Here is a 56,566-nt window from a genome sequence, read left to right as displayed (position 1 = left end):
GCTCGCGCACCGTCGATGTCAGCCGGTCCCACAGCCACGGCCTCGTCAGGTGCAGGACCAGCGCGAGTGAGGCGGCCTCCACCTTGGCCTGGCCGTGCTCGTCCAGCCGGACCCAGCGGTCGGGGTGGTGCGGGTCGGTGCCGGCCGCGATGCCCCGCGCGTACCACTCCATCAGGTTCAGCGGGTCGCGCCCGCCCTCGCCCGCGACCCGGAACCCGGCCGCGAGGAACGTCCGCGCGAAGCCCTCCAGGGCGTCCACGTCGGGGCCGTAGCCGCCGGGCTCGCCGGGGAAGCTGATGCGGGCGTGGGAGGGGGAGGCGTGGCGGCGGGCCGCCAGCAGCAGGCGGTCGGCCAGCCCGGCCCAGTGCTCCCTGGTCCAGCCCGTGTAGGGGGAGATCACCCAGCCAAGGAACCACGCCGGGGCCGCCTCCCACAAGCGGCGCCGGGGCGGACACATTCGTCCACCTCGCGGGTGAGCACTACCTGACCATCGGGTGCTCGCCCGCCCGCGACCTGCCCGAGCATGCTGGCCCCATAGCCCGGAACGGGGGGGCGGAGTCATGGATGCGCTGACGGCCGCGGGTCTGGGGGCCGTCGGGGGAGCGGTCATCGAGATCCTGTACGTGTGGAGCTCGCTGACGGCTTGGCAGCAGGCTCGCAGGAAGGCCAGGTCGCAACGGAAGGGCGGCAAGCTGCCGCGGCTGGACGAGTACCTCGATCCGGTCGCGGACTCGCTCGTGGCCGCTACCCGGCTGGCGCTGGGGGCGGCGGCGTGCCTGCTGTTCAAGGACCAGATCACCGGCACCATGGCGGCCATCGCGGTCGGGGCCTCGGCGCCCGCGCTGCTGCGCCAGGTCGGGACGTTGCGCTCGTTGCGCTCGTTGCGTCAGGTTCCCGACGCTCCGGCGGAGCAGGCGCGAGAGGCGGCGCCGTGAGCGCCGTCCGGGCGCGGAGAGGTCGCGTCGTGAGCGCCGTCCTGGCGCGGCCGGTGACGCCGTGAGCGCCGCCCAGCGCGGGGAGCGCACCTTGGCGCGACGGTACTGGGATGCGCTCATCGACAGCCGCCCGTACGAGCTGGGTGACCTGCGGGTGCGCTGCGACCTCAGCCTGTGGCAGCGCTACTGGATCGCCCTCCTCGGCCTGCCGCCACCACCCGCGCCGGAGCCGCTTCTCGCCGCAGAGCCCGCCGCGCCCGATCGGCCCGCCGCCGCAGAGCCGTCCGCGCCCGAGCGGCGCCGACCGCCCGCCGCCGAGCCCGCGCGGGCACGGTGGACGTCGTCGCTCGGCCGGGTCCTGCTCCCCGTGGCGATGACGGGAACGCTGGTCACCGCGGGCGTGCTCGCGTTCCGCCCGCTCACCACCCAGGACCCCATCGCGGGCGGTTCCGCGACCACCCCACCGGCGGCCACCCTCACGGCGACGCCCGCGGGAACCCCGCTCTACGACGACGTCGCCTCCCTCCCCGTCCCGACGGCCAAGAACGCGATGGACCTGTGGAAACTCACCCCGGACGGCCCCGCCCCCGCCGAGGCGGGCGACGCGGACCTGGTCCTGGCCCGCGACGGCATCCACGTCGACCAGAACCGAACCTTGGCTGTCACGTCCCGCGAGCAGTGCCGCCGCAGCCCGCCCGTCGAGGGCGTCACCGTCGGGGAGAGGCGGGCCAGGCCGCACCAGCGCCTGTGCATCCTGACCCACGCCTCCGACCTCGCGTACGTCATCTTCGCCGACCCCAACGCAGGCAGGGTGAACGTGGCGATCACGCTGTGGGCCGCCGGTTAGAAGGTGACCAGCGGGTCCCCCAGGAAGTCGGCGATGAAGTTGACGAAGAAGAACCCGAAGAACAGGAAGTTGAGCACCAGGATGACGTAGTGCCAGGGCCGCGGGCGGGCCGGGCGCGGCAGCTTGCTGTTCAGGTACATGAGCAGGAACGGGTAGATCAGCGCCCCCAGGTTCGACATGTTCGCCGACCATTCGACCAGCCCCACGGGCAGCGACTGGAAGATGACGATCGAGATGATGACGAGCAGCAGGAGCATGAACGGGTAGTAGAAGCGGCGCGGGTCGCCCTCGATGAGCCGGCGCAGGCGCGGGCTGGTGGCGTTGGCGGCGTCGGTCGTCACCCGGACCATGGCCTCGAAGATGCCGAGCTGCGTGGAGAACAGGATCAGCACCCCGACCACGAGCGCCACGTAGAAGGCCACCTGCCCGTACTGGTCGCCGAGGACGCTGGCGACGAACGTGGGCACGTTCGCCCGGGTGGGCTTCTCGCCCGAGATCGCGACCGCCTGCGACATGAGGAGGGTGGGCAGCAGCATGCCGAGGATGGCGCCGACGAAGAAGACGCCCCACATGTCCACCATGAGCAGCCGGTACCAGCGCCGCCACAGGCCGCGGTTGCGCTCGTCGTCGGGGAAGGTGACGCCGCTGGCCAGGATCGCGCGCCGCTCGCCGCGCAGCCCGGAGATGAAGCCGACGCGGTGGCCCATGCCGTAGCCCTTGTCGCGGTAGTGGCCCATCACGTACCAGTTCAGGCCGGAGGCCAGGGCGGTGAACCCGGCCAGGCCGCCGAGCTGGGTGGCGGTGATCCCGGCGGGCGGGGCGGCCGGGGTGATGAAGCCACGGATGCCCTCCCACCACATGCTGAACGGGACGACGAGCAGGTCCACGGCCAGCAGGGCGATCAGGATCGTGCTGACCATCACCCAGTTGGCCAGCTCCAGCGCGCGGCTGATGCGGCGGGCGGCGGCGGTGATGAGGAACACCACCACGAGCAGGCCGATGGCCCAGAAGCGCGGCTCGGCGTCGTCGGCGGCCGGCGGGACGCCGTGCACCAGCGCGTACACGCCCTGCCCTGCCGAGGCGGCCCAGCCGCCCGCGATGAACGCGAAGATGACGATGAGGACGGACAGCGGCACCCACAACATCCAGCCGGGCGGCACCCGCCCCCAGCCGACCACGGGCGTCTCGCCGGTGGCCAGGACGTAGCGGGAGCACTCGACGTTGTAGAACGTCTGCAGCAGCGCCGAGACCAGGATGACCCAGCCGACGCCGACGAATCCGTACTGCCCCACGTTGAGGGGGCCCAGCAGCCACTCGCCGCTGCCGATCGAGATGCCCAGGGCGATCAGGCTCGGACCGACGGCGTACTTGAACAGTTCCTTGAAGCCGATTCTCTGAACCTTGAAGACTTCTTCGGGGGTGGGCAGGTCGGTGACTTCGAGATCGGGACGGCTGACTCCGAGTGGGTGCGACATGTCAGTGCCTCCTGTGGCCCCCAGGGTGATCCCGAAGGGCGGAGGCAGCAAGACCCAAAAGCGGGTTGTGTCAGGCGTACTGGAGATCGGCCTTGACGATGCGCCCGTTCCCGACGGTGAAGTCGTAGTGCGCCCGCCAGCCGCCGGATCCGCCGGGAGCCCAGTGGACGAGCAGCTTCTGCCCGTCCGCCCGCCGGCCGGCGATCGACAGCACCCGCAACGTCCCGCCGATCACCTCGGCGTCCGCCCACCGCCTGATGGCGTCATGTCCCTTGATGCTCCGGCTGACGTCGACGATCTCGGCGTCCGGGGCGAAGGAGGCGACCAGGGCGTCCAGGTCGCCGGCGTTGACCGCGTCCACGTACGCCTGCGCCGCCCCCTCCACCGCGACCGGCCCCGCGCTGCCCGAAGCCGAGGGCGGGGTCGCGGCCGGGCTGCCGCAGCTCACAACCAGGAGGACAAGGAGCGTCGCACCGAGAAGAGTTCGCATGCCCCCGATCTTGCGGCGGCGTCGCGCATCCCGTCCAAGACCTGTCGCCATAACCGGTGGCTATGGCACAGGAGGCCACAAACCGACGAGACAGTTCCGGGCGTGGCGTTACACGGCGTTCCGGGGTCAGCTACGTACAGTGAGGAACCGATGTCACCATCGTGACTACAGGGGGAGATCATGAAACGTACGCTCATAGCGGCAGGTGGCGCACTCGCCACGGCCGCTGCACTCGTCGCGCTGGCCGGTCCGGCCGGCGCCGTGCCGTCGTACTGCAACCTGAGCCTGTCCGACGCCTCGCGCTCGGTCGGCATCGACGCCTGGGGCGTCTTCGCGGGGCAGCGCGAGGCCGACGCGTGCGAGAGCGACCACGGCACGGCCCACGACAAGTGGGACAACGGTTCCAGCTGGGGCAACGACCACGGCAACGACCACGGCTGGGACAACGGCAACAACTGGGGCAACGGCAACAACTGGGGCAACGGCAACAACTGGGGCAACGGCAACAACTGGGGCGCCAACAACTGGGGCGTTAACAACTGGGGCAACGGGGACAACGGCACCTGGGGCAACCAGGGCCACGGCTACACCACCAACTGGGCCTCGCCGGTCAGTCGCGGCTGGGGCCTTCGCGGCACGTGGGGCTCGCGCGGCTCCGGCTGGCCCGCCTCGCCTTACCGCTTCTGAGCAGAGGCCGGCCAGTCCGGCGTGGTCCCGGGGCACTCTCACGTGACCCGGGACCTTGTCATTGCCTGAACGAGGGCGCGGCCGGGGGTGGCCGCCGCCCTCACCGATCGACGATCTCGTTCTTCCCGATCACCACGACCCCGCCCCTGGTCAGCGCGAACCGTGTCCGGTCGTATTCGAGGTCGAAGCCGATCCGCGCCCCGTCCGGGATCACCACGTTCTTGTCGATGATCGCCTTGCGCACGACCGCGCCCCGCCCCACCTTGACGTTCTCCATCAGCACGGAGTCCTCCACCAGTGAGTGCGAGTGGAGCACCACCTTCGGCGACAGGATCGACCTGATCGCCGTGCCGCCGGAGACGATCACGCCGGGCGACACCAGCGAGTCGATCGCCCGCCCCACCCGGTCGCCGTCGTTGTGCACGAACTTGGCCGGCGGCAGCGGGTCGTGCCCGGTGAAGATCGGCCACTTGTCGTTGTACAGGTTGAAGATCGGGTGCGCCGAGATGAGGTCCATGTGGGCCTCGTAGTACGCGTCCAGTGTCCCCACGTCGCGCCAGTAGCCGCGATCGCGCTCGCTGGAGCCGGGCACCAGGTTGTTGGCGAAGTCGTACACGTCGGCGCCGCCCGACTTGACCAGCATCGGGATGATGTTGCCGCCCAGGTCGTGCTTGCTCGTCGGGTCGAGCGCGTCCTCGCGCAGCGCGTCGATCATCGACTGCGTCTTGAACACGTAGTTGCCCATCGAGGCGTACACCTCGTCGGGGGAGTCGGCCAGCCCCACCGCGTCCTTCGGCTTCTCCCTGAAGGCCACGATCCTGCGGCCCTCGGGGTCGGTCTCGATCACGCCGAACTGGTCGGCCAGCGACAGCGGCTGCCGGATGGCCGCCACCGTCACGTCGGCGCCCGAATCCTCGTGCTGCTCGACCATCTGCCGCGGATCCATCCGGTAGATGTGGTCGGCGCCGAACACGATCACGTGCTCGGGCATCTCGTCGTAGATCAGGTTCAGGTTCTGGAACAACGCGTCGGCGGAGCCGGAGAACCAGCGCGGCCCGAGCCGCTGCTGCGCGGGCACCGGCGTGACGTAGTTGCCCAGCATCGCCGACAACCGCCAGGTCCGTGACACATGCCGGTCGAGACTGTGGTTCTTGTACTGCGTCAACACGACGATCTTCAGGAAGCCGCCGTTGGCGAGGTTGGACAGCACGAAATCGATGAGCCGGTACATCCCGCCGAACGGCACCGCTGGTTTGGCCCGATCCGCCGTGAGCGGCATGAGCCTCTTGCCCTCTCCACCTGCCAGCACGACCGCAAGCACCCTCCGGGACCTCATGTCCAGGACGCTACCCTCAAATGGCCGATCTATCGACGAAACCCCGCCCGGCAAGCTCCAATCTTGTCCGGTTTTGGGATCCAATGTACGAACCGGGCTTGCCGAGCTTGGGCTTGTCGATGTGTTTTTCTTGCCTAGACCCCCCTTAAGGTCGTCTCATGCGTGTTGATCTGCTCAGCCGGGAGTATCCGCCCGAGGTGTACGGCGGGGCCGGGGTGCACATGGAGTACCTCGCCAGGGAGCTGCGGAAGCTGGCCGACGTACGCGTGCGCTGCTTCGGCGCCGACCGCGCCGAGCCCGGCGTCTCCGCCTACCGCGTGCCGGCCGGGCTGAGCGACGCCAACGCCGCGCTGCAGGTGCTCGGCGTCGACCTGGAGATGGCCGCCGCCTGCGCGGGCGCCGACGTCGTGCACTCCCACACGTGGTACGCCAACTTCGCCGGCCACGTCGCCAAGCTGCTGCACGGGACGCCCCACGTGATCACCACGCACAGCCTGGAGCCGCTGCGCCCGTGGAAGGCCGAGCAGCTCGGCGGCGGCTACACGATCTCGTCCTGGGCCGAGCGCACGGCCCTGGCCGCCGCCGACGCGGTCGTGGCCGTCTCCGACGGCATGCGCGCCGACGTCCTGGCCGCCTACCCGGAGATCCCGCCGGAGAAGGTCACCGTCATCCACAACGGCATCGACACCGCCCAGTACGCTCCCGACCCGGCCACCGACGTGCTGACCAAGCACGGCGTGGACCCGGGCCGCCCGTACGTCGTCTTCGTCGGCCGCATCACCCGCCAGAAGGGCCTGGTCCACCTCCTGCACGCGGCCCGCTCCTTCGACCCGGCCGCCCAGCTCGTGCTCTGCGCGGGCGCGCCCGACACGCCGGAGATCGCCGCCGAGGTGACCGAGCTGGTGCGCGGGCTCGACCGCGACGGCGTGTTCTGGATCCAGGAGATGCTGCCCAAGCCCGAGGTGATCCAGCTACTGACGCACGCCACCGTGTTCGTCTGCCCGTCGGTCTACGAGCCGATGGGCATCGTCAACCTGGAGGCGATGGCCTGCGAGACCGCGGTCGTGGCCACGGCGACGGGCGGCATCCCCGAGGTGGTGGCCGACGGCGCGACGGGGCTGCTGGTGCCCGTCTCGCAGGCCGCCGACGGCACCCCGCACGACCCGGAGCGCTTCGCCGCCGACCTGGCCGACCGGGTCAACGCCCTGCTGGGGGATCCGGCGCGGGCGCGGGCCATGGGCGAGGCGGGGCGGGCGCGCGCCATCGAGCACTTCTCGTGGACGCGCATCGCCGAGCGCACCCTGGACCTGTACGCCTCCGTGGGCGCCTGACCCCCGACGGCTCGGCTCGCTGAGGTCCCTGCGCCGATGGCCGCCGGAGCCACGCGACCTGGCCGACGCCTCCCGGAGGCTCAGACGAGGCCGCGGCGGCTGGCCTGGGCGCCCGCCTGGAAGCGCGTCTCGGCGTCCGGCTCGTCGCTCAGGTGCCGCAGACCGCGCGGGCCGGCCCCCAACCCCTGCCTGGCCCGAGTCGCTGCCCGGCCTGGGCCGGTGGCATGTCCGGGCGAGCGTCCGCCTGGGCTGATGCCTTGCCTGAGCCCAGGGGCTGCGCTGAGGGGCTGCGCTGAGGGGCTGCGCTGAGGGCCTGCGCCGAGGGCCTGCGCGCCGGGATCGTGAGTCGGCGCCCCGTCGCGGCGGCTCAGACGAGGCCGCGGCGGCTGGCCTGGGCGCCCGCCTGGAAGCGCGTCTCGGCGTTCAGCTCGTCGAGCAGGTGCCGCAGCCGCCGCCGCAAACTGCGCGGGCTGGTCCCGAGCTGCCGGGCGATGGCATCGTCCTTGAGCCCGGCGGCCAGCAACGCCAGCAGCCGCCGATCATCCAAGCTCAGCCCGGCGCCGGGATCGCTGTCCGGGGCCAGCTCAGGCGACCCCTGCGACCACAATTCGGGCCGCACCGGCAGCGCCTCCCGCCACAGCCGCTCGAACAGCTCCACCAGCGCCACGACCATGGTGGACCCCCTGATCAGCACCCCGCGCGTCAGCGGCGGCTCCATGTGCAGCGGCATGACGGCCCGCGACCGATCGACGAGCGCCATCTTGAACGGCAGCCACGGCAGGATCCGAGCCTCCTCACCGGCCCTGATGAGGCTGCCGACCTCGTCGAGCGCCCCGGCGTGGTCGAACGCCTCCGGCACGTAGATGGTGCGGTAGCGCACGCCGTTGCGCAGCAGGTCGGTCTGCAGCGGGTTGTGGTAGTCCAGCACGTACGGCGGCCGGTCGAAGGTGAGCACCTCCTCCTTGGCCTCCTGCTGCAGCCTGACGTACCAGCGGGCCTGCTCCTCGGGCCCGGCGAGCACCTCCAACTGGTCGCCGCCGGCGGGGTCGGTGCCGACGTCGCGGAAGGCGGCTTCGAGCTCGTCGGCCGTGTCGGTGAGCAGGTCCAGCTCGCTCTGCATGTCGCGGACGAGCGAGCGGATGGCGGTGCCCGGGTTGGTCGCGGTCCAGCGGGGCGCACGCCCCCACAGGCGGCTGACCAAGCCCTTGGCGCGCAGCCTGCTCAGTGACGACTGGACGCGCCCGGCGCTCTCGCCGGTGCGCATGACCAGCTCCTGGACGGTGATGCCAGGGCAGGCCAGCACGCCGCGGTAGATCCGTTCGTCGAACGCGCTGACACCGACGATCTCCAGCGCGCGGCCGTCTTCCTGCACGGGATCGATCTTGGCCGTTTCCGGCAGTTGCCGCAATAGGCCACAGACACCACCTTGTCACCAAATTTCACTGACAAATAGAAAACGGGATGTGCAACAGAGAACGGCCCTCCTGGGCGTCGTGTTACTGGCCGCCACGGCGATCGCCGTACCGGCCCAGGCGGCGCCCGCCCAGCCCTCCACCACGTTCCAACCGGCGAAGACGATCACGCTCATCACCGGCGACAAGGTCACCCTCCGCGAGCTCCCCGACAAGCAGACGCAGCTCGACGTCGCCGCCGGCCCCGGCCGGGAGAAGATCGACTTCGTCCGACGCAGGTCCGCCGACGGGCTCAGCATCGTGCCCGTGGACGCGATGCCGCTGCTGGCCGCGGGCACGCTCGACCCCCGCCTCTTCGACGTCACCCGGCTCGCCGCGCTCGGCTACGACGACGCCGCCAGCCCGCGCCTGCCGCTCATCCTGACCTACCCGGACGGGGCCGACGCGGCCACGTTGCGCGCGGCGGGCGGGCGTCCGCTGCCCGCCGTCAACGGCGTCGCCAGGCAGGAGCCCCGCGACGGCGCCCTCTGGCAGTCGCTGACCGGCCAGGCGCGCACCGCCGCCGCCCCCGCCAAGATCTGGCTCGACGGCAAGGCCAAGGTCTCCCTCGACGTCAGCGTGCCGCACATCGGCGCCCCCACCGCCTGGGCGGCCGGTCACACCGGCCAGGACGTCCCCGTCGCCGTGCTCGACACCGGCTACGACCCCGCCCACCCTGACCTGAAGGGCCAGGTCGTCAAGACCGGGAACTTCACCGCCGAGCCCGACACGCGCGACCTGAACGGCCACGGCACCCACGTCGCGTCCACGATCGCCGGCACCGGCGCCGCCTCGGGCGGCACGCGCAAGGGCGTCGCCCCCGGCGCCAAGCTGATGATCGGCAAGGTCTGCGGCCAGGACGGCTACTGCGCCGACTCGGCCATCGTCGAGGGCATGACCTGGGCGGCCCAGAACGGCGCCCGCGTCGCCAACCTCAGCCTCGGCGGCCCCGACGCCCCCGGCGTCGACCCGCTGGAGCAGGCCGTCAACAGCCTCACGGCCGAGTACGGCACGCTGTTCGTGATCGCCTCGGGCAACGACGGGCCCCAGCAGCTCGGCTCCCCGAGCAGCGCCGACGCCGCGCTGTCCGTCGGCGCCTCCTACCGCGACGCCGACACCGTCGCCCAGTTCAGCAGCACGGGCCCGCGCCCCGGCGACGCCGCCGTCAAGCCCGACCTGATCGCCCCCGGCGTCGGCATCGTCGCCGCCAGGGCGAACGCCCCCGAGGGCGGCGACCAGTACACGGAGATGAGCGGCACGTCCATGGCCACCCCGCACGTGGCGGGCGCGGCGGCCATCGTGGCCGGCCTGCACCCCGACTGGAAGGCCGGCCGCGTCAAAGCGGCCCTGATGGCCTCCACGGCCCCCGGCGAGGAGCTGGGCGCCTACGTGCAGGGCTCAGGCCGGGTGGACGTGGCCCGCGCCGTCGGCCAGCGGATCACGACCGAGCCCGCCTCCCTCGGCATGGGCGACGTCGAGCTGCCCGACACCGCGCCCAAGCAGCGCACGCTCACCTACCGCAACGACGGTGACGCCGCCGTCCGGCTGGAGCTGAGCGTGGTCGCCAAGGACGGGCACGGCCAGAGCGCCACGCCGTTCACCCTCGGCGCCGACGCACTGGAGGTGCCCGCGCACGGCGCCGCCGAGGTCGAGGTCACGGCCAAGCCGGACGCGATCGGCCTGTTCAGCGGCACGGTCATCGCCAGGAGCGGCGACGTCACCGTGCGCACCGGGATCGGCCTGCGCGTCGAGCCGGAGAAGAGGGGCCTCGGCCTGCGCTTCACCGGCAGCGACGGCAAGCCCGCCCAGCTCGCCTTCGCCGGCGTCATCGACGTCGAGTCGGGCGAGCAGACCAACTACGACATCGCGAGCGGCAGCCTGGACCTGCGGCTGCTGAAGGGCCGCCGCTACACGGTCGTCCTCCTGATGTCCGACCACGACGGCACCCTGGTGATGGCGGCCGAGCCGGAGTTCACGCTCGACGGCGACCGCACCGTCACCGCCGACGCCCGCCGCGCCAAGCCGGTGGACGTGCGCACGGAGGAGCCGACGGCGCGGCTGGCCATCGGCATGCTGGGCATGCTGCAGCTCGTCGAGGGCAAGCAGCCCCTCGGCGTGGACGTGGACCTGGCCGGCCAGTGGGGCGCCGATCGCGTCGAAGGCGTCAAGGCGATCCCGACGACCCGCACGGCCAGCAAGAAGTTCGCCTACTACCGGTGGACGCAGTGGGCCAAGCCGAAGGGCGACGGCACCTACGACGACAGCCCGTACTTCTACCACCTGATGAAGGCGGAGCCGCGCATCCCCGCCGACCCCGGCTACCGGCCGCGCCGCCGTGACCTCGCCCAGGTCGACTCCACCTACGCCGCCCAGCGGGACGGCAAGACCGGCGAGCACATGGCGCTGCCCGTGCTCTACGGGACGGAGCTGGCCTGGATGCCGTACGTGCACGTCGCCCACGTGCCGCTGCCGTTCCGCAGGACCGAGTACTACACGCCGGGCGACACCGGCTGGTACCCGTCGTTCGCCCAGTACAAGCTCCCGCCGGAGGGCCTCGACGACCTCGACCAGTTCTTCTTCGGCCGGACCACCGTCTACCGGGCGGGCCAGAAGAGCACCGAGCGCTGGAACGGCGCCGTCCTCGGGGCCGCGCTCAACCCGGACGGCGACTACAACTGGCGCGAGGAGAACCTGATGCAGTTCAGCACCTCGCTGTTCGACGACGGCAGGCTGGACCGCCACTCCTTCACCTCGTACACGGCCCCGCGGGCCAGGCTCTACCGCGACGGCAAGGAGATCTTCAGCACCGCCGACTACCTGCCCGGCTGGATCGACGTGCCCGCCGAGCGGAAGGAGAGCGAATACCGGCTGACCATGACCGCGGACCGCGACCCGGCCATGACCGCGCTGTCCACCCGGGTCAGCGCCGAGTGGCGGTTCAGGTCGAAGACCCCGGCGGCGGGCGAGCGGCAACTGCTGCCGCTGCTGGCCGTCAAGGCAGAACCCGGGCTGGACGAGAACAACCAGGCCGCCGCGGGCCCCATCAGCATCCCGCTGCGCGTCCAGCGCCAGGTCGGCTCGCCCGACCTGAAGCTGCGTACGCTGACGGCCGAGATCTCCTACGACGACGGCCGCACCTGGCTGCCCACGCTGGTGCACCCGTCGGGCAAGGGCGAGTGGTCCGCCGGGACCTGGCACCCGGCGCAGGCGCGCGGCAAGTTCGCCTCGCTGCGCGTCAAGGCCGCCGACAGCGGCGGCAACGCCTTCACCGAGACCGTCATCCGGGCGTACCGGATCAAGTAGGACAGGGAGGCCCCGCCGAGGCGGGGCCTTCCGTCAGGTCAGGTGGTGCGTTCGAGCACGACGACCGGGATCTCCCGGTCGGTCTTCTTCTGGTACTCGTCGTAGTCCGGCCACGTCCGCGCCATGGCCCGCCACATCTCGGGCTTCTCCTCGGGTGTGGCGGTGCGCGCCCTGGCCTTGAACTTGTCCCCCTTCACCTGCACCTCGACCTCGGGATCTGCCGTCAGGTTCTTGAACCATCCCGGATGGTCGGGGTCGCCGCCCTTGGACGCGACCACCAGGTAGTCGTCGCCGAACGGCTGGTAGATGAGGGGAGTCGTGAACGGGCGGCCGGTCCTGCGCCCCTTGGTGGTCAGCAGGAGCACGACAGTGTTGTTCCAGTCGTGGCCCTCCTCGCCGTCGGTCTCCTGGTAACGCCGGACGTGTTCTTCTCCGTAGAGCATGCTGGCGACCTACCCACGCTCGTCGTGACCTCACCGTTACTCGACGCGGTCTGGACGAGAAGTTAACGTGGTTGGCACGTACATTTCTGTAAGCGCTTTCACTCACGAATTGCTGTAAGCGCTTACACGAAAGGAAGCCGCAGCTCCATGGACGTGACCATCTACGAAGTGGCCAGACGAGCGGGCGTGTCGATCGCCACCGTGTCCAGGGCCCTGCGCGGCACCGGCCCCGTCGCCGCCCGTACCCGGGAGAAGGTGCTCAAGGCCGTCGAGGAGCTCAACTTCACGCCCAGCCGCCTGGGCGTCAGCCTCGCCGAGGGCCGCCACGCCGCCAACGGCGTCGTCTTCCCCGACCTGGCCGGCCCGTACTACGCCGAGGTCCTGCTCGGCTACGAGGAGGTCGCCTCCGAGCTGGGCCGCTCGGTGGTCATCCTGTCCACCAAGGGCCGCACCAGGGTCGGCGACCTGATCAAGGACCTGGCGGGCCGCGTGGACGGCATGCTCATCTTCGGCCACACCGTGCCCGAGCCGCTGGTCGCCGAGCTGGTACGGCTCGGCGTGCGCCTGGTGTTCGTCTCCCGCGACCCGCTGCCCGGCGCCGACACCCTGCGCAGTGAGAACACCGATTCGGCCCGGGCGCTCGCCGCGCACCTGCGCGAGCACGGCTACGAGCGTTACGCCTTCCTCGGCGCCCCGCTGACCAGCCGCGACGACGTGGACGAGCGCTGGCAGGGCGTCCGCGGCGTGCTCGGCGGCGCGATCGAGGCCGTCGGCACCGGCCAGTACACCGTGGAGTGCGGCCACGAGGCCGCCACCAAGCTGCTCAAGGGCGCGGGCCGGCCGCGCGCGATCATCTGCTCCGACGACGAGGTGGCGCTGGGGGCGCTGCTCGCCGCCGAGGAGCTCGGCCTGGACGTGCCCGGCGACGTGGCCGTGACCGGCTGGGACGACATCATGGCCGCCCGCCACGCCCGCCCGGCGCTGACCACCGTACGGCAGCCGATGCGCGAGCTGGGCGCCCGCGCCGCCCGCGCGCTCGACGAGTTGATCACGGGGGCCCGCGACACCCCGAGCCACATCGTCCTGACCACCGAGCTGGTCGTCCGCTCAAGCTGCGGTCAGCACCCCCAGGAGGTATCGGCATGAACACCACCACCCGGCGCGCCGCGGGCGTGCTGGCGCTCACGATCGTGGCCGCGGGCTGCGGACGCGGCACGGACTCCGCTCCCGAGCAGGCGCGGGACGTCACGACCGGCAAGGCCGCGGGGGAGGTCACGGTCTGGGCGATGGGCGAGGAGGGCAAGGCGCTCGGCGCGTTCGTCAAGGACTTCGAGACCGCCAACCCCGGCGTCAAGATCAACGTGACGGCCATCGGCTGGGACCTGGCCCACGACAAGATCACCTCGGCCATCGCGGGCGGCGCCACCCCCGACGTGAGCATGATCGGCTCCACCTGGTCCGGCGAGCTGGCCAAGACGGGCGCGCTGGAGCCCACCCCCGGCAACCTGGTCGACAAGTCGGCGTTCTTCCCCGGCGCCTGGCAGACCGTGGACATCAACGGCACCGCGTACGGCGTGCCCTGGTACGTCGAGACCCGCGTCCTGTACTACCGCACCGACCAGGCCGAGAAGGCCAAGGTAGGGCCGCCCGCGACGTGGCAGGAGTTCACCGCGTTCGTCAGGGCGCTCAAGGAAGACGGCGGCGCCAGCCGCGGCTTCAACCAGAGCTACCAGCTCGGCGCCTCCTGGCAGGAGGTGCTGCCGCTGATCTGGCAGGCCGGCGGCGAGATCGTCAAGGACGGCGAGTACACCTTCGACACCCCCGAGGCGGTCACCGCGCTCAAGCAGTACGCCTCGCTGTTCGAGCAGAAGCTGGCCCCCACCGACACCCCCGCGAACGCCTTCCCGCAGACCTTCATCAAGGGCGAGGTCGGCGCCTTCTACTCGGGCCCGTGGATGATCGGCGTGCTGAACGACGACGGCGGGCCGGGCTTCGCCGGCAAGTTCGACGTCGCCCCCTACCCCAGGGGCCCCGTCTCGGCGACGAGCTTCGTCGGCGGCGCGGACATGGCGGTGTTCAAGAAGGCGAAGAACCGCGACGCCGCCTGGACGTTCATCCGGTGGCTGAGCGAGCCGAAGGTGCAGGCCAAGTGGTACACCACGGTCAAGGCGCTGCCGGCCGTCCAGGCGGCCTGGCAGGAGCCCGAGCTGAAGGCCGACGAGCAGCTCGCGGTCTTCGGCGAGCAGCTCAAGGACGCCAGGACCCCGCCGCCGTTCCCCACCTGGGAGCAGGTGGCCAGGGTGCTGGAGGCCGAGCTGGAGAAGCTGGCCCGCGGCAGGTCCACGCCCGAGCAGACGGCCAAGGCGATCCAGTCGCAGGCCGACACGATCGGCACCGGTCTCTAGCGCGCCATGGCCGTGCTCACGAGACAGGCGCCGCCCGCCCCCGCACCGGTCAAGGTCAGGGGCGCCCTACGCCGGTCGGGCGTCGGCTGGGTCTTCATCCTGCCGTTCGTGGTGCTGTTCGCGGTGTTCTACCTGGGGCCGCTGCTCGTCGGCATCGGGATGAGCTTCACCGACCTCCGCAGCACCGACGTGGCCGACCCGCTCGGCGTCAACCTGGTCGGCGTCGACAACTACCTGCGGCTGATGAACGACGGCGCCATGCGCAGGGCCGCGCTCAACACCGTGATCTTCGTGGTCACGGCGCTGCCGCTGACCATCGGGCTCGGCCTGGCCGCCGCCGTGCTGCTCAACACGGGCATCGCCCGCCTGCCGGCCGCGTTCTTCCGGCTCGGCTACTACCTGCCCAACATCACCAGCATCATCGGCATCGCCGTCGCCTGGAAGTTCCTGCTGGAGCCCGAGGCCGGGCTGGTCAACCGGCTGCTCGGGCTGGCCGGCGCGCAGGGCCCCAACTGGCTGGAGAACGAGGCCACCGCGCTGCCCTCGATCATCGTGATGACGGCCTGGCGCAGCTTCGGCTTCAACATGGTCGTGCTGCTGGCCGCCCTGCAGACCATCCCGAGAGAGCTGTACGAGGCCGCGGCCGTGGACGGCGCCGGCCGCTGGGCCCGCTTCCACGCGGTGACCGTGCCGTCGCTGCGCCCCGTGCTGCTGTTCTGCACCGTTTACAGCTCCGTCGGCTTCATGCAGTTCCTGGAGGAGCCCCTCGTCATGACCAGGGGCGGGCCGCTGAACGCCACCCTGTCGGCCTCGCTGGCCATCTTCGGCCAGTTCGGCGTCGGCAACTACGGCTACGCGGGAGCCGCCTCGACCGTGCTGTTCACGGTGATCGTGGCGCTCGCCGTCCTGCAGCTCAGGCTGGGGAGGAACCGATGAACAGGACCACCAGGCGGCAGCGCGCGGTGATCTATCTCGGGCTGTCGGCCGGCCTGGCGCTGGTCGCCGGGCCGTTCCTGTGGACGGCGCTCAGCTCGTTCAAGCCCGAGAGCGAGATCAGGCGCGACCCGCCGACGTTCTGGCCGCACACGTGGACGCTCGACAACTTCGCCGAGCTGTTCGGGCGGGTGGACCTCGGCACCGCGTTCACCAACAGCATGCTGATCGCGCTCGTGCTGGTCGCCACGAACCTGCTGTTCTGCTCCATGGTCGGCTACGCCTTCGCCAAGCTCTCCTTCCGCGGCAAGAACCTCGCCTTCGGCCTGGTGCTCGTGCAGCTCGCCATCCCCGCGATCGTCGTGATGATGCCGCAGTTCGTGCTGATCGCCAGGTTCGGCCTGGTCAACACGTTCATCGGGATCATCCTGCCGACCATGGTGACGCCGCTGGGCGTGTTCATGATGCGGCAGTTCATCGCCGAGCTGCCCGACGAGCTGATCGACGCGGCCCGCGTGGACGGCGCCAGGGAGTTCCGCGTCTTCTTCACGATCATCCTGCCGCTGTGCGGGCCCGCCCTCGCCACCCTCGGGCTGATCACGTTCCTCGGCTCGTGGAACAACTTCCTCTGGCCGGCCGTGGTCGCCCAGAGCGAGGACCTGTACACCCTGCCCGTCGCGCTCAACATCCTCAACGGCAACGAGGGCACCCACTACAACCTGCTGGTCGCCGGGTCGGTCGTGGTCATCGCGCCGATCCTGTTCCTGTTCGTCTTCCTGCAGCGCTTCTTCATCCAGGGCATCGCCACCACCGGCCTCAAGTAGAGGAGCACCCCATGCGCAAGACGGTCCTGTCCTGCTTACTCGTGCTGTCCCTGGGCGTGACGGCCGCGCCCGCGCAGGCCGACAGCACCCTGCACCGCTACGCCAGGGACACCTGGCGGTCGATGGCCGCCATGGTCGAGCCCGCCACCGGCCTGCCCGCCGACAAGGTGACCGGCGACCTGAAGACCAGGGTCCGCATCACCTCGCCCACCAACATCGCCACGTACGTGTGGAGCACCCTCGTCGCCCGCGACCTGCGCCTGATCACCGCCCGCGACGCCGCCACCAGGATCGGCAGGGTGCTGGACGCGCTGGCCCGCCTGGAGCGCAACGCCCCCACCGGCCAGTTCTACAACTGGTACGACCCGGCCACCCTCCAGCTCGCCCGCAGCTTCCCCGACTCCGGCGACCCGATCCACCCGTTCGCCTCCAGCGTGGACAACGGCTGGCTGGCCGCCGCCCTGATGATGATCCGCAACGCCGTCCCCGCCCACGCCAAGACGGCGAACACCCTGGTCGACTCGATGGACTTCACCGCCTACTACGACCCGGCCGCCCGCCCCGACGCCGGCACCGGCCTGCTGCGCGGCGGCTTCTGGCCGGAACCGCCGCCCAGGGACTGCAACACCCCCACCGACTACGCCGGCACCGGCGTGACCGTCTACTCCACCTGCCACCACTACGGCGCCCCCGCCGAGACCCGCATCGGCCAGTACATCGGCATCGCGCTCGGCCAGCTCCCGGCCGAGAGCTACTTCGGCCCCTACCGCACCTTCCCCGACAACGCCTGCGACTACGGCTGGCAGGAGCAGAAGCCCGTCGGCGAGTGGAAGCAGTACAGGGGCGTCAACGTCTGGGAGGGCACCTACGAGTACCGCGGCATGCGGTACGTCCCCAACTGGGGCGGCTCCATGTTCGAGGCCCTGATGCCCGACCTGGTCGTCCCCGAGGCGAAGTGGGCGCCCAGGAGCTGGGGCCGCAACCACCCCGTGTTCGTGCGCGGCCAGATCGAGCACGGGCTGAACGAGGCCGAGTACGGCTACTGGGGCTTCTCGCCGTCCAACGACCCGCACGGCGGCTACAACGTCTACGGCGTGGACCAGCTCGGCATGGACGAGCCCGGCTACCCCTCCGACCGCGAGCGGACCAGCGTGGACCCCGGCTACGAGGGCTGCCGGCCCGCCCAGCCGCCGCCCGCCGCGTACGGGGACGGCGTCGTCACGCCGCACGCCAGCTTCCTGGCGCTGCCGTACGCCCAGCGCGCCGCCCTGGACAACCTGGCCAAGCTGCGCCGCGACTTCGACGCCTACGGGCCCGGCGGGTTCTACGACGCCATCGCCGTCCGCTCCGGCGTCGTGTCCAAGTGGTACCTGGCGCTCGACCAGGGCATGGCCATGGCGGCGCTGGGCAACGTGCTCACCGGCGGCGGCCTGCACCGCTACTTCGGCGGGTCGGGCGTGGAAGAGCGGCTCAGGCCGGTGATGGGGCTCGAGAACTGGGAGGTCGGATGACCGACGCACCTGGCGGTCTGACCGCGCTCCCAGGGGTCGGGCACGTCACACTCACCTGGGAGCCCGTGCCCGGCGCCATCGGCTACCTCGTGCACCGGGACGGCGCGCCCGCCGTCCCCGCCGAGGTGGACGTGCCCGCCGTGCCGTCCTGCCGGTTCGTCGACACCGGCCACGGGCCCGCCGCGTACACGGTGGCCGCCCTCACCCCCGCCCAGGGCCCCTTCTGCGCCCCGATCGAGGCCGCGCCGCTGCCCGCCGGGGACGGGGCCGAGGTCTCGGTACGGGTGGACGCCGGACGCGCGACCCGCGAGCTGCCCAGGCCGTGGGCGTACATGGTGGGCTCCGAGCACCTGTCCCACCTGCTCAGCACCGACGAGACCGGCGGCAGGCCGATCGGCGAGGAGCTGACGGCGGCGCTGCGCATCGTGCGCGAGCAGCTCGGCGTCGCCACCGTCCGCGCGCACGCCATCCTCGGCGACGACCTCGGCGTCTACCGGCACGGCGAGCCCTACGACTTCTCCCGCGTGGACGCCGTCTACGACCGGGTCGTCGCGCTGGGCCTGCGGCCGGTCGTCGAGCTCGGCTTCATGCCCCGCGACCTGGCCGCCGACCCGTCGAGGACCGTCTTCGACTACGCGGCCGTCATCTCGCCGCCCAAGGACTTCGAGGCGTGGGCCGACCTCGTCAGAGCCCTCGTCGAGCACCTGATCGGCCGCTACGGCCTGCGCGAGGTGGTCGATCACTGGCCCTTCGAGGTGTGGAACGAGCCCAACCTGGACGTCTTCTGGTCCGGCACCCGCGAGGAGTACTTCCTGCTCTACGACGTCACCGCCGCCGCCGTCCGCAACGTGCACCCGGACCTGCGGGTCGGCGGCCCCGCCTCGGCCGCGAACGGCTGGGTGGCGGAGCTGCTCGCGCACGTCGCCGAGTCGGGTGCGGCGCTCGACTTCGTCTCCACCCACACCTACGGCAACGCCCCGCTCGACTGGCGTCCCGTCCTGGCGGCGCACGGGCGGGACGTGCCGATCTGGTGGACCGAGTGGGGCCCCACGCCCACCCACTTCCACGGCATCGGGGACGGGCCGTTCGGGGCGGCGTTCGTGCTGCACGGCATGAAGTCCGCCGCCGGCCGGATCGCCGCGCTGTCGCACTGGGTGGCCTCCGACCACTTCGAGGAGGTGGGCAGGCCGCCCCGGCTCTTCCACGGCGGGTTCGGCCTGCTGACCGTCGGCAACCTGCGCAAGCCCCGCTTCCACGCCCTCGCGCTCGCCGAGCGGCTGGGCGACGCGGAGCTGGCCGCCGAGGTGGACGGCGACGTCGCGGGCGTCGAGGCGTGGGCCGCCAGGCACCCCGACGGCCGGGTCGGCGTGCTCGTCTGGAACGGCACGCTCAACAGCGCCCAGTCCACCGGCGCGCCCGAGCTGACCCGCGCCGTCACGCTGGCCGTCGAAGGGCTGGAGCGCCGCGCGTACACGCTCACCCACCACCGCATCGACGCCCACCACACCAACGTGGAGGCGGCCTGGGAGGCGATGGGCGGCGGCGACTGGCCGACCGGCGAGCAGTGGGAGGCGCTCGCGGAAGCCGACGGCCTCGACGCGCTCGCCCCGCCCGCCACCGTCACCGGACCGGCCGTCAGCCTGGCGTTCGACCTGCCCATGCCGGGTGTGTCGTTCGTGGAGCTGACACCCTGAGTGACGGTCCTGTACGCGAGCGCACGCCGGTGAGAGCCTGTGCCCATGACCGAACCGGCCAGGGCGCTGGCCACCCGCATCGAGCGGTTCGAACAGGCCGCGGACCCGGAGCTGATCTGGGAGCCCGCGGCGCTGTCCGAGGCCGAGCAGGCGATGCGGGCGTGCGCCGGCGACCGGACCGACGCGGTCACCTGGCGGCTGATCGGCATCCTGCACCTGGCCCGCTACCGGCTCGACCCGCAGACCACCCAGGACGCCGCGGTGGCCGGCGCCTTCTTCGCCGCCGTGGCCGTGCTGGACCCCGGCCGGCTGCCCGAGAAGCTGCGCGGCTCCAACGTGCCGCCGGGCGAGTCGGCCGACACCTGGGCGGGGCTGGTGGAGGAGGTGCTGGGGCACGTCGATCCGGCCGCGTACCGGCACGTCGGGCTGCTCATCCACGCGCTGGTCCGCCGCGCCATGGCGCACCCCTCGCCCGAGGTGAGCGAGCGGCTGACGCGGCTGCTGCTCCAGGAGTCCATGCGCTCCGCCGACTCCTCCTGGGCGTCCGGCGCGCTCGGCCTGGTCGGCGCAGGGCTGGTGCGCCTGCACGCCATGACCGGCGAACGCGGCGTCATCGGCGACGCGGTGCACGTCCTGCTGCGAGCCGCGCTCGGCGACGCCGCCCACGCCGGAGAGCTGGCGACGGCGCTCGGCTCTGCGGCGCCCGACGACGAGGAGCTGGTCAGGGCGTACGTGGCGGCGGCCGAGACGCCGCCGCGCAGCCGGGAGCGGTCCCAGGCGCTGCTCACCCTGGTCGACCTCACCCAGGCGCGGGCCGCCGCCTCATACGCGGACGGCGACCTGCTGGCGTTCATCAGGGCAGGGCAGTGCGCGCTGGACTTCTGGCACGAGCAGTGGGCGCATCCCGGCGTCGTGGCGCCGTACGCGTCGGGGCTCATCGAGTGGTACGTCGTCACGGGCGACGAACGCTCACTCGAAGCCGCCACCGAGATGCTCGAAGCGCTGCGCGTCGCGCCCGACGAGAGCACCCGCGGGCTCGGCGCCGACCCGCTCGTCCGGCTCGGGCTGCTCGGCAAGCGCCGCTGGCGCCGCTACCTCGTCACCGGCGACCTCACCGACCTGGACGACGCCGTGAACGTGCTGCGCCAGGCCGCCAGACGCGCCCCCGACGGCCACCCGGACCGTGCCAGGCACCTGACCACCCTGGCCAACGCCCTCCTCCGCCGGGCCGTCGTCACCGGCGGCGACCCCGCCGAACCCATCGCCGCGGCCCGCGCCGCCCTCGCCTGCCACGAGCCGCAGGACCCGGCCAGGGCGGGCACCCTCATGCTGCTCGCCCGTGCGCTCCGCCTCGGCCTCACCCCGGCGACGGCCGATGAGACCGTGGCCGTCTTACGGGAAGCCCTCACGGTGGGGGGGCAGGCGGGCTTCCGGGTGGAGGCGTACGGGCTGATGTCGGAGGTGCTGTGCTGGCGCGCCACCCGGACGGAGGGCGAGCGGCGGGGCGAGGACCTGCGCGCCAGCCGGACGGACGGCGAGCGGCGGGGCGAGGACCTGCCCGTCACCCGTACGGACGGTGAGCGGCGGGCCGAGGACCTGCGTGAGGCCGTGCTCGCCGCCCGGCAGGGGGTCGAGCTGGCGTTGAAGGCCTCGCACGGCCAGCCGGGCGCGCAACGGGTGCTGTGCAGGGCGCTGCTGACCCGCTACACCGCCCAGCACGACGCCCGCGACCTCACCGAGGCGCTGTCCCTGGCCGGAGAGGACGACGCGGCGCTGCTGTCCGGCGTGGACGTGCCGCCCGCCGTGGACGAACAGCTCGCACGGGCCGCCACCGAACTGGCACTGCGCCTGCCGGACGAGCCGGTGACGCTCAGACTGCTCGCGGTGGCCGAAGCCGGGGCGCCCGAACCTGGCGAGTTCCTCCTGGAGACGGCCCAGCGTCTGACCGCCGCCGGCCGCCGCAGCACCGCCGCCCGGGTGCTGGAACGGGCGGTGCGGGCGTTCGAGTCGGCGGGCGCGGCGGGACGGGCCGCGTACGCGCTGGAGGTTCTCGGCGCGACACACGAGGACGCGCAGGATTATGTCCGGGCCCTCACGGCGTACGACCGCTCGGCCACCCTCCACCACTCCCTCCCCGACCCAGGCGCGGAGGCGCGCCAGCTCGGCAACATGGGCCTCGTCCACCTGCGCACCGGCGACCCCGCCCGAGCCGTCGAACACCACCTGAGGGCCGTGGCCCTGTGCGAGGCCGCCGGACTGCCCGCCGAGGAGGCCGCCCACCGCGAGCACGCGGCCGAGGCGTACCTGGCGCTGGGCGACCCCGCCTCCGCCGTCACCTGCGCCGCCCGAGCCCGCGAGCTGTACCAGGACGCCGGCGACAGGCGGGCCGCCGCCCTGGCCCTCGTCCCCGCCGCCAGAGCGGCCGTGGACCAGGACGACCTCACCGCCGCCAACGAGCGCATGGCCGCCTGCGCCATGGAGCTGGAGGCGGCGGGGGAGTGGGAGGAGGCGTGCGGGGCGCTCGACGCGTACGCCGTCACGCTGGCGGCGCACGGACACCACGGCCACGCGGCGGCCTGCGAGACCCGGCTGGTGGAGATCGTGCGCCGCAGGGGGCAGCGGCGCGAGCCCGCCGACGAGTGGTACCGCCTCGGCCAGCGCCGCCGCGCCCGCGGCGACACGAGCGGCGCGAGGATGGCGTTCGAGCTGGCGGGACGCGAGTACGAGGCGATCGCCCACCACGACGGGGCCGCGTCGGTGCGCTACAACCTGGGCGTGCTGGCGTACGCGGAGGGTGAGCCGGAGCGGGCGCTGGAGGCGTTCGAGGCGGCGGCGGAGGCGTTCGCGGGGCTGCGGGCGCCGGCCAAGGAGGCGGTCGCGCTGGTCATGCGCGCCACCTGCCTCATCGCGCTGAACCTCGTCGAGGACGCCCTCGCCGACCTCGACCGCGCCTCGGACCTGGCCGCCGCGGAAGGCGACCTGGACGCCCTCTTCACGGCCACACTCGGGCGGGCCGCCGCGCACGTCCGGCTGGGGGAACCGCAGGAGGCGGCGGAACACCTGTACGCGGCGCTCGGCCTGGCCTCCCAGGACCCGCTCAAGGAAGCCGTCGTCCGCGACCGCCTCGCCGCGCTCGCCGCCCGTGACGGCGACCTGCGGGCGCAGGCCGCCGAGCTGGAGGCCGCCCTGGACGGGTTCCGCGCCGGCGGCCAGGAGCGGCTGACGGCCCTCGCCTCCATCAAGCTCGGCCTCGCCCTGGAGTCGCTGGGGGAGTTCCGGCAGGCGCGGGCCCGGCTCGAGGAGGGGCTGGCCGGTCTGGCCGCCGCACCCGACCTCCGGTCCTCGGGCGCGCCCTTCGAGATCGTCGCCGCCATGGCGGGCGGCCTGGACACCGCCCTCCTGTCCCGCCTGGCCGGTATCCAGCTCAGCCTGGGCGACCTCGTCCGCGGACGGGCCACCCTCGCCCAGGCGGTGGCGTCCCTGCGGGCGGAGGGGCGGCGGGGGGAGGAGGTGGAGCGGCTGGAGCTGTGGTCGCGGCTGGAGGAGGCCGAAGCGGCCGGCGACCTCACCACGGCCCGCACCCTGGCAGAAGAGGCCCTCGGCGTTGTGGCCGTTGACGGGTCCCATCTCCTGGCCAAGCTGTCCGGCTACTGCCGCGAGCTGGGCGACCTGCCCGCCGCCCACGCCTACGCCACGCGCGGGTACGAACTGCGCGACGACCGGGTGATCGAGCACCTGCGCAACCTCGGCGCGGCGGCCACAGCCATGGGACGGGCAGAGGAAGCGACCGGCCACCTCACCAAGGCCGTCTCCCTCGCCCGCGACGCGGACTCCGCACTCCCCGCCCAACTCGTCCGATCCCTCGCCCTCCTTGGGGCCGCCCTCACGGACCTGGGCCGCACCCAGGAGGCCGCGCGGGCGTACGAGGAGGGGCTGGCCGCCATCGACGCGCCGATCTGGCGGGCGCTGCGAGCCCCGCTCCTGTCCGGCCTCGCCGACCTCCACCTCAGGCTCGGCGACCTGGACGAGGCCGCCGCCTGCTACCGCGAGGCCATCGCGATCGGCGAGGAGCTGGGCCGCCGCACCGACCTCGCCACCGCCTACGCCGACCTCGCCCTGACCTGCGAACTGCGCGGCGCCACCGCCGAGGCCGTCCCGCCGGCCGAACGCGCCCTGGAGCTGGAACGCGCCCACGGCCACGCTCGCGGAACGGTCCTTTCCCTGATCGCGCTGGGCCGCCTGGGAGCGCCGGACCGGCTGGAAGAGGCCCTCGCCCTGGCACAGGACATCGGCTTCCACGCAGGAGAGGCCATCGCACTGACCCACCTCGCCACCCTCAGCCTCACCACCGACCTCGTCCCGTCCACCTCCACCCCGCCCACCACTGCCCCTTCCGCCTCCGCCCGGCCCGCAACCGCCCCGCCCGCCGCTGAGGGCGCCGCCACCGGCGACCTGGTCGGCGCTGAGTTGGCCACCGCCTCCCTCACGCAGGCCCGCCACCGCCTCTCCACCGCCATCGACCTCCTGTCCGACCTCGGCCACGACCACCACCTCGCCGCCGCCTACCACCACCGCTCGCTGGCCGAGGAGGGCCTCGGCGACCTCCCCGCCGCCCTGGCCGACGCCGAACGTGCCTGCGCCCTGGGCCTGGAGACGGCCCGCGACCGCACGATCCGCCTGGCCGTCCGCCTGAACCTGGGCATGACCGCCTGGACCCACGCCGAACAGTCCAAACTCAACGCCTACCGAACCCTCACGAGCCAAGTGCCCGCCGACCTCATGGAGCCCGAGCAACAAGCCCTGCGAACCATCCGAACCCTGACCACGATCGCCCGCAACACCCGCGACCCCGACCGAGCAGCGTCCATCTTCCGCCGCGCCCACACCGCCCAGGACGCCCTCGACAGCCGCATGAACCCCGACCAGATGGCCGCGTTCGGAGGCAGACCACCCACCAGAGCCCAGCTCGACGCCCTGGTAGACGTCCCCGACCACACAGGGGGAGCGAGGGCGCTGCTCGGATTCCACTGCGGCGAGGGCACCGTGACGGTCCTGGCGCACCGCACGGGCTGGCCGGAGCCGCGCGCCTTCCCCACCACCGTCGGCCCTGACCTCCTGGACGCCTTCCGCCGCACCATGAACGGCCGCAGACCCGGCCTCCTCGACATCGAGGCCCGCCGCCACCGCGCCGACCTCTGGCGCCGCCTGGCCGACCTCCTCCTCGCCGACGCGCTCACGGCCCTGGGCAACGGCATCGACCTGCTCCACCTGTTCCCGCACCCGGCGCTCCGCCAGATCCCCCTGCACGCCCTGTCCCCGTCCGGACACCTGCTCATCGAACGGTTCCCGGTGGCCTACGCCCCGTCCGCCACCGCCCTGGTCCGCCTGACCCGCCGCCCCCGCACCCCGCGCACCGGCTCGCTGGCCCTCGCCTTCACCGCCGACCCGGCCGCCCGCCCCGTCGTGGAGGCCGAGGCCCGCGACGCGGCCACCCTGCTCGGCACCCACCCGTCCCCCGAGGCCACCGCGGATCTCCTCCAGGGCTCCTGGGACGTGCTGCACCTGGCCTGCCCGGTCGTGTACGACCACGCGGACCCGTTCGGCTCAGGCATCCGCCTGTCCGACGGCCTCCTCACGGCCCGCCACCTCCTGACCATGAACGTGGCCGCCGACGTAGCCCTCATCACCGCCCACGAAGCCCCCGACACAGCCGCCCTTACAACGCCGCCCCAGTCACCCGCCGGAGACACCCGCCACCCCCAGGACCTCCGCCACACCCAGGACGCCCGAGACGCCTGGGACGTGCCAAGCCCGCACACGTGGGACGGCATGGCCGCACTCTCCCACGCCCTGCTCCACGCAGGCATCCGCGCCGCCCTGCTCACCCTCTGGCCGGTGTCAGCCGAGATCACCCGAGCCCTCACTCGGGACATCCACACCCGCCTCAGCACCGGCACCACCCCGGCGCACGCCTTCCGCGCCGCCGTGCTGTCCCTGCGCGACCTCTACGGCTCCACCGAGCCGGACCTCTGGGCCTCGTACGTGTCGGTCGGCCTCTTCACGGACTCGCCCGCCCACGGCGACCCCGGCACCAGCGTCACCAGCGCCAGATAGCCAAAGAACCCCACGGCCAGCCCCACGGCGTACCCGCCGAACACCTCGGGCAGCCCCAGCATCGCCGTCGCCAGCCCGCCGCCCACCGCGGCCAGCACGGCCGCCAGCTCGGTGAGCCCGGTGCCCGAGCGCCGCCCGCGCAACGTCCCGTACGTGATCCAGCCGATCACCAGCCCGAAGCAGATCGCGCCGACCACCGCCATCGCCGGAACCTCCAAGTCCATCGGGCCACCCGCTCACCGGCCACCGCGGAAGGATCTTCGTTCACGATCGCACGCGACACCGACCACGGTCTAGAGGTAGGACTTGGCGGCGCTCACCAGCTCGGCCGCCGCGTCCCGCGTGTCCACGTACAGGGCGGTCTCGGGGGTGCGCTCGCGCACGTCCTGATCGCGGATGGCGAACACGGCGGGCGCCACCCCCACGTCGCCGTAACGGCTCGCCACGGCGGCCCCGATCGCGCGGCGCACGTCGCCGACCACCTCCCGCGCGGTGTGCCCGGCCCCGGCGGCGGCGACGTACCCGAGCATCCCGGCGAAGCGCAGCTCACCCTCGGCGGCGGGCCGCTGCTCGGGCAGCACAGGCCGGTCCAGCCAGAACACCTTGCCCGCCAGGAACGCCTCGTAGCCGTCGCCGCCGTTTCCCTCGCGGCCGAGCACGCGGGCGGTCTCGGCGAGCAACTCCCCGAACTCGGCCAGCTCGGCCTCGGGCGGCAGGTCCGTGGTGACGAACAGGGGCACGATCAGCGAGTCGAGCATGTGACTATCCCTCCGTGAGGAGCCTCATCGTAGGACGCCGCACCGACAATCCGGGTGCGCCGGCTCACGCGCCAGCGGGTGCCAACCCTCGGGCGGCTAGCGCTCGCTCCACTCACCCTCGATCGCCGAGTGCACGATCGAGTCGCGCCACCCATGCGGCGTGCTCAGATGGTGCCGGATGCGCCCTTCCTCCACCATCCCCGCCGTCAACATCGCAAGCTGGGCAGGAAGGTTGGCGGGCGACCGGGCGCCCCAGATGCGGTGCAGCCCGAGCTGCTTGAACCCGAACGACAGCAGCAGCCGTACGAGGTCCGTGCCGATGCCCCGCCCCCACTGATCGGGATGCAGCCCGAACCCGATCTCCGCGCTGTGCGGCAGCTCGGTCTCGATGCGGAGCCTGGCCACGCCGATCACGTCGCGGTGGGCGGCGTCGACGACGGCGAGGACGTACAGGCGGCGCGGCTCGGCCAGGGCGGCCTCGACGGCCTCGTCGACGAGGTCGGTGACTTCGCGCAGGCTGCGCGGGGCGAAGGGGGCGTGCTGGAGGGCGGCGGGGTGGCTGTAGACGGTGTGCAGGGCGGCCACGTCGGCCTCCGTGACGTCACGGAGGCCGAGTCGTTCGCCATTGCAGACCACACGGCGCATGCGGAGAAGGTAACTCGTGTCCGGTGATCTTTACAAGCCCTTGTCAAGTGGCGAGTTGACTCCCGTAAGCTCGCGCGACAAGTTCGGCGACGGCGCTGTGCGCGCCGAGCGGGTCGGCGTGGCCGGCGTTGATCGACGCGGCGGCCTGCTCGACGACGCCGGCGGGGGTTTCGTGACCGATCACGCAGGGCGCGATGGCCAGCCGCTCGGCGCCCGCGGCGCGCAGCCGCTGGGCGGCGACGCCGACGCCCGGGTCGCTGTCCAGCGAGGCGGCGACCACGGGCAGCGTGAGCCGGGACGCCAGGAGCACCGCGGTGGCCTGCACGGCGTGCACCGCGCGGGGCCCGCCGGCGGTGGCGAGGATGACGGCGTCCACGGGGCTGGAGACGTTCAGCAGGCGGACGCGGTCGGCCCTGGCCAGGCCGCGTTCGGCCAGCCGGATGTGCAGGGCCTCGGCCAGCAGCGGGTGCGGCCCGAGCGCCTCGGTGACGACGGCCCCCGAGCCGCTGGCGGCGACGGCCTTGCCGATCTCGGCCATGATGACGGGATCGTCCCAGGTGAGCAGGGGCACGACGACGGCGTCGCGGCCCGCGGGCAGGGAGTCCGCCAGGTCGGTGATGCTCGTCAGGCGCACCTCGATCTGCGGGTTGTCGACCCGGACCACGGCCGCGATCTCCTCGGCCACGCCGGCGGTGCCGCCGGGGGTGGCGAGCACGAGCACGGGGGCGTCGGGCGGCAAGGACGTGGGCACGGGACGGCGGTGGCGACCGCCGCCCGGCCGAGGGGAACGTTCTCGTACAGGCAGGCTCACAGGCGCGCAGTTTATGCCGTTTCGCCGCTGCTTGTTCTGGGAATCGATGGCGATTCCGTCACAACCCCTACCTGGACGGTATGACCACTGACTGCGGGTTGCCGGGCGCGTACACCGTGATGCCCTGCGGCAGTGATCTGAGCTTCTCGATCTCGGCGCACGCGGGGCACTTGTCGTAGCCGTTCTGGCGGGCCAGGTTCGCCGCCGCCTCGGCCTTGGCCTGCGCCACCTTGGCCTCGGCCTCGGAAACCGCGGCTGCGGCCGTCAGCGACCTGTCCACGGCCTTCTGCACATCGGCGGGCAGCGTCACCTTGACCAGCGTGAACCGCAGGCCGGTGAGGAAACTGCCGCCCAGCATGACGGGCAGGTCGCGGGCGAGGGTGGCGTTGACCGCGTCCTGCACCTTGGTGATGTTGGCGTTGCTGTCCTGCGGCTGCAGCGCGGAGCTCTTCAGCAGCGAGCAGGACGGCACCAGCTCGACGCAGCGCATGGCGCCGATCTGGCCGCGCAGCGCGTTGTCGATCACGGGCCGGACGGCCTGGCCGAAGAACGCGCTCCAGCCCTCGTCGCCGTCCCAGGGATGCAGCGAGTTGTCGTCGCCGGCGCGGAAGGTCCTGGTGCCGTACTTGTCGTCGAACTTCTTCAGCGTCTCGTGATCCAGGTTGAGCGTGAAGTAGAGGGTGCCCTCGATGCCCAGGTTCACGCCGTCGCTGCTGGGCACCGTCACCACGTCCACGCCGAGCACGGTGGCGCGCCTGGCGTCGGCGGTGATCGTGTAGAAGCGCTGCTGCGCCGGGTAGAGGTGGACGGCGGACCACATGCCGGTCCAGGTCAGGCCGGAGCCGGGGTCGATCACCTGACGGACCTTGTTGTCGTCGAGCGGGCCGCCGTCACGCACGACGGCCACCTCGCCGCCGCCGGTGCTCTCCATCCCGCCCAGGGCCCCGATGATCAGGGGGATCGCGAGGATCGCGGCGGCGATGGCCAGTGCTGTTCTCATACGGACCCTTTCCGCGCGGGCGGCGTTGGCAGCCGCCGCCCGCGCTCCTTCGCGGCATTCGGGTCTATGACGGGTTAGGCGTACGGGCCCACCTGCGGCGTCTTGGTCTTGGACGGCGGCTCGGCCAGGTCGAGGTCACGGGTCTCCGGCGCGATGGCCAGGCCCACGGCCGTGATGGCGAGGGCGACGACCACGTAGATCGAGACCGCGACCGTCGTCTGGAACGCCTGGAAGAGCTGCAGCGCGATGATGGGGGCCAGCGCGCCGCCGACGATCCCGGCCACCTGGTACCCCATGGACGCGCCGCTGTAGCGCAGCCGGGTGCTGAACAGCTCGGCGATGAACGCGGCCTGCGGCCCGTACATGGCGGCGTGCGTGATCAGCGCCACCACGGCGGCCAGCGCGATGAGCGGGAAGGACTTGGTGTCGAGCAGCGGGAAGAAGACGAACACCCACACCGCCGCCGCGACGACGCCGGCGAAGTAGACGGGGCGGCGGCCGTACCGGTCGGACAGCGCGCCGGCCAGCGGGATCAGCCCGAGCTGCAGCGCCGAGCCGATGAGCACGGCGTTCAGCGCGTACGAGCGAGGCAGGTCGAGCTGACCGGTGATGTAGACGATGATGTACGCGGTGAAGGTGTAGAACGCGACGTCCACCCCGATCCGCGCGGTGAAGGCCGACAGCAGCGCGCGCGGGTGCGTGCGCAGCACCTCCAGCAGCGGCATCCGCGCCTTGGCGCCCTTCTGCTCCAGCTCGGCGAACAGCGGCGACTCGGTGATCCGCAGCCGCACCCACAGGCCGACGAACACCAGCGCCCCGGACAGCAGGAACGGCACCCGCCAGCCCCAGGACAGGAACGCCGCGTCCGACAGCGTGAAGGACAGGATGGTCAGCAGGCCGGTGGCCAGCACGTACCCGGCGGGCACGCCGACCTGAGGCCAGCTCGCGTTGAAGCCGCGGCGGCGGCCGTCGCCGTGCTCCAGCGACATGATCACCGCGCCGCCCCACTCGCCGCCGAGCCCGAGCCCCTGCACGAACCGCAGCAGCGCGAGCAGGACGGGGGCCAGCACGCCGACCGCGGCGTAGCCGGGCAGCACCCCGATGAGGAACGTCGAGACGCCCATCACCAGCAGCGTCACCACCAGCACGGTCTTACGGCCGGCCCGGTCGCCGAAGTGCCCGAACACGATGCCGCCGAGCGGCCTGGCCACGAACGCCACGGCGTTGGTGGTCAGCGACGCCACGACGGCGTTGAACGGGTCGAGCGACGGGAAGAACAGCGTGGGGAAGACCAGGGTCGCCGCGGTGGTGTAGAGGAAGAAGTCGTACCACTCCAGCGAGGTGCCGATCAGGCTGGCGAGGATCACCCGCCGGGTCTGTTGGGGGGAGCCTGACATCCGATCGCTCCTTGAGTTGAGGGGGGATAGTCATCAACATAGGAATCGTTGAACAATTCGACAAGAGTTTTGCTCCATGATTCCCTGTTAAATGTGGATAACGTGGTTGCCGACCTGTCCCAGGACCGCTCCCGGCTGGGTCGCAGCAGCACGGCGGAGCGAGTGGCCGACATCCTGCGCGACCGCATCAGCGAGGGCTTCTTCCAGCCCGGCCAGCGGCTGTCGGAGGAGTCGATCTCCGAAGGGCTCGGCGTGTCGCGCAACACGCTGCGCGAGGCGTTCCGGCTGCTGGGCCACGAGGGGCTGCTGGAGCACCGGCTCAACCGGGGGGTGTTCGTCCGGCTGCCCTCGGTCGAGGACGTGCTCGACCTCTACCGCGTCCGCCGCGTGCTGGAAGGCGCCGCCGTACGACGCAAGCCGTCGGAGGAGGCACTGACCACGATCAAGGAGGCGGTGGCCGACGCCCGCAGAGCCGCCGCCGCCGACGACTGGCAGGCCGTCGGCACCGCCAACATCCGCTTCCACCAGGCGCTCGTCTCGCTGAACGACAGCCCGCGGATCGACGAGGCCATGCGCCAGCTCCTGGCCGAGCTGCGCCTGGTCTTCCACGTCATGGAGAACCCGCGGGCCTTCCACGAGCCGTTCGTCGAGCGCAACCTCGCCCTCATCGAGCTGATCGAGTCGGGGCGGCCCGAGGAGGCCGCCGCCTACCTCGACGACTACCTGCACCATGCCGAGCGGCTGCTCATCCACGCCTACGAGCCGAACCGCTAACGTGGCCCCATGGAGCGGATCTTGACCCTCGACGAGGCCCGCGCGCTGCTCCCGGCGGTCATCGCGGAGGCCGCGGAGCTGATCGCGGCCCGTGCCGACCTGGCCGAGATCGACTTCCAGCGGCGCACCGGCGGCCGGTCCGAGCTGGGCGGCCTGCCCGAGCTGAAGGGGCTGCAGGCCAGGATCGAGGAGATCCTGAGCGGGTGGAACGAGCAGGGCATCGAGGTCAAGGGCATCGCGCCGGTGCTGGTCGACTTCCCCTCGCTGCTCGACGGCGCCTCCGTGCGGCTGTGCTGGATCGAGGGGGAGCGCGAGCTGGGCTGGTACCACCGTACGGAGCTGGGCTTCGCCGGCCGCCGTCCCCTGTAGGGGCCTTGACGTCCTTCGTCATGGCGTGTATTCAACTTATAGGTTGATTAACCAGGAGGTTGAATACAATGCTCCTCGACAACAAGATCGCCGTCGTATACGGCGCGGGCGGATCGATCGGCGGCGCGGCGGCCAGGGCCTTCGCCCGCGAAGGCGCCCGCGTCTTCCTCGCCGGACGCACCCGCGACAAGCTCGACGCGCTCGCCGCCACCCTCCCCGGGGCGGAGGCCGCCCAGGTGGACGCGCTCGACGAGGCCGCCGTCGACGCCTTCACCGGCTCCGTCGCCGAACGCGCCGGCCGCATCGACGTCTCCTTCAACGCCATCGGCATCCAGGACGTGCAACGCCCGCTCGGCAAGATCTCCGCCGCCGAGTTCCTGCGGCCGATCGAGGTGGCCACCCGCACCCAGTTCCTCACCGCCAGAGCCGCCGTCCGGCACATGCCGACCGGCGGCGGAGTCATCCTCATGTTCGGCGGCGGCGGGCCGCAGACCCAACCCGGGCTCGGCGGGCTCAAAGTGGCGCTCGACGCCATGGAGAGCATGCGCCGCCAGTTCGCGTGCGAGTACGGCCCGGCCGGCGTCCGCGTCCTCACCCTGGTCACCGGCGGCATCCCGGAGAGCCTGCCCGACGGCTTCGGCCCCAGGGACGAGATCACCGCCGCCATCGCCGAGGCCACCCTGCTCAAGCGCGCCGCGACGCTCGCCGACGTCGGGAACGTGGCCGCGTTCGCCGCCTCCCACCTGGCCGCCGCCATGACCTCGGCCACACTCAACATCTCCTGCGGCACGATCGTGGACCACTAAGGTGATCGCACCGTCCGCCTGACAGGAAGACCGCCGAGCATGCCCGACGACCAGCTCAGCCTCACCTTCGCCGCGCTCGCCGACCCGACGCGGCGGGCGATCCTGGCGCGGCTGGCCGAGGGGGAGGCGACCGTCAACGAGCTGGCGGAGCCGTTCGAGATGAGCCTCCAGGCGGTCTCCAAGCACCTCAAGGTGCTGGAGCGGGCGGGCCTCATCAGCAGGGGCCGCGACGCCCAGTGGCGGCCCTGCCGCCTGGAGACCGCGCCCCTGGAGACCGCCTCCGCCTGGATCGACCGGTACCGCGAACGCTGGAGCGGGCGGTTCGACCGGCTGGAACAAGAGATCCGGCGCATCCAGGAAGGACCGTCAGCGTGACCGGCACCGAGTTCGGGACAGCAGGACATCGTCATGGACAGGACCTCAGCGTGACTGACACCGACTTCGTGATCGAGCCGGGGCAGCAGGACATCGTCATGGACAGGACCTCAGCGTGACTGACACCGACTTCGTGATCGAGCCCGGACGGCAGGACATCGTCATGATCCGGCACTTCGACGCCCCGCCCGACCTGGTCTTCCGCGTCGTCACGGATCCGGCGCTGATCCCGCGATGGTGGGGGCCGAACTTCCTGACCACCCGCGTCGACCGCATGGAGGTCACGCCGGGCGGGCGGTGGCGGTTCGTCAACGCCGACGCCCAGGGCCGGGAGTGGGGGTTCAGCGGCGTCTACCACGCCGTCGTCCCGCCCGAGCGTTACGTACGGACGTGGGAGTTCGAAGGCGCGCCCGAGGAGGTCGCGCTCGAAACCGTCACCCTGACGCGGACGGACGGCCGGACCCGCTACACCGCCCGCTCCGTGCACCCGACCGTGGAGGCCCGCGACGCGATCATCCGCGCCGACGGGCCCCGCGGCGGCCGGGAGTCGATGGACCGGCTCGCCGCCCTGCTCGTGTCCCATCTGTGACCAACCGGCCACGCCGGGTCCGACTCTAAGGGGGTGAGGGAAAGGACCACAGCCATGAGGCACTCCTCACTGATCGCCGCCGCACTCCTCACACCCGCGGCCCTCGCCACCCCGCCCCCCACAGCCCTCGCCGCCCCGTCCCCTGCGGCCCTCGCCGCCCCGACACTCGCGGTCGGTGTCACTCAGGGGCACGCGGCCGCCGCCCCGGCCCACGCGGTCACTGCCGCCCCGGCCCATGCGGCCCTCGCCGCCCAGACACCCGCGGCCATCGCTGCCCAAGCACACCTGTGGGGCGCGCAACCGGTGGCCAGAGCCGCCTGGGTCAAAAGCTGCTACGACAAGAAACGCCAGGACACCGACCCCTGCGGGTCTTGGCGACTGAGCCTGCGCGACGGCCGCCAGGTCACGGTGCGCGCCGCCGCCGCCCGAGGCGTCGACGGCAAGGGCCGCCGGGCGCACCACGCGGGCACGTTCGCCGTCAGCGGTGACGGCAGCGTCATCCTGTACGAACGCGCCCGCGACCACCGCCTGGTCGTCCAGCCCGTCGCCGGCGGCCCGCCCACCACACTGCCCAGGTCCGCCAGACCTGCGGGCATCGGCAGCGACGAGCTGGCCGTCCGGCTGTCCCCCTCGGGGGACCGGGTGCTGATCGACTACTACGACGACGAGGGCCGCCTGCCCACCAAGGTCGTCACCGTCGCCACGGGAGAGACCGCCACGCTTCCGGCCACGTACGGGGTGCTCGGCTTCAGCGCCGACGGCGGCGAGGTGCTGGCCACGCGGCAGATGGACGACAACACCACCGCCCTGTACGCCCTCGGGCCCGGCGATGACTCGATCCGCAGCACGCCACCCCAGGTCGTCGTGAACGCCGCCGCCTGGGCGCTGGCCGCCGACGGAACCACGGTGGCGGTGCTCGTCCAGGGGGACAAGGCGCGGATCCGCACCTATGACCTGGCGACGGGGGAGTTGTCCGAGGGGGTGGACGTGCCGGTCGGGCGTGAATTGTCGCCTTCGAGCGCTTGGTGGGAGGGGTCTCGCCTCAGGGTCACCTACGCGAAGACTGCGGACGTGGGGAACTCGGCGGTGATACGGGTGCTCACCGTCGGTCCCGGACACGGGCTGGTCACTCAGGACGAGACGTACAAAATCGGCAAGAACTACACGTTCGCGGTTGCGGGGGAGTGAACGACATGCGCATCAAAACCATCACCACACTGGCCATCGCCTCGGCCCTGACCCCAGCCCTCACCTGGCCGGCGTCCGCCCACACGACGCTTGTGCACGGGGCGTCTGTGCACGGGGCGTTCGCACACGCAACGCCTGCGCACGCAACGTCCGCGCACACGGTGCCTGTGCACGCAACGTCCACCCACACGGCGCACAACCACAGCATCCGGTACGCCTCCATCAAGAGCTGCCCCGTCAAGGGCGGCGGCGCCAGGCCGTGCGGCGACTGGCGGCTCGTCATGCACGACGGCAGCCGCACCACCCTGCCCGACGCCCAAGGCGTGGCGAAGGAGGCCAACGGCTCACCCAACCGCTACGTCCCGGCCCCGGTGGCGGTCAGCGGCAACGGCCGGCGGGTCGCGTACTTCACCGAACAGGGCCCCCTCGCCGTGCGCACCCTCGGCGGCGGTGTCAAGCGGCTCGCGGCGGACGCGCTGCCCAAGGTGGCGCAGTACGAGGTGACGCTGCTGCTGTCCGACGACGGCGCCCGGCTCGTCGCGGTCGTCGGCGGCGACAAACCCTCCGGAACCCGCATCTTCGACACGGCCACCGGCAACCTGCTCGGCACCCTGCCTCCCGAGTCGTCCGTGCTCGGCTTCAGCGGCGACGGCGACGAACTGCTGGCCACCGCCGAGGGCGCCGAGAACGTCACCGACCTGGTCATCCACTCCGACACCGGCGAGGAGCTGCGCCGCGTCACCCCGCCACAGGTCATCGCGGCCAACGTCCCGCAGGCACTGGCCGGCGACGGGCGTACCGTGGCCAGCCTGCTGTCCGGCTCCAAGGCGGAGCTGGTCACCTACGACTCGGAGGGCGACCAGCTCGCCGGCCGTAAGCGCGTCAAGCTGCCCGCCGGGGACGTCCAGATGCTCGACTGGACGGGCGACACGCAGGTCACCGCCCACCTGACCAGCGACGCGTCCGGCTCGACCCGGATGACGATCGTGCAGATCGACACGGCGACGGGCACGGTGCGGGTCCGCGACCGGTACACGGTCCTGCGCGACTCCTTCTTCTTCGCGGCCTGCGGCGGCTGACCGACTCGGCACACGCAGCGGCAGCGCTCCGCCATACACGGCGGCAGCGCTCTCCATCACGGTGACAGCGCTCTGCCGAACGCGGCGACGGAACTTCGGCAGGCGCGGCGACAACGCTTCGGCACCCGCGGCGCAAGCGCTTCGCCCCACACCGCCCCACTGCTCCGACATACCCTGCAACGGTGAAGGTGTTCTCGACCAAGGCGATGGCCGTGCGGGCCGTGGACCTCTGCGTGGCACTGCTGTACGAGCCGCCATCCATCGCCTCGGTAACCCACGTCCTACGCGAACACGGCGAAACCGGAGAACTCCACCTCACCGACGACGACATAACCGCGATGCGCACAGCAGCGGCACACCTGCGCGACGTACTGGCCGCCGCCACCACTGGCGAGGCGGCGGCCCAGCTCAACCAACTCCTCGCACACTCCGCCCGCCCTCCCCGCCTGACCAGCCACGACGGCACCACCAGCTGGCACCTGCACGTCGACAGCGCGGACGACGCTCCATGGGCGGAGTGGTTCCTGACGTCGTCGGCCATGGCCCTGGCAGTGCTGCTCGCCGACCAGCAGCGGATACCGGGCGGGCTGTGCGCGTCGACCGGCTGCGGACGCCCGTACCTCGACGTGGGCGGCGGCAGCCCGCGCCGCTACTGCAGCACCCGCTGCGCCACCAGGGAACGCGTCGCCGCCCACCGCTCCCGCACCTCACCCGCCACCCGCTGACCGCCGCACGTCCGCCCACCGCGGGGCGATGAGCACCGCGACGGCCAGCGCCTGCAGCGCCGCACCGGCCAGCAGCGCGAGACTCACCGAGTACGCGGCCAGCGGCCCCGCCAGCGCCGAACCGATCGCGAACGAAGTGATCTTCAAACTGGCTCCCGTGGTGAAGACCTGACCCCGCAGCCGAGCGGGCGCTTCCCGATGACGTACCGCGAAGAGCGCGGTGAGCTGCGGCCCCTCACCCACCCCCGCCACCGCGGCCCCCACCACGGCCATCCAGTACGTTTCCGAGACGGCCATCACCACCATCCCGACCCCCAGCACCGCCGTCCCCGCCGCCTGCACCCCTTCCCACCGGGAGACCGCGCCGCCCCGTCGAGAGACAACGGCCAGAACGGCGTTGGCCACCAGCCCGGCCGCGGCGGTGACGGCCAGCAACAACGCGCCAAGCCCGCTTCCCCCGCTCACCCGGCCACCGAGCACAGGCGCGGACACGACCATCATGGCCAGCCCACAACACGACACCATGGACGCCGCAGTGGCCCGCCGCAAAGCCCCGTTCGACACGATCGCCCGAAACCCGGCCCGCACCTCGTCCCGAACCACCCGCCACCCACCCACCGCGCGCCGCCCGACCGAGGACGGCTCCTGGCCGCCGGAAGGCACACCACCCGAGGGCGGACGAGAGGAAGCGGCGGGCGGTGCATCGGCCCCTTCATGAGAGGCGTCAGGCAGCGTGCTGGGGGATGCGGCCATCGCAGCCGAGGGCGGTCGAGGGGAAGTGGCGGGCGACGTACCGACCGGAGCCGCTCTGTGAGAGGCGTCAGGGAGCGCGCGAGGGGAAGCGTCGGTCGAAGCCGCCTTGTGAGAGGCGCCAGGGGAAGCGGCCACCCGAGCCGAGGGCAGCCCGAGAGCGGCAGGCAGCGCGACGATCAGCAACCCGACGCTCACCATCACCGCCATCACACCCCCACCAGCGTCACCCCCACGATCACCCACCGACGCGATCACCCCGACCAGCGCAGGCCCAGCCAACCCCGCCACGTTGTAACTCATCGAGTCGAACGCCGTAGCCCGCCCCAACCCCCCGCTCCCCGCCACCACCAGGGGAAGCTGCGCCGTCCACCCGCCCGTGAGCGCCGGCCCGAGCAGCCCGGTCACCACCGCGACCCCCACCAGAACGCCCCCCGGCACCCCCTCCACCATCCCGCCGACCACAGCCATCAGCCCGGCCGCGTACCCGGCCAGACACCACCCCAGCACCCACCCCGGCCGCCGGGCCCGATCGAGCAGCACCCCGAGCAGTGGCCCGCCGATGGCGGCCGACACGGTCAGCCCCGCCAGCACCGACGAGGCCAGCAGCGGCGACCCGGTGACGGCCAGCCCGGTCACGAGCAGCGCGGGCCCGGACATCTCATCACCGGTACGCGCCATCACGGCCCCGGCCATGTAACGGGTCAACATGGCCAAGACGTTACATGAGCACGCGCCGCCTCGTACGTTAGGCAGGCGTCCCCCAGGGAATGAGTACCCGGGCTCAAGTTCCTGAGCTGGGCGTTCACCCATGCCGGGGAGGGGCGGCCTGCACGAACTGCGTGCGTGCAGGCCGACCGGCGGCCCTCAGGCCAACATGACGATCATGCCGGACTCGCGATCAAGCCGAGTCGGCAATCAGGTCGAGCTGGCGATCGGGCAGGGCTGGCAATCAGGTCGGGCTGACGGTCGGGCTGGGCAGGGCTGGCGGTTGGGCAGAGCTGGCGGTCGGGCCGGGATCGCAACCGGGCCGAGCCGACGATCAGGCCGAGCTGGCGATCACCGCGAACCGCGCCCCGAACGGATCGGCCAGGAACGCCATCCGCCCAACCCCTTCCGTGGTCGTCGCCTGGGTCTGCGTCGTCGCGCCGAGCCGCTGCGCCGCCGCCACCGCCGCATCGCAGTCGGGAACCTCGAAGTACGGCAGCCAATGCGGCCGATCACCCGCCTGGAGCTGCGCGAGCCCGGCCGCCGCCGACGACTCGTCGCCCTCCGCGGGCGAGATCACCGGGTATGACGTGTCGCCCATCGGCAGGTCCTCGATCCGCCAGCCGAACACCGACTGGTAGAAGGCGCGGATGCCGACGGGATCAGGCGTGTACAGCTCGACCCAGCCCAGCGAGCCCGCGTCCGTGACCAGCCCCAGCCCCTTGGTCGCGCCCGGCTGCCAGACCGCGAACGACGCCCCGGCCGGATCGGCGAACAGCGCCATCCGCCCCTGCCCCGCGATGTCGTAAGGCGCCGCCAGGACGCTGCCGCCCGCCTGCTCGATCGCCTTCGCCATGGTGTCGGCGTCGGGCGCCTGGAAGTACGTCAGCCAGGCCGGAGCGCCCCGGGCCGGACCCTCCGGGCTGATGCCGGCGACCGTCCGCCCGCCGAGCTGGCAGAAGCGGTAATTCCGGTGCTCGGGACCCAGCGAGACGAGATCCCAGCCGAACAGCCCGGTGTAGAAGGCGGCCGACGCCTCGGGGTCGGGGCTGCTGACGTCGACCCAGCAGGGGGAGCCGGGTAGGTAGTGCGTGGTGAGCATGGCCTGCTCCTTCGCGTGACGAAGCGGTGGGTGGCCTCTTCACCTCTGGTGCGGGCCGAGGGCCGACGCCACTCATATCCGGTGCCCCCCAGCGTTGTACGACCTGTCGATCGAAAAAGTCCCTTCGCTCAAATCGAATAGGTGTTTGAAGTATCGCATACACTCGACCCCATGAAAGCCGCGTTCCAAGCCTCTTTGCTCGCCCTCGACGAGGAGCTCGGCATCGGGCCTCTCGGCGACACCGTCCGCCGCACGCACCTCGACCACGGCGCCTGGATCGACCTGCGCCCGGGCTGGCTGACGGGCGCCGACACCCTCTTCGAACGCCTCGCCGAGCACGTGCCGTGGCGCGCCGAACGGCGGCGCATGTACGACCGGGTGGTGGACGTGCCGCGGCTGCTCAAGTTCTACGACGAGGACGAGCCCCTGCCCGACCCCGTCCTCGCCGACGCCCGCCGCGCGCTCGACGGCCACTACGGCTCCGAGCTGGGCGAGCCCTTCCGTACGGCGGGCCTCTGCTTCTACCGGGACGGGCGCGACAGCGTGGCGTGGCACGGCGACACCATCGGGCGGGGCAGCACGGAGGACACCATGGTGGCCATCGTGTCGGTCGGCAGCCCGCGGGCTCTTGTGCTGCGGCCTCGGGGCGGTGGGGGGTCGGTTCGGTATGAGCTGGGGCATGGGGATTTGATCGTGATGGGTGGGAGTTGTCAGCGGACCTGGGAGCATGCGATTCCGAAGACCTCGCGGCCGTCGGGGCCGCGCATCAGCATCCAGTTCCGGCCTCGGGGGGTGCGCTGACACTGACGCACCGCCGCCGCCCGGCTCAGCCCGGCCTGCGCCCGCGTTGTCGGGTGAGCCGCCTGCGGCCCGGTGCGTGCCCTGTCGTGCGGTGCGGTGTGTCGTGCGGTGCGGTGCGGTGCGCAGGGTGTCGTGCGGCGGTGCGCAGGGTGTCGTGCGGCGGTGCGCAGCGTGTCGTGCGCGTGCACCGCATGCTGCGTGTCGGGTGCCGGGTGCCGGGTGCCGGGTGTCGGGTGTCGTGCCGTCGCGAGGCGCGCCGCCGCAGGGGCTGTCCCTACTTGACCGTCAGCCGGGCCACCCGCCCCTGCTCTCCCGCCGCCCAACAAGACCGATCCTCCGCACAAGCCACTGTGTCGAACGACCCCCCATCGAAACTCTCCCAAACCCTCCCACCCGAGTACGTCACATCACTCCCGGAAGGCCCCACCGCCACGGCGGCGAAGGGAAGCTGAGGAAGCCACGCGACCCCCGACCGATAAGCAGGCGGAGGAACGGACGACGGCTGCCACGAGTCACCACCATCCCGGCTGACCGCCCCGGCGTCAGGCGACTGCTGTTCGGGCCGGTAGTCGCCGCCGACGGCGATGCCGCGGTGCCGGTCGCGGAAGGCGAGCCCGAAGACGCCCCGGGCGGGGTCGCCGCCGGGGATGGGGGCGTCGGTGACCGTCCAGGTGTGGCCGCGGTCGCGTGAGTGGAAGACGCGGGCGCGCGAGGCCCCGCCGCTGGCCAGCCAGGCGTCGCGCCCGCCGGGCGAGGCGACCAGGCACTGCCCGCTGGCCGCGAACCCGGCCTCGCCCGGCAGCGCCTCCGGCATCCCGTCGGACGGGAGCACCTGCCAGCTCCGCCCGCCGTCCCGCGTGGACAGGATGCGGAAGCGGCCGTTGACCGGGTCGCTCATGGCCAGGCCGTGGCGGTGGTCGAAGAAGGCCAGGCAGTCGTAGAACGCCTGCGGTTCGTCGTTCCTGAACGTCTCCGTCCAGGTCCGGCCGCCGTCCTGGGTGCGGTAGACGCGCGAGTCGGTGCCGGCGCCGATGGACAGGGCGACGGCGCGGTTCGCGTCGAACGCCTCGATGTCGCGGAACTGGAGCGCGGACGTGTCGGGCGGGGAGACGTTCTGCCAGGTACGTCCGCCGTCCACGGTCCTGAGCACGGTTCCGGCCGAGCCCGAGGCCCACACCACGTTCCGGCTGACGGGCGACAGGCCGCGCAGGCGCGCGGTCACTCCGGTGTCCTTGAGCTCCCAGCCGAGCCGGGGCGGGCCGGCGGCGTGGGCGGGGAGCGGGGCGGCGAGCAGGAGGGACGCTGACAGCGCGCCTAACGCGATTCGAAGCTTCATGTCGGGCAAACTAGCCCAAAGGATCAACGCGGTCCATGGCCGCCGGATGTCAGGCGGACTGGTGGGCGGTGCCCCACGAGAGCAGGGCCGAGGCGGTGGTGAAGCGGCGGCTGGAGACCGACTCGTCCAGCAGGACGCCGACCAGCACCCGCCCGTCCGACTCGCCCGCGAACGCCAGGCAGTACCCCGCGGCCCTGGTGAAGCCGGTCTTCAGCCCGATCGCGCCCGGGGTGCCGAGCAGGCGGTTGGTGTTGCGCCAGTCGTAGGAGCGGTGCTCGCCGGTGGCGTCGAGGTCGTGCCGGCGGGTGCCGGCCACCTGCTTGATGAGGGGGATCCGCAGGGCCTTGGCGGCCAGGACGGACTGGTCGCGCGCGGTGGAGTAGCCGTCGCCGCGGGGGGTGGGCAGGCCGTCGGCGTTGAGGTAGTGGGTGTCGTTCATGCCGAGCGAGCGCGCCGTCTCGTTCATGCGGGCCACGAAGCCCTGGACGCCCGGCCCGTACGTGCGGGCCAGCGCGTGGGCGGCGTCGGCGCCGGAGGGCAGCATCAGGCCGTAGAGCAGCTCGCCGACCGTGAGGCGGTCGCCGGGGCGCAGGTCGGCGGTGGTGCCGCCGCCGTCCTCCGCGTACGCGACGTCCGCGCGCGTGATCCGCACCACGTCCGTGGGCTTGGCGGCCTGCAGCACCACGTACGCGGTCATGGTCTTGGTCAGGCTGGCGACCGGCATCCGCTCGGCGCCGCTCTTGTCGTACAGGACCTCGCCGGACGAGGCGTCCATGAGGTAGGCGGCGCGACCGTACACGGCGGGCGCGTCCACGTCCATGGTGGCGGCCGAGGGGGTGGTGGCGGCGTGTGCGAGAGCGGGCGCGGTCAGCCCTGTGACCAGGGCAAGAGCGCCTGCCGTGGCGGCCAGAAAAGCTTTCCGATGACGCATACGGCACAGAATGCCGCCCGCCTTGGGGTGGTTTTGACCAAAAAAAGCGAAATTTCGCGCCTTAACCCCCCGAAAACCCCTACAGCGTCGAGAAAGCTGAAAAAAGGTAAAAAATCACAGACGTCCTCCCGTACGTCGTTCCAAGATCCGCGAGAGGTACGGCGGTCACCGTCCGTGCCAGAAGTTGTCCGCGACGCGCTCGCCCGCCGCCAACTCGGAGAACAGGTCCTCCCACAACGGCATCACCTGCTCCGGCCCGTACGCCCGCGACGTCCTGCGCGCCGCCCGCCCCATCCGCACCCGCAGCTCCCGGTCGGCGATGACCCGGTTCAGCGCGGCGGCCAGCGCGTCCACGTCCCTCGGCGGCACCAGCACGCCGTCCACCCCGTCGGTCAGTACGTCCCCCGGCCCCGTCGGGCAGTCGAAGGCGACCACGGGCAGGGCATGCGTCATGGCCTCGATCATCACCATGGGCAGCCCCTCGAAGCGGGAGCTCAGCGCGTACACGGAGGCGTCGGTCAGCTCCTGCTCCAGCCGGTCCGTACGGCCGGGCAGCGACACGTGCCCGCCCAGCCCGTACCGTTCGACCAGCCCGGTGAGCTGCCCCTTGCGCGGCCCGGTGCCGAAGATGCGCAGCCGCCACTCCGGATGCTCCGCCACCACCTGCGCGAACGCCTCGATCAGCAGGTCGAACCCCTTCTGCGGCACCAGCCGCCCGGCCGCGATCACCACGGGCTCGGCCTGCCGGGAGGGCCGCTGCTCGACCTTGTGCACCGCGTTCGGGATCTGCACGATCGGGGTCCTGGGCAGCAGCCGCTGGTACTCCAGGCGGTTCGTCCTGGTCAGCACGGTGATCGCGTCGAAGCGGTGGTAGTGGCGGGCGATCTCCCTGCGGATGGTGTCGGGGTAGGCCGACAGGTTCATGTGCTCCTGCGCGACCCGGATGACCGTCTTCTGGGCGCGCCGGGCGGAGATCAGGTTGAGCGCGGGACGGGTGGTGACCAGGATGCCGTCACGCAGCCCCGAGACGTACTCCATGGCGGCCCACTCCACCCGCTCGGTGAAGTAGTCGGCCGCGAACTCGCCGCGCGGCACGATCTTCCCGCGCACCCGGCGCCACGCCTTGCGCGCCACCGAGTCGGGCTGACGGCCGCCCCGCTGGTCGACCAGGGTGCTGACGGTGATCCGGGGGTCCAGCCTGAACTGGGGGTTCTCGCGCCGCCGTACCAGGCTCACCAGCTCGACGTCGTGGCCGGCGGCGGCCATCGCGTTCGCCTGGTTGACCACCGTGCGGATGGTGCCGCCCATGCCGAAGGCGTGCAGCATGAGGTAGCGGATCTTCACGGGCGGCGCTCACGGCGCGCGCGGCCGGGCACTCCGGCGTCCGGACCAGCGGGAACGGGAACTCGGGGCCGATTCATGCAGAGGCAGACTACCCGGCGTTCCTGGCAGTTCCCTGGGAACGCCGAAGCAGGGGCTCCCGGCAGCCGCCGGGTTCGCCACCCCCGGCCCCGATGATCAACTAGCCTGGCGGGTGACGAGGCGAGCGCGAGGCGAGGGGTGCGGCATGGACGGCGTACGGCCGGCGGACGAGGTGGTTCTGGGCAGGGTCGCCGAGCACCTGAGCGCCGCCACGGGACAGCCGTGGGAGGTCCGCGACGGCCTGGCCAAGGGCCCCGGCACGCTCGCCGTCCGCCTCGGCGCCGACCACACCGGCAGCCCCGCGCACCTCGACCTCGACTTCGTGCTCAACGTGGACCGCCCGCAGGACACCACGGTCTCCGACTGCGTGACCGGCTACGGCGCCACCGTCGAGGAGTCCGTGGACCGGGCGATCCGGATGTGGCTCGGCACGACCGGCGGCGCCCTGCTGGAGCTGCTCGTCCAGGACGGCTCCCACGCCGCCCACTTCGCCCCGGACGACCCCGACGGCTTCCCCGGCTGGCACGCCATCCACGGCGGCATCGTCGGCTGGGGCACGGGCGACGAGCACGACTCGGTGCAGAAGTGGGCGGTCCAGCACGTCCTGCTGCCGCACCTGGCGCCGGCGCTCAAGGGCACGCTCGAACGGGAGCACCTGGTGGGGGTGAAGGCGTTCTTCGGCGGCGGGGACGGCACGGAGACGGCCGAGGTCCGGGTGAACGGCGTCTGTCACGAGGCGGGGTCGCGGGCGCTGGCCGAGCTGGAGTGGCCGCGCCCGGCGGGCGGCGTCTCGTACGCCCGCACGTTCGTCCTGCTCGTCCACCAGGAGTGACCCGCACCAGAGAGTGAGCCGCACCAGGGAGCGACCCGCGCGCCCGCACATGATCACGAGCCGTTAGCCTGGCCAGATGGCGCTGCGGGCGAACCTCATCGTGATCTACACCGGCCGGGTCGAGGAATGCCGGGCGTTCTACGGCTCACTGGGCCTGGACTTCCGGCCCGAGCAGCACGGCGACGGCCCACGCCACTACGCCGCGGTGCTGGACGACGGGCTGGTGGTCGAGCTCTACCCGGCCGCCCCCGACCGGCGGACCGGACGGGTGCGGCTCGGCTTCGAGGTGGACGACCTGCAGGGGTTCAAGGCAGGCAGCCACGTGCTGGAGGACCCCGACGGGCGCGCCGTCGAGGTCCTCGTGCGCGACGGTCACTGACCGGCGAGGCCCGTGTGCGCCACACCCCGGACGATCTGCCGCTGGAACATCACGAACACGACCAGCAGCGGCAACCCGGCCAGCACCACCGACGCCATGATCTGCGCGTACCGGAGCCCGAACGTCCCCTGCACCACGTTCGCCAGCCCGACCGGCAGCGTCATCGTGTTCGGGTCGGTGGAGACCAGGAACGGCCACAGGAAGTTGTTCCAGGTGGTGATGAACGTGAAGATCGACACGGCGGCCAGCACCGGGCGTGACAGCGGCAGGACGATGGTGAAGAAGACCCGCCACCGCCCGGCCCCGTCCACGAAGGCGGCCTGCTCCAGCTCGGGCGGCACGTCCTGGAAGAACTTGAACAGGATGTAGACGATCAGCGGCGCCGCCACCTGCGGCAGGATGATGGCCCACCAGGTGTCCACCAGCCCCAGCGTGACCATCTCGGCGAACAGCGGCGCGATCAGCACCTGCGGCGGCACCATGATCCCGGCCAGGATCAGCGCCAGCAGCGCCCGCTGGCCCCTGAACTGGGTGCGCGCGAACCCGTACGCCGCCATCGCCGAGAACAGCACGGTCAGGAACGTGACGATCACCGCGGTGACGGTGGAGTTGATCGCCCACTTGACGATGCCGCCGGTGCCCAGCACCAGCGCGTACGAGTCGAAGGTGATCTCGCTGCCGAACCACTCCAGCGGCAGCTTGGTGGTCTCGTCCTCCGGTTTGAGCGAGGTGGCCACGGCCCAGAGGACCGGGGCGAGCCAGATGGCCGCGAGGATCAGGGCGATGACGAGCAGGATGAGCTGGCTGACGCTGAACCGCTTGGTCACGACGCGGCCTCCTCGCGCTTGCGGAACAGCCGGAGCTGGCCCAGGGAGACGATGACGATCAGGGCGAACAGGATGTACGACACGGCCGAGGCGTAGCCGGTGCGGTAATCGGTGAAGCCGACGTCGTAGGCGTACTCGATGATCGGCCGGGTGGAGTCCTGCGGCCCGCCGCCCGTCATCAGGTAGATCTGGTCGAACACCTTCAGCGAGGCGACCAGTTGCAGCACCACGATGAGCGCGGTGGTGCGGCCGAGCAGCGGCAGGGTGATGGAGCGGAGCTTGTCCCAGGCGGAGGCGCCGTCGATGGCGGCGGCCTCGTACAGGTGCTGCGGGATCGACTGCAGGGCGGCCAAATAGAGCAGGAAGTTGAAGCCGACCGTCCACCAGACGGTGGTCAGCACCATCGACCACATGGCCACGGCCGGGTCGCCCAGCCACAGCACGTCGGTGCCGAGCGTGCCGTTGATCAGGCCGTAGTCGGGCGGGTAGATCATCTGCAGCCACAGGATCGACACGACCGCCGACGGCAGCAGGAACGGCCCGAAGAACGACAGCCGCCACAGCCACTGCACGAACCGCAGGTTGTGCACCAGCAGCGCGAACACCAGCCCGAGGAACACCAGCGGGATCGTGCTCAGCACGGTGAAGAGCACCGTGTTCCACAGCGAGCGCCACATGCGCGGGTCGCCGAACGCCTCCACGTAGTTGTCGAAGGCGACGAAGTGGTTGTTGCCGCCGGCGATGTTCACGCTCGACAGGCTCATCTGGAAGCCGAGCAGCGTCGGCCAGACCAGGAAGGCCAGGTAGATCAGCAGGAACGGCGCGACGAACACCATCCCGTGCTGGGTCCAGCCGCGCCGGACCTTGGGCGTGGCGACGGGGGCGGCGGTCGGCGGGGCGGCGACGGTGGTCGTCATCAGCGCTCCTCGTCGGGGAAGGGGTCCGGTGCGGTCAGCAGCCGGTTCATCGCGGCCTTGGCGGCGGCCAGGCCCTCCTCGGGCGTGCGCGACCCGCCGATGATCGGGGAGAACGCCTCGCCGAACTCGATCCACATCCGCGAGGCCGAGCCGGCGAACCACACCTGCGGGTCGAGGGCGACCTCGGTGATGACCGAGCGGTACTCCGACTGCGGCTGCAGCGCGAGGTAGTCGGGCTCCTCCAGCGCCGGCAGGTACGCGGGCACGTGCCCGGCCACCGCCCAGTCGGCGCTGTTCTTGACCAGGTAGGCGATGAACTCGTACGTCGCCCGCTCCACCTCGGGATCCCGGTCGCGCTGGTGCGGCAGCACGAAGGCGTGACAGTCGGCCTGCGCCGACCATCCGCCGAAGACGCTGGGGAAGCGGGTCATGCTGAACGGCGTCTTGCGTTCCTTCAGCCCGGTGGTCTCCCAGTCACCGTTCCACAGGAACGCCGCCTCGCCGTTGGTGAACTTGGCGACGGAGGCGCCGTAGTCCGTACGCCAGTCGCACAGTCCTTCCTCGCCGAGCCGCCGCATCAGCCGCAACGCGTCGAGGGCCTTGGCGTCGTCGATGGCGATCTTGGCGTTGTCCGGCGTCAGCAGGGACCCGCCGCTCTGCGAGTACAGCGACCACCACACGCGCCAGGGGCCCACGGTGCCCAGGCCGAGCGCGTCGAAGGCGAGCGGCGGCTTGCCGCCCATCACCTGCTTGACCTTGTTGAGCTGCGCGATCAGCTCGTCCACGCCCTTGGTGGGGGTGAGCTTGCCGTCGGGGCCGAGCACGCCGGCCTTCCCGCACAGGTCGGTGTTGTAGTACAGCACCATCGGGTGGGCGTCGAAGGGGATGGCGTACAGGACGCCGTCGAGCTGGGCGCGCTCCCAGATCGGCGGGCTGAAATCGGCGGCCCGCAGGCCGACCTCCTCCATCAGCCTGGTGTTGATGGGGTCGAGGATCCGCCCCGCGCCCATCCCGGCCAGCCGGGCGAGGTGGAAGGTGGCCAGGTCGGGCGAGCGCCCGCCGGAGCCCGCCATGGCGATCTTGGTGTAGTACGGCTCGCCCCAGGCGAGCACGTTCTCCTCGACGAAGGTGCCGGGAACGTCCTTGGCGAACGCCTGGACCATCTTGTTCATGATGATGCCGTCGCTGGCGCCGAGGAAGTGCCAGTACTGCACGCGGGTCTGGGACGAACCGAGCCCCACGGGGATCGCGCATCCCGTGGCGGCGGCGCCGAGCAGTGCGAGGCTGCCGCCGAGAAGGTGCCGGCGGGTGATATCGGGGGGACCGTGCACTGGGGCCTCTTCCTTCACCGAGCTATCGCTTGGCCATGTTCTCGCTAACATCTAGAGGGTTCAGGGCAGCCATGAACGGGCCTTTCGCGCGCGGCGCGAAGGCGACAGGGCGAGCCGTCCGGATCTCGGCGGCCGCCGCGCGGACCCCGTTGTTTCAGCGGGGTTACCCGAGTGTTAGCGGTAACAAGCAGCATGTCAAGGGTCCGCCCGCAACCGGTTGCGGCGGTCCGCACCCCCTTGACCCACTCCTGTGATAACGCTAACAATCGGGACCACGAAACGCCCGAGAAACAGGGAGCCCCCTCCGTGCATCAGGCCAGACTCACCCTCGACCCCGCCTTCAAGGTCGCCCCCGTACGGCGGCGCACCTTCGGCACGTTCGTCGAGCACCTCGGCCGCTGCGTGTACACCGGCATCCACGAGCCCGGCCACCCCACGGCCGACGAGGACGGCTTCCGCCGCGACGTCCTCGACCTCACCAGGGAGCTGGGCGTCTCCACCGTCCGCTACCCGGGCGGCAACTTCGTCTCCGGCTACCGCTGGGAGGACGGCATCGGCCCCGTCGCCCAGCGCCCGCGCCGCCTCGACCTGGCCTGGCACAGCACCGAGACGAACGAGGTCGGCGTCGACGAGTTCGTCCGCTGGTGCCGCAAGGCCGGCGTGGAGCCCATGATGGCCGTGAACCTCGGCACCCGAGGCCTCGCCGAAGCCCTCGACCTGCTCGAATACGCCAACCACCCCTCCGGCACCACCCTGTCCGACCTGCGCGTCGCCAACGGCGCCAAGGAGCCGCACGACATCAGGATGTGGTGCCTCGGCAACGAGATGGACGGCCCCTGGCAGACCGGCCACAAGACGGCCCGCGAGTACGGCCGGCTGGCCGCCGAGACCGCCCGCGCCATGCGCATGATCGACCCGGAACTCGAGCTCGTCGCCTGCGGCAGCTCCAGCTCCAGCATGCCCACGTTCGGCACGTGGGAGGCCGAGGTGCTGGAGGAGACCTACGACCTGGTCGACTACATCTCCTGCCACGCCTACTACCAGGAACGGGACGGCGACCTCGGCAGCTTCCTGGCCAGCTCGGCCGACATGGAGTACTTCATCTCCTCCGTCGTGGCCACCGCCGACAGCGTCGGCGCCCGCCTCAAGTCCCGCAAGAAGATCAACATCTCGTTCGACGAGTGGAACGTCTGGTACATCTCCCGCTTTCAGGACGCCGGCGCCCCGCAGGACTGGCCCGTCGCCCCGCCCCTGCTGGAGGACCACTACCACCTGGCCGACGCCGTGACGTTCGGCGGCCTGCTGATCACCCTGCTGCGCAACAGCGACCGCGTCACCGCCGCCTCCCTCGCCCAGCTCGTGAACGTCATCGCGCCCATCATGACCGAGCCCGGCGGGCGCGCCTGGCGCCAGACCACCTTCCACCCCTTCGCCCAGGCGTCCCGCCACGCGGCCGGCGACGTGCTGCGCGTGGAGCCGGACTCGCCGGTGTACGAGACGAAGGCGTACGGGGAGGTGCCGCTGCTGCACGCGGTCGCCACCCACTCCGCGGAGGGCACCACGTTGTTCGCCGTCAACCGGTCGGTGGACACGCCGCTGTCGCTGGAGATCGACGCCCGGGCGCTCGGTGGCGTCCGCATCGTCGAGGCCAGCACACTGACCGACCCGGACGTCTACGCCGGTAATTCGGCCGACGAGCCTGGGCGGATCACGCCGCGCGCCAACGGGGACGTGGAGGCCGATCCGCTGCGGGTGCTGCTGCCCCCGGTGTCGTGGAACGTGATCCGGCTCGCGTAGCGCGGCGCGCGCCTCCGCCGGACGGCGCGGCGGCGCGTCAGGCCGTCTGACGAGGCGGCGCGGCGCCGGTGCTCTCGCGGACGACCAGCTCGGGCTCGACCAGCCGCCGCGCCTCCGGCTCGGCCCCCGCCATCCGGTCCAGCAGCATGTGGAACGCGTGCCGCCCGACCTCCCCGAAGTCCTGCCGTACGGTGGTCAGCGGCGGCCAGAAGTACGCGGACTCGGGGATGTCGTCGAACCCCGCCACGCTCACGTCCTCGGGCACCCGCCGCCCCGCCTCCCGAAGCGCCCGCAGCACGCCGAGCGCCATCTGGTCGTTGGCCACGAACACGGCGGTGACGTCGGGGTCGGTGGCGAGGCGGCGGCCGAGCTGGTAGCCGGAGCGGGAGCTCCAGTCGCCGCGCAGCACCTCGGGCACCGGCCGCCCCGCCGACTCCAGCACGCCGCGCCAGCCCTCGATGCGGCCGTTGGCGTCGAGCCAGTCGGCGGGCCCCGCCACGTGCCACACGCTGTGGTGGCCGAGGCTGAGCAGGTGGCGGGTGACGCGGGCGGCCCCGGCCTGCTGGTCCACCTTGGCCACGGGGACGGGGATGTCGTCGCCGGCGTCCACCGCGACGACCGGCATCTCGGGCGGCAGGTGACGCAGCCCGTCGGCGGCCGACTCGTGCGGCGCGACGATGATCACGCCGTCGACCGCCTGCGTGCGCAGCCGCTGTACGCCCTCCTCCATCGACCTGCGGTTCAGTGAGCTGAGGCTGGCGATGCTGACGTTGTAGCCGGCGTGCCTGGCGGCCTGCTCGATGCAGTAGAGCGTGGAGGCGGGGCCGTACAGGGTGGTGTCGATGCTGACCACGCCGAGCACGCCGGAGCGGCCGGTGACGAGCTGGCGGGCGGCCTGGTTGGGCCGGTAGTCCAGCTCGCGGACGGCGGCCAGCACGCGGGCCCTGGTCTCGGCGCGTACGAGATCGGGCGTGTTGAGCACGCGCGAGACGGTCATCGTGGAGACTCCGGCGAGCACGGCGACGTCCATCAGCACCGCAGGCCTGCCCGGTTTGGATTTCACCGCGGCTCACCCCCTCAGCGGTAACGCTAACAGGCGGAAGGGGCGAGCGCGCGATCATTATGGGCGGGTCGCCGAGCAGGCGCCGGGACCGTGCCCGGCGGGACCGCACCCGGCAAGCCGCCGCGCGAAGGGCTTCGTCAGACGGGCCGAATCGACCACTGCTGGCAGTTGTTGCCGAGCCAGCTCCACTGCCGCACGTCCGTCCCGTCCGCCGTCCCGCAGTCGGCCACGTCCGCGACCTTGCCGGTGGCCGCGTTGACGATCCGCACCCACCCCCCGGACGCCGTGTACACGAGCCGGAACCGCTGGCACGTGTTGTTCAGCCAGCTCCACTGCCGGATGTCGGTGCCGTCGGCGGCGGCGCAGTTGGCGAGGTCGGCGACCTTGCCGGTGGCCACGTTCACCAGCCGGCTGGTGTCGTCGGCCTGATCCTCGACGCGCCACCGCTGGTTGGCGCCGCCGTTGCAGGTCCACTGCTGGATGTTCGCGCCGTCCGCCGTCCCGCCGCCCGCGACCTCCAGGCACTTGCCGCTGTTGCGGTTGACCAGCGTGTACGCGCTGGGCGTGGCCGCCGTCTCACCGGCGGGCGCGGCCAGGGAGACGCCCGTGGCGACGGGGGCGCCGAAGTTGGGCGTGCCGTCGGCGTTCCAGGTGAACTTCTGCGCCCGGGTGGTGCGGTTGTTGTCGCACCCGCCGCCGCTGGAGCTGTTGGCGTGGTAGACGATCCAGCTCTCGGCGCCGTTGGGCGAGGTGAAGAAGCCGTTGTGGCCGGGGCCGTACACGCTGCCTGAGCGCTGGAACACCGGCGTCGCCTTCTTCACCCAGCTCGACGCGCTGAGCGGGTCGCCGCCGTTGTAAGTGAGCTGCCCGAGCTTGTAGTCGGGCCCCCAGCAGGCGCTGGCCGAGTAGATCACGAACGTCTGCCCGCCGCGCTGCAGCGCCTCCGGCCCCTCGTTGACCGTCCCGCCCTGCGTCTCCCAGCCGTAGGTGGGGCTGGAGATCCGGCTGAACGTGCTGGAGCCGAGCGTGTACGGGTTGCTCATCGGCGCGATCACCAGGCTCTGCTGGCTGCCCGCGACGAAGCCGCTGCCGAGCAGGTACAGGGAGCCGTTCAGGGTCATCGGGCTGGCGTCGATCAGCCAGCCGCCCGGCGTGAGGTTGGAGCCGGACAGCATGTTCCGGTACGTGTACGGCCCGAGGGGGTCGCTGCCCGCGCTCTCCAGCACGTGGGTGCGCTGGCTGTCGCAGCAGGCGGCGCCGACCGCGCCGGCGGAGTAGTAGATGTACCAGCGGCCGTTGAACTGGTGCAGCTCAGGGGCCCAGAAGTTGGTGCCGCGGGAGGCGGTGGCGTCCTGCCAGACCTGGATGCTCGGGGCGGTGCCGAGGCCGCCGAGGGTGGGGGAGCGGCGGACGACCAGGGTGTTGGTGAAGCTAGTGGTGATCAGGTAGTAGTTGCCGTCGTACCAGGTCAGCCAGGGGTCGGCGCCCTTCTGGGACTTGATGGGGTTGGTGTAGGAGGTGGCCGCCTGGGCGGGCGCGGTGCCGGGGACCACCAGGGCTAAGAGGAGGAGCGACAGGGCTGCCAGGATTCTGCGGAGCATGGCGGGACTCCTTGGTAGCGCTAACATTTCGCGGCGTTTTTGCGGAGGTGCCGCGATTGTTAGCGCTCACGCAGGGAGTGTCAACGGCAACTGAAACTTTCACCTCCCTGTTGGAACCCCAACTGCGCTCCCTATCGTTGATCAGCCTGATGATCCCTAGGCTAAAGAGGAATCCTTGTCCCGATTAGCCTTCCTGGCCGCGATCGCCGTCCTGATCACCGGATGCGCGGCCACGCCGCCCGCACCCGTGCCCACGACCTACGTCCCCTCTCCCTACTTCAGCCCCTCCCAGGAGATGGCCGACGACGATGGGGACGACGAGTTCATCCAGATCTGCGCCCGCAAGAAGACACGGGTCAGGGTCAGTAACCGGCCCTGCGACGACGCGGAGCCGGGTCACGCCTGGTACTTCCTCCCGGTGGACGAGCACGTCCCCGCCACGGGCAGGAAGGCGAAGAAGGGCTCGTTCAAACGGCCGGACGGCATCACCTACCGCGCGCCCGCGAAGGGCGGCCTCGGCAGGGCCGTGATGATCGAGGACGAGTACGTGGACTACGTGGAGGTGTGCACCCTGAAGCGCACGCGCGTCAGGGCCTCGGACGTCAACTGCGACCACGGCGAGAAGGGCTACGCCTGGTACTACATCCGCATGGACGGATACGTGCCGCCCATCGGGAAGAAGGCGGAGGAAGGCTCCTTCTTCACGGTGCCGTACGAGGACCCGTACCGCGCGCGCAGGAAGGGCGGGGACGCCGTGGACGCGGCGATCGGCTACAAGGACGCCGCCGCCGCGCAGGAGGAGGAAGAGGAAGAGGAAGAAGAGGAGTACTGCACCTCGACCATCAACGGCCAGTGCGTGCAGACCAACCGCTGCACGGAGACCGTCAACGGCGTGTGCACCAGGACCGAGGACGGCGCTCTCAGCTCGACCTCGAAGAGGTGCAGCAACGTCTTCGTCGGCAAGCGGTGGACCCAGCGTTGCGGGCGCTGACGTCGTACTACTTGACGGAAGAGGAGTGGGACGACATCGACGCCACCACACCCGAGCCTGAGCCGGTCGCCGAGACACCGGCCACGGAGACGGCCGTCACGGAGACCGCTGTGCGGGCCTCTCTGACCACCCCAGCCGGAACCGAGATCCTTGCCGCGACGATGGCCGAGCAGGCTCGCCCGGCCCCTAAGCGGCCCGCCCGGCCCTCCCGCTCGCGCAGCAAGGCCACGAAGGACGCCGCAACGCCCGTCACGGTTTCTGACGTCGCGGTCTGACCTGCGGAGGTGGGGACAGGGGTTGGACTTCAACCTCTGTCCCGGCCCGGCCGATCGGTACGTCAACATCCGGGCCGGTACGTGAAACAGGTGACGTACCAGGCTCTTGGCCAGGCTGGGTCAGAACGGTCCTCAGCGCGGAGGCATGTTTCTGTGCAAGGACCACCGGTGCGCCATGTCAGCTGCACGAAGCTTCCAGTCACGGGGATCATGATCGGCTGCCTGCCGCCAGGAGCGGTAGTTGGCGATCACGAACTTGTCCAGAACTGTGCCGTCCTGCCATGTCGCAAGCCCACGGCCCCAGTCCTCGGCCTCGTCGATGGAGTGGCCAGCCACCATCAGGCGGAATGCCGCCATAGCCGGCTCCACCCACGCGGCCCCCTTACAGGCCCACGCCCAGTCCACCAGGACGGCGCGGTCCCCGGAGATCAGCACGTTTTCCTGATGGAGGTCGGTGTGCAGGAGGCGATTTCCGACCATGGCGCCCAGGCCGCCGAAGTGTCGTTCCACTCCCTTCGACACGTGATCGGGAAGCGGTACCTTGCTCAACTGCGCGACCGCGTTGGCGAGCAAGGGCAGGTCCGGTGAGCCGGGTCTGTAGTCCGCGTGCCGACCGTTGACGTGCTCGAAGCCGAGCATCACCCAGCCCTCGACGTCGATACGCCACAGCAGCCGAGGAGCGATGCGCGACACCCATGCCACCGTTGCCGCCTCGTTGCGCAGGGAGGCAGCGAACAGCGGCTGATATGCACCCTTGGCGAACACCAGGCCGGAGGCAGTTTCCAAGGTCGCGTTGAAGTCCGAGCGCTGACCCTTGTCCGGTCGCGAGCCGGTCACCCTGCCGGTGTGCTCCCGAACAGCCCGCTGAAGGCCGTACGGCAAGCCGTCCCAGTCGATGTTCGCCACGGGCATGGTCACTTTTCGTCGTCTCCGTCTCCGCTGTCGTCGTCGCTGTCGTGGCAGGGGTGGTTGCAGGTGTTCATGCACGTGGGGGTGCGCTGCCAAAGGTCGTGATCGACCCTGTAACCGGTACGCCCCAGCGCGTCCAGCGTACGAGTCAGCGCGTTGCCGGAACGGATGTCCTCGTTCATGATCGGCAGGTGGTGGATGAATCGGCCGGCCACCTGCTGGCAGAAGTCCGCGTACGCCTTGGTGTGCAGGATGAAGGCGTGCCATCCAGGATCGGTGGCGTTGGAGGGGGCGAGCTTCGCGCCGGAGTTCTGGCCGCAGGCCACCAGGAACACGAGCGTCTGCTCCATGATGCGCTCAGCCAAGGTCAGGTCGATGCCCTCGTCCTTGGCGACACGCCCAGCGAGCTTGTCGAAGAGTTCGGTGGTGATGAGGGTGCGAGGGTTCTTCATGCGCCGCCTTCCGTCGCAGTTCGCCTACGAGGCCCTGGCCGTACCGCCGCTTCGTGACGTGACGGCCAGGAGGGCTCAACCCCAGCGGGGAAGTGCCGGGGAACTACACCCCGGCTGAGGGCGAGTCGCAGACCGGTCGAAGGGGCGGACTCGAAAAACACCTCAGCCGGGGCTGTCTCTGCGCGAGGCCCCAGCCAGCTCATGGGACCTCGTTCAGGGCCTTGACCTGGGCCTCATCCATGACCCCTCCGGCCCAGATCCAAGGGCCGTATTTGTGGCCAACCTCCACCGGCCGGAGTCCGTCGAACCGCCCGTCCTTCGCAGCCCTCTGGAACACCTCGTACGCCAACGCGGAGGTGAAGACGTGCTGAACGGCCTTGCACACCGCCCGGTCGTGAATCGGGATGGTCATCTGGTCGCCGTTCTGTTCAGGCTTGAACAGGCCCTGGCCGACCTCATACTTCCAGTCGCACCAGTACTTGGCGCTCATCAGAGCCAGGCGTTCGGGGCAGGTCAGGTCGCAGAGTTGGACCTGTGTGGTCCTGCCCACCCGACGGACAGCGAGGCAGTAGTCGGAGGAGGCGGGTGTCCTGGCGTCTGAGGATGTCTCGGCACGTGCGGTCATCGGGGTCTCCGTGAAGCGGCTCTATCCGGGTACGTGCTTCGACGGTAGGAGTCCGACTGAAACAAGGACTAGGAGATTTCCCGAGATTGCAGCAAGCCCCGTGCGGCGTCTATCTCTGCTCGCGCCGTCTGACCGTAGACGGCTTGGGCCTGCAGCAACTTGAAGATCCGCAGGTAGGTCTCAATCTCGCTGGGACGCTTGGTGCGGTAACCCCCGGTCCAGTGCTCACTGCGAACCAGCGACTCGTCATACACGTAGAACCCCTCTCCCGGCCAGATGGTTCGGAGTCGGCCGAGGGGGATGATACCTAGGGCCACGTTCGCGAAGCCGGCAGCGCGTTCGACATAGTCGAGCTGATCCAGCATCACCGCGACGCTGCCGCGCTGGGCGTAGAGCGCCCCAGCCTCGATGACCAATGAGAACATGCACTTGCCTGACTCAAGGATGCGCAAGCGGTTCAGCCGCCCCTCAACGGCCTGATCTATGTCGTCGGTCAGTCCGTGGAATCGGGACACGTCTTCGATGACGGCTCGCGTGTAGCCCGGCCTTTGAAGGAAGCCGGGAATGGTCTGAGGCTCATAGGCGCGTATCAACTTGGTCTGTTCATAGAGCGGCTTGATGCGCTCGCTCTGCTGGTTGAGCCCGGCACGCATCGCTTGCCGGTACTCCTCCCACATCTCATCGATCTGCCGGTGCGCGGCTATCAGCTCAGGGACTTGGTCCTCTGTATCGCATGCGCGGCACCAAGCCCGGATGTCGTCTTCCGTGGGATTCTGCCGCCCCAGTTCGATCCGGGAAATCTTGGAGTCGCGCATCCCGGATCGAGCTGAGAGTTGACGGCCGTTGAGATTGGCGTCCAGGCGCAGGCCGCGCAGCCTCTGCCCGAACGCCTTACGGGCGGCTTGTACCTGGTCTTGTTCGGACAAGGGCGGGACGCTGTCAGGCGGGCCGGTAGTCGCGATGCGGGACGGCCAGGTCCCACAGCGCCAAGAATGCGTCAGCGCAATGCTTGACGACGGCGGGGTCTCGGTAGAGCTGGATCTCGGCGCGCTTGTCCGTTCCGTCGAAGACGTTGAACACGACCGTCTCGCCGTCGAGCATCCAGAAGTCGTTGCCTGGCAGGCTCAACGTCGAGGTCAGCCGACGCGGCACCCAGCGCAGGTCTTCCCCGGCCTCGACCTTGAGGCCATTCGTCGCCTCGAAGCACCACCGCTGGTAGGCC

54 protein-coding genes (2 of these 54 cut by a window edge) are annotated in these 56,566 nt (G+C 71.4%); 27 read left to right on the top strand and 27 right to left on the bottom strand.

Annotation, left to right across the window (positions count from 1 at the left end):
• Positions 1–400, bottom strand: the 5' end (the start) of a protein-coding gene (locus tag ABD331_RS24495; protein ID WP_344478821.1) for a DUF2264 domain-containing protein. The gene continues 1,400 nt to the left of window position 1, outside the view; only the first 400 of its 1,800 coding nucleotides appear in the window; it begins with the start codon at positions 398–400; its stop codon lies beyond the left edge, outside the window.
• Positions 401–560: 160 nt separating this feature from the next.
• Between ABD331_RS24495 and ABD331_RS24490 the strand changes: the two genes are divergently transcribed.
• The gene (locus ABD331_RS24490) at positions 561–935 is read left to right on the top strand and encodes a hypothetical protein (protein ID WP_344478819.1); all 375 of its coding nucleotides are present in this window, start codon (positions 561–563) and stop codon (positions 933–935) included.
• Between the two features lie 91 nt (positions 936–1,026).
• Positions 1,027–1,782: a hypothetical protein gene (locus ABD331_RS24485; protein ID WP_344478817.1), complete on the top strand. Its 756-nt coding sequence runs from the start codon at positions 1,027–1,029 to the stop codon at positions 1,780–1,782.
• On the opposite strand, the gene ABD331_RS24480 is transcribed toward ABD331_RS24485, so the two are convergent.
• Both ABD331_RS24480 and ABD331_RS24475 read right to left on the bottom strand, forming a co-directional pair.
• Positions 1,779–3,257, bottom strand: a complete 1,479-nt coding sequence (locus ABD331_RS24480) for an Nramp family divalent metal transporter (RefSeq protein WP_344478814.1) — start codon at positions 3,255–3,257, stop codon at positions 1,779–1,781. The genes ABD331_RS24485 and ABD331_RS24480 overlap by 4 nt on opposite strands.
• A 70-nt stretch (positions 3,258–3,327) precedes the next feature.
• Positions 3,328–3,747 (bottom strand): nuclear transport factor 2 family protein, encoded by a 420-nt coding sequence (locus tag ABD331_RS24475; RefSeq protein ID WP_344478811.1) that lies wholly within the window; start codon positions 3,745–3,747, stop codon positions 3,328–3,330.
• 180 nt (positions 3,748–3,927) lie between these two features.
• Here ABD331_RS24475 and ABD331_RS24470 point away from each other — a divergent pair, with 180 nt between their 5' ends.
• Positions 3,928–4,434 carry a hypothetical protein gene (locus tag ABD331_RS24470; RefSeq protein ID WP_344478808.1) on the top strand — a complete coding sequence of 169 codons (507 nt, stop codon included), beginning with the start codon at positions 3,928–3,930 and terminating at the stop codon, positions 4,432–4,434.
• A gap of 100 nt (positions 4,435–4,534) precedes the next feature.
• Here the strand turns inward: ABD331_RS24470 and glgC are convergent, their stop codons facing one another.
• Complete coding sequence (glgC, locus tag ABD331_RS24465; protein ID WP_344478806.1) at positions 4,535–5,770, bottom strand: glucose-1-phosphate adenylyltransferase; 1,236 nt, start codon at positions 5,768–5,770, stop codon at positions 4,535–4,537.
• A gap of 158 nt (positions 5,771–5,928) precedes the next feature.
• Between glgC and glgA the strand changes: the two genes are divergently transcribed.
• Positions 5,929–7,101, top strand: a complete 1,173-nt coding sequence (gene glgA / locus ABD331_RS24460; protein ID WP_344478804.1) for a glycogen synthase — start codon at positions 5,929–5,931, stop codon at positions 7,099–7,101.
• Positions 7,102–7,468: 367 nt separating this feature from the next.
• Here the strand turns inward: glgA and ABD331_RS24455 are convergent, their stop codons facing one another.
• Positions 7,469–8,473, bottom strand: a complete 1,005-nt coding sequence (locus tag ABD331_RS24455; protein ID WP_344478799.1) for a TrmB family transcriptional regulator — start codon at positions 8,471–8,473, stop codon at positions 7,469–7,471.
• A 91-nt stretch (positions 8,474–8,564) separates the two neighbouring features.
• On the opposite strand from ABD331_RS24455, the gene ABD331_RS24450 reads away from it, so the two are divergent.
• Complete coding sequence (locus ABD331_RS24450; protein WP_344478796.1) at positions 8,565–11,855, top strand: S8 family serine peptidase; 3,291 nt, start codon at positions 8,565–8,567, stop codon at positions 11,853–11,855.
• A gap of 38 nt (positions 11,856–11,893) precedes the next feature.
• Here the strand turns inward: ABD331_RS24450 and ABD331_RS24445 are convergent, their stop codons facing one another.
• A complete protein-coding gene (locus ABD331_RS24445) occupies positions 11,894–12,298 on the bottom strand; it encodes a nitroreductase family deazaflavin-dependent oxidoreductase (RefSeq protein WP_344478794.1) in 405 nt (134 codons plus the stop codon).
• A gap of 147 nt (positions 12,299–12,445) precedes the next feature.
• Here ABD331_RS24445 and ABD331_RS24440 point away from each other — a divergent pair, with 147 nt between their 5' ends.
• The 7 genes from ABD331_RS24440 to ABD331_RS24410 are packed head-to-tail and all read left to right on the top strand — an operon-like array spanning position 12,446 to position 25,779.
• Positions 12,446–13,444 carry a LacI family DNA-binding transcriptional regulator gene (locus tag ABD331_RS24440; protein ID WP_344478791.1) on the top strand — a complete coding sequence of 333 codons (999 nt, stop codon included), beginning with the start codon at positions 12,446–12,448 and terminating at the stop codon, positions 13,442–13,444.
• On the top strand, positions 13,441–14,703 hold the full coding sequence (locus ABD331_RS24435) for a sugar ABC transporter substrate-binding protein (RefSeq protein WP_344478788.1): 1,263 nt from the start codon (positions 13,441–13,443) through the stop codon (positions 14,701–14,703). The genes ABD331_RS24440 and ABD331_RS24435 overlap by 4 nt, the downstream gene beginning before the upstream one ends.
• A gap of 6 nt (positions 14,704–14,709) precedes the next feature.
• Entirely contained in the window at positions 14,710–15,639 is a 930-nt protein-coding gene (locus tag ABD331_RS24430) for a carbohydrate ABC transporter permease (RefSeq protein WP_344478786.1), read from the top strand.
• Positions 15,636–16,460 carry a carbohydrate ABC transporter permease gene (locus ABD331_RS24425; RefSeq protein WP_344478783.1) on the top strand — a complete coding sequence of 275 codons (825 nt, stop codon included), beginning with the start codon at positions 15,636–15,638 and terminating at the stop codon, positions 16,458–16,460. Before ABD331_RS24430 ends, ABD331_RS24425 begins: the two co-directional genes overlap by 4 nt.
• A gap of 11 nt (positions 16,461–16,471) precedes the next feature.
• Positions 16,472–17,971, top strand: a complete 1,500-nt coding sequence (locus ABD331_RS24420) for a glucoamylase family protein (RefSeq protein WP_344478780.1) — start codon at positions 16,472–16,474, stop codon at positions 17,969–17,971.
• Positions 17,968–19,665 (top strand): GH39 family glycosyl hydrolase, encoded by a 1,698-nt coding sequence (locus ABD331_RS24415; protein ID WP_344478777.1) that lies wholly within the window; start codon positions 17,968–17,970, stop codon positions 19,663–19,665. Before ABD331_RS24420 ends, ABD331_RS24415 begins: the two co-directional genes overlap by 4 nt.
• A gap of 45 nt (positions 19,666–19,710) precedes the next feature.
• Positions 19,711–25,779 (top strand): tetratricopeptide repeat protein, encoded by a 6,069-nt coding sequence (locus ABD331_RS24410; protein WP_344478774.1) that lies wholly within the window; start codon positions 19,711–19,713, stop codon positions 25,777–25,779.
• Here the strand turns inward: ABD331_RS24410 and ABD331_RS24405 are convergent.
• The 6 genes from ABD331_RS24405 to ABD331_RS24380 all read right to left on the bottom strand — a co-directional run bounded on the left by ABD331_RS24405 (position 25,671) and on the right by ABD331_RS24380 (position 30,390).
• Positions 25,671–26,003, bottom strand: a complete 333-nt coding sequence (locus ABD331_RS24405; RefSeq protein ID WP_344478771.1) for a hypothetical protein — start codon at positions 26,001–26,003, stop codon at positions 25,671–25,673. The genes ABD331_RS24410 and ABD331_RS24405 overlap by 109 nt on opposite strands.
• 69 nt (positions 26,004–26,072) lie before the next feature.
• Positions 26,073–26,537 carry a hypothetical protein gene (locus ABD331_RS24400; protein ID WP_344478769.1) on the bottom strand — a complete coding sequence of 155 codons (465 nt, stop codon included), beginning with the start codon at positions 26,535–26,537 and terminating at the stop codon, positions 26,073–26,075.
• Positions 26,538–26,633: 96 nt separating this feature from the next.
• Entirely contained in the window at positions 26,634–27,182 is a 549-nt protein-coding gene (locus tag ABD331_RS24395; RefSeq protein ID WP_344478766.1) for a GNAT family N-acetyltransferase, read from the bottom strand.
• A 43-nt stretch (positions 27,183–27,225) separates the two neighbouring features.
• On the bottom strand, positions 27,226–27,933 hold the full coding sequence (locus tag ABD331_RS24390) for a sirohydrochlorin chelatase (RefSeq protein ID WP_262380411.1): 708 nt from the start codon (positions 27,931–27,933) through the stop codon (positions 27,226–27,228).
• Positions 27,934–28,060: 127 nt separating this feature from the next.
• Positions 28,061–28,993, bottom strand: coding sequence for an SPFH domain-containing protein (locus tag ABD331_RS24385; RefSeq protein WP_344478761.1), 933 nt, complete (start codon positions 28,991–28,993; stop codon positions 28,061–28,063).
• Positions 28,994–29,067: 74 nt separating this feature from the next.
• Positions 29,068–30,390 carry an MFS transporter gene (locus ABD331_RS24380; protein WP_344478758.1) on the bottom strand — a complete coding sequence of 441 codons (1,323 nt, stop codon included), beginning with the start codon at positions 30,388–30,390 and terminating at the stop codon, positions 29,068–29,070.
• A gap of 93 nt (positions 30,391–30,483) precedes the next feature.
• On the opposite strand from ABD331_RS24380, the gene ABD331_RS24375 reads away from it, so the two are divergent.
• The 9 genes from ABD331_RS24375 (at position 30,484) to ABD331_RS24335 (ending at position 36,295) form a co-directional block, all read left to right on the top strand.
• Positions 30,484–31,164, top strand: coding sequence for a GntR family transcriptional regulator (locus ABD331_RS24375; protein WP_344478756.1), 681 nt, complete (start codon positions 30,484–30,486; stop codon positions 31,162–31,164).
• Between the two features lie 9 nt (positions 31,165–31,173).
• Entirely contained in the window at positions 31,174–31,533 is a 360-nt protein-coding gene (locus ABD331_RS24370) for a DUF2203 domain-containing protein (protein ID WP_344478754.1), read from the top strand.
• A 68-nt stretch (positions 31,534–31,601) separates the two neighbouring features.
• The gene (locus tag ABD331_RS24365; protein ID WP_344478752.1) at positions 31,602–32,339 is read left to right on the top strand and encodes an SDR family oxidoreductase; all 738 of its coding nucleotides are present in this window, start codon (positions 31,602–31,604) and stop codon (positions 32,337–32,339) included.
• Positions 32,340–32,378: 39 nt separating this feature from the next.
• Entirely contained in the window at positions 32,379–32,714 is a 336-nt protein-coding gene (locus tag ABD331_RS24360) for an ArsR/SmtB family transcription factor (RefSeq protein WP_344478750.1), read from the top strand.
• Entirely contained in the window at positions 32,711–32,833 is a 123-nt protein-coding gene (locus ABD331_RS24355) for a hypothetical protein (protein WP_344478748.1), read from the top strand. Before ABD331_RS24360 ends, ABD331_RS24355 begins: the two co-directional genes overlap by 4 nt.
• On the top strand, positions 32,830–33,303 hold the full coding sequence (locus ABD331_RS24350) for an SRPBCC family protein (protein ID WP_344478746.1): 474 nt from the start codon (positions 32,830–32,832) through the stop codon (positions 33,301–33,303). Before ABD331_RS24355 ends, ABD331_RS24350 begins: the two co-directional genes overlap by 4 nt.
• A 54-nt stretch (positions 33,304–33,357) precedes the next feature.
• A complete protein-coding gene (locus tag ABD331_RS24345) occupies positions 33,358–34,491 on the top strand; it encodes a hypothetical protein (RefSeq protein ID WP_344478744.1) in 1,134 nt (377 codons plus the stop codon).
• Positions 34,492–34,496: 5 nt separating this feature from the next.
• The gene (locus ABD331_RS24340) at positions 34,497–35,570 is read left to right on the top strand and encodes a WD40 repeat domain-containing protein (protein WP_344478741.1); all 1,074 of its coding nucleotides are present in this window, start codon (positions 34,497–34,499) and stop codon (positions 35,568–35,570) included.
• A gap of 182 nt (positions 35,571–35,752) precedes the next feature.
• Positions 35,753–36,295, top strand: coding sequence for a CGNR zinc finger domain-containing protein (locus tag ABD331_RS24335; protein ID WP_344478739.1), 543 nt, complete (start codon positions 35,753–35,755; stop codon positions 36,293–36,295).
• Here ABD331_RS24335 and ABD331_RS24330 read toward each other — a convergent pair.
• Positions 36,278–37,756 (bottom strand): MFS transporter, encoded by a 1,479-nt coding sequence (locus ABD331_RS24330; protein ID WP_344478737.1) that lies wholly within the window; start codon positions 37,754–37,756, stop codon positions 36,278–36,280. The two genes, ABD331_RS24335 and ABD331_RS24330, sit on opposite strands and share 18 nt — an antisense overlap.
• Before the next feature lie 331 nt (positions 37,757–38,087).
• Positions 38,088–38,855, bottom strand: coding sequence for a VOC family protein (locus ABD331_RS24325; RefSeq protein ID WP_344478734.1), 768 nt, complete (start codon positions 38,853–38,855; stop codon positions 38,088–38,090).
• Between the two features lie 171 nt (positions 38,856–39,026).
• Here ABD331_RS24325 and ABD331_RS24320 point away from each other — a divergent pair, with 171 nt between their 5' ends.
• Positions 39,027–39,656: an alpha-ketoglutarate-dependent dioxygenase AlkB gene (locus ABD331_RS24320; protein WP_344478732.1), complete on the top strand. Its 630-nt coding sequence runs from the start codon at positions 39,027–39,029 to the stop codon at positions 39,654–39,656.
• Positions 39,657–39,930: 274 nt separating this feature from the next.
• Here ABD331_RS24320 and ABD331_RS24315 read toward each other — a convergent pair whose 3' ends face one another.
• The 3 genes from ABD331_RS24315 to ABD331_RS24305 all read right to left on the bottom strand — a co-directional run bounded on the left by ABD331_RS24315 (position 39,931) and on the right by ABD331_RS24305 (position 43,267).
• Positions 39,931–40,992 (bottom strand): WD40/YVTN/BNR-like repeat-containing protein, encoded by a 1,062-nt coding sequence (locus ABD331_RS24315; RefSeq protein ID WP_344478730.1) that lies wholly within the window; start codon positions 40,990–40,992, stop codon positions 39,931–39,933.
• A 49-nt stretch (positions 40,993–41,041) separates the two neighbouring features.
• The gene (locus ABD331_RS24310; protein WP_344478727.1) at positions 41,042–41,923 is read right to left on the bottom strand and encodes a D-alanyl-D-alanine carboxypeptidase family protein; all 882 of its coding nucleotides are present in this window, start codon (positions 41,921–41,923) and stop codon (positions 41,042–41,044) included.
• 165 nt (positions 41,924–42,088) lie between these two features.
• The gene (locus tag ABD331_RS24305; protein WP_344478725.1) at positions 42,089–43,267 is read right to left on the bottom strand and encodes a glycosyltransferase family 4 protein; all 1,179 of its coding nucleotides are present in this window, start codon (positions 43,265–43,267) and stop codon (positions 42,089–42,091) included.
• 223 nt (positions 43,268–43,490) lie between these two features.
• Between ABD331_RS24305 and ABD331_RS24300 the strand changes: the two genes are divergently transcribed.
• Together ABD331_RS24300 and ABD331_RS24295 are read left to right on the top strand one after the other, a co-directional pair.
• Positions 43,491–44,177 carry a DUF6348 family protein gene (locus ABD331_RS24300; protein ID WP_344478722.1) on the top strand — a complete coding sequence of 229 codons (687 nt, stop codon included), beginning with the start codon at positions 43,491–43,493 and terminating at the stop codon, positions 44,175–44,177.
• Positions 44,178–44,253: 76 nt separating this feature from the next.
• Complete coding sequence (locus tag ABD331_RS24295; RefSeq protein WP_344478720.1) at positions 44,254–44,556, top strand: VOC family protein; 303 nt, start codon at positions 44,254–44,256, stop codon at positions 44,554–44,556.
• Here ABD331_RS24295 and ABD331_RS24290 read toward each other — a convergent pair.
• Genes ABD331_RS24290 through ABD331_RS24280 form a run of 3 tightly spaced genes read right to left on the bottom strand, consistent with a single transcriptional unit; the run spans position 44,550 to position 47,631 of the window.
• Positions 44,550–45,383, bottom strand: coding sequence for a carbohydrate ABC transporter permease (locus ABD331_RS24290; RefSeq protein ID WP_344478718.1), 834 nt, complete (start codon positions 45,381–45,383; stop codon positions 44,550–44,552). The genes ABD331_RS24295 and ABD331_RS24290 overlap by 7 nt on opposite strands.
• Positions 45,380–46,300 (bottom strand): carbohydrate ABC transporter permease, encoded by a 921-nt coding sequence (locus tag ABD331_RS24285; protein ID WP_344478715.1) that lies wholly within the window; start codon positions 46,298–46,300, stop codon positions 45,380–45,382. Before ABD331_RS24285 ends, ABD331_RS24290 begins: the two co-directional genes overlap by 4 nt.
• On the bottom strand, positions 46,300–47,631 hold the full coding sequence (locus ABD331_RS24280; RefSeq protein WP_344478713.1) for an extracellular solute-binding protein: 1,332 nt from the start codon (positions 47,629–47,631) through the stop codon (positions 46,300–46,302). Before ABD331_RS24280 ends, ABD331_RS24285 begins: the two co-directional genes overlap by 1 nt.
• A gap of 306 nt (positions 47,632–47,937) precedes the next feature.
• Between ABD331_RS24280 and arfA the strand changes: the two genes are divergently transcribed.
• Positions 47,938–49,428 (top strand): arabinosylfuranosidase ArfA, encoded by a 1,491-nt coding sequence (gene arfA, locus ABD331_RS24275; protein WP_344478711.1) that lies wholly within the window; start codon positions 47,938–47,940, stop codon positions 49,426–49,428.
• 37 nt (positions 49,429–49,465) lie between these two features.
• Here arfA and ABD331_RS24270 read toward each other — a convergent pair whose 3' ends face one another.
• Entirely contained in the window at positions 49,466–50,491 is a 1,026-nt protein-coding gene (locus ABD331_RS24270) for a LacI family DNA-binding transcriptional regulator (RefSeq protein ID WP_425566030.1), read from the bottom strand.
• 137 nt (positions 50,492–50,628) lie between these two features.
• A complete protein-coding gene (locus tag ABD331_RS24265; protein WP_344478709.1) occupies positions 50,629–52,092 on the bottom strand; it encodes a family 43 glycosylhydrolase in 1,464 nt (487 codons plus the stop codon).
• 175 nt (positions 52,093–52,267) lie between these two features.
• On the opposite strand from ABD331_RS24265, the gene ABD331_RS24260 reads away from it, so the two are divergent.
• Both ABD331_RS24260 and ABD331_RS24255 read left to right on the top strand, forming a co-directional pair.
• Entirely contained in the window at positions 52,268–53,083 is an 816-nt protein-coding gene (locus tag ABD331_RS24260) for a hypothetical protein (protein ID WP_344478707.1), read from the top strand.
• Positions 53,071–53,358, top strand: a complete 288-nt coding sequence (locus tag ABD331_RS24255) for a hypothetical protein (protein ID WP_344478705.1) — start codon at positions 53,071–53,073, stop codon at positions 53,356–53,358. Before ABD331_RS24260 ends, ABD331_RS24255 begins: the two co-directional genes overlap by 13 nt.
• 132 nt (positions 53,359–53,490) lie before the next feature.
• On the opposite strand, the gene ABD331_RS24250 is transcribed toward ABD331_RS24255, so the two are convergent.
• The 5 genes from ABD331_RS24250 to ABD331_RS24230 all read right to left on the bottom strand — a co-directional run.
• Positions 53,491–54,264, bottom strand: coding sequence for a phosphotransferase (locus ABD331_RS24250; RefSeq protein WP_344478702.1), 774 nt, complete (start codon positions 54,262–54,264; stop codon positions 53,491–53,493).
• A gap of 8 nt (positions 54,265–54,272) precedes the next feature.
• Positions 54,273–54,719: a glycine-rich domain-containing protein gene (locus ABD331_RS24245; RefSeq protein WP_344478700.1), complete on the bottom strand. Its 447-nt coding sequence runs from the start codon at positions 54,717–54,719 to the stop codon at positions 54,273–54,275.
• Positions 54,720–54,918: 199 nt separating this feature from the next.
• A complete protein-coding gene (locus ABD331_RS24240) occupies positions 54,919–55,344 on the bottom strand; it encodes a hypothetical protein (RefSeq protein WP_344478698.1) in 426 nt (141 codons plus the stop codon).
• Between the two features lie 68 nt (positions 55,345–55,412).
• Positions 55,413–56,270 carry a helix-turn-helix domain-containing protein gene (locus ABD331_RS24235; RefSeq protein WP_344478696.1) on the bottom strand — a complete coding sequence of 286 codons (858 nt, stop codon included), beginning with the start codon at positions 56,268–56,270 and terminating at the stop codon, positions 55,413–55,415.
• Positions 56,271–56,283: 13 nt separating this feature from the next.
• Positions 56,284–56,566 carry the 3' portion of a DUF6879 family protein gene (locus ABD331_RS24230; RefSeq protein ID WP_344478695.1) on the bottom strand. The gene runs 236 nt beyond the window's last position, so the window shows 283 of its 519 coding nt (coding positions 237–519); the start codon falls outside the window, past its right edge; its stop codon occupies positions 56,284–56,286.

Origin of the sequence: Nonomuraea monospora, from assembly GCF_039531895.1 — a bacterium.
GTDB lineage: Bacteria > Actinomycetota > Actinomycetes > Streptosporangiales > Streptosporangiaceae > Nonomuraea > Nonomuraea monospora.
Note: the sequence above shows the minus strand (reverse complement) of the source record. Positions and strands in the feature narration are given on the sequence as shown.

Excerpts from the sequence above, each read along its gene's own strand:
- ABD331_RS24490 (WP_344478819.1), top strand. The coding sequence starts at position 561 with ATGGATGCGCTGACGGCCGCGGGTCTGGGGGCCGTCGGGGGAGCGGTC.
- ABD331_RS24480 (WP_344478814.1), bottom strand. The coding sequence starts at position 3,257 with ATGTCGCACCCACTCGGAGTCAGCCGTCCCGATCTCGAAGTCACCGAC.
- ABD331_RS24475 (WP_344478811.1), bottom strand. The coding sequence starts at position 3,747 with ATGCGAACTCTTCTCGGTGCGACGCTCCTTGTCCTCCTGGTTGTGAGC.
- ABD331_RS24470 (WP_344478808.1), top strand. The coding sequence starts at position 3,928 with ATGAAACGTACGCTCATAGCGGCAGGTGGCGCACTCGCCACGGCCGCT.
- glgC (WP_344478806.1), bottom strand. The coding sequence starts at position 5,770 with ATGAGGTCCCGGAGGGTGCTTGCGGTCGTGCTGGCAGGTGGAGAGGGC.
- glgA (WP_344478804.1), top strand. The coding sequence starts at position 5,929 with ATGCGTGTTGATCTGCTCAGCCGGGAGTATCCGCCCGAGGTGTACGGC.
- ABD331_RS24445 (WP_344478794.1), bottom strand. The coding sequence starts at position 12,298 with ATGCTCTACGGAGAAGAACACGTCCGGCGTTACCAGGAGACCGACGGC.
- ABD331_RS24440 (WP_344478791.1), top strand. The coding sequence starts at position 12,446 with ATGGACGTGACCATCTACGAAGTGGCCAGACGAGCGGGCGTGTCGATC.
- ABD331_RS24435 (WP_344478788.1), top strand. The coding sequence starts at position 13,441 with ATGAACACCACCACCCGGCGCGCCGCGGGCGTGCTGGCGCTCACGATC.
- ABD331_RS24430 (WP_344478786.1), top strand. The coding sequence starts at position 14,710 with ATGGCCGTGCTCACGAGACAGGCGCCGCCCGCCCCCGCACCGGTCAAG.
- ABD331_RS24425 (WP_344478783.1), top strand. The coding sequence starts at position 15,636 with ATGAACAGGACCACCAGGCGGCAGCGCGCGGTGATCTATCTCGGGCTG.
- ABD331_RS24420 (WP_344478780.1), top strand. The coding sequence starts at position 16,472 with ATGCGCAAGACGGTCCTGTCCTGCTTACTCGTGCTGTCCCTGGGCGTG.
- ABD331_RS24415 (WP_344478777.1), top strand. The coding sequence starts at position 17,968 with ATGACCGACGCACCTGGCGGTCTGACCGCGCTCCCAGGGGTCGGGCAC.
- ABD331_RS24410 (WP_344478774.1), top strand. The coding sequence starts at position 19,711 with ATGACCGAACCGGCCAGGGCGCTGGCCACCCGCATCGAGCGGTTCGAA.
- ABD331_RS24405 (WP_344478771.1), bottom strand. The coding sequence starts at position 26,003 with ATGGACTTGGAGGTTCCGGCGATGGCGGTGGTCGGCGCGATCTGCTTC.
- ABD331_RS24400 (WP_344478769.1), bottom strand. The coding sequence starts at position 26,537 with ATGCTCGACTCGCTGATCGTGCCCCTGTTCGTCACCACGGACCTGCCG.
- ABD331_RS24395 (WP_344478766.1), bottom strand. The coding sequence starts at position 27,182 with ATGCGCCGTGTGGTCTGCAATGGCGAACGACTCGGCCTCCGTGACGTC.
- ABD331_RS24385 (WP_344478761.1), bottom strand. The coding sequence starts at position 28,993 with ATGAGAACAGCACTGGCCATCGCCGCCGCGATCCTCGCGATCCCCCTG.
- ABD331_RS24380 (WP_344478758.1), bottom strand. The coding sequence starts at position 30,390 with ATGTCAGGCTCCCCCCAACAGACCCGGCGGGTGATCCTCGCCAGCCTG.
- ABD331_RS24370 (WP_344478754.1), top strand. The coding sequence starts at position 31,174 with ATGGAGCGGATCTTGACCCTCGACGAGGCCCGCGCGCTGCTCCCGGCG.
- ABD331_RS24365 (WP_344478752.1), top strand. The coding sequence starts at position 31,602 with ATGCTCCTCGACAACAAGATCGCCGTCGTATACGGCGCGGGCGGATCG.
- ABD331_RS24360 (WP_344478750.1), top strand. The coding sequence starts at position 32,379 with ATGCCCGACGACCAGCTCAGCCTCACCTTCGCCGCGCTCGCCGACCCG.
- ABD331_RS24345 (WP_344478744.1), top strand. The coding sequence starts at position 33,358 with ATGAGGCACTCCTCACTGATCGCCGCCGCACTCCTCACACCCGCGGCC.
- ABD331_RS24340 (WP_344478741.1), top strand. The coding sequence starts at position 34,497 with ATGCGCATCAAAACCATCACCACACTGGCCATCGCCTCGGCCCTGACC.
- ABD331_RS24330 (WP_344478737.1), bottom strand. The coding sequence starts at position 37,756 with ATGTTGACCCGTTACATGGCCGGGGCCGTGATGGCGCGTACCGGTGAT.
- ABD331_RS24325 (WP_344478734.1), bottom strand. The coding sequence starts at position 38,855 with ATGCTCACCACGCACTACCTACCCGGCTCCCCCTGCTGGGTCGACGTC.
- ABD331_RS24320 (WP_344478732.1), top strand. The coding sequence starts at position 39,027 with ATGAAAGCCGCGTTCCAAGCCTCTTTGCTCGCCCTCGACGAGGAGCTC.
- ABD331_RS24315 (WP_344478730.1), bottom strand. The coding sequence starts at position 40,992 with ATGAAGCTTCGAATCGCGTTAGGCGCGCTGTCAGCGTCCCTCCTGCTC.
- ABD331_RS24310 (WP_344478727.1), bottom strand. The coding sequence starts at position 41,923 with ATGCGTCATCGGAAAGCTTTTCTGGCCGCCACGGCAGGCGCTCTTGCC.
- ABD331_RS24300 (WP_344478722.1), top strand. The coding sequence starts at position 43,491 with ATGGACGGCGTACGGCCGGCGGACGAGGTGGTTCTGGGCAGGGTCGCC.
- ABD331_RS24295 (WP_344478720.1), top strand. The coding sequence starts at position 44,254 with ATGGCGCTGCGGGCGAACCTCATCGTGATCTACACCGGCCGGGTCGAG.
- ABD331_RS24285 (WP_344478715.1), bottom strand. The coding sequence starts at position 46,300 with ATGACGACCACCGTCGCCGCCCCGCCGACCGCCGCCCCCGTCGCCACG.
- ABD331_RS24265 (WP_344478709.1), bottom strand. The coding sequence starts at position 52,092 with ATGCTCCGCAGAATCCTGGCAGCCCTGTCGCTCCTCCTCTTAGCCCTG.
- ABD331_RS24245 (WP_344478700.1), bottom strand. The coding sequence starts at position 54,719 with ATGAAGAACCCTCGCACCCTCATCACCACCGAACTCTTCGACAAGCTC.
- ABD331_RS24240 (WP_344478698.1), bottom strand. The coding sequence starts at position 55,344 with ATGACCGCACGTGCCGAGACATCCTCAGACGCCAGGACACCCGCCTCC.